General features: G+C 37.6%; 53 protein-coding genes, 1 tRNA gene and 2 pseudogenes (2 of these 56 cut by a window edge). 38 read left to right on the forward strand and 18 right to left on the reverse strand.

The genetic code is table 11. From position 1 onward, the window contains the following. The 19 genes and pseudogenes from AC4PHI_RS02375 to AC4PHI_RS02465 all read left to right on the forward strand — a co-directional run. Positions 1 to 400 carry the 3' end of an ABC transporter ATP-binding protein gene (locus AC4PHI_RS02375; RefSeq protein ID WP_492200730.1) on the forward strand. Its footprint begins 1,355 nt before the window's first position, so 400 of the gene's 1,755 nt are visible here — the last part of the coding sequence; the start codon falls outside the window, past its left edge; its stop codon occupies positions 398 to 400. A gap of 237 nt (positions 401 to 637) precedes the next feature. Beyond that, positions 638 to 2,791 (forward strand): amino acid ABC transporter substrate-binding protein/permease, encoded by a 2,154-nt coding sequence (locus tag AC4PHI_RS02380; RefSeq protein ID WP_492200731.1) that lies wholly within the window; start codon positions 638 to 640, stop codon positions 2,789 to 2,791. Continuing rightward, on the forward strand, positions 2,792 to 3,523 hold the full coding sequence (locus AC4PHI_RS02385; protein ID WP_492200732.1) for an amino acid ABC transporter ATP-binding protein: 732 nt from the start codon (positions 2,792 to 2,794) through the stop codon (positions 3,521 to 3,523). A gap of 227 nt (positions 3,524 to 3,750) precedes the next feature. After that, positions 3,751 to 4,710, forward strand: coding sequence for a glycosyltransferase family 2 protein (locus AC4PHI_RS02390; RefSeq protein ID WP_492200733.1), 960 nt, complete (start codon positions 3,751 to 3,753; stop codon positions 4,708 to 4,710). Positions 4,711 to 5,139: 429 nt separating this feature from the next. Further along, positions 5,140 to 6,105 (forward strand): ring-cleaving dioxygenase, encoded by a 966-nt coding sequence (locus tag AC4PHI_RS02395; RefSeq protein WP_492200734.1) that lies wholly within the window; start codon positions 5,140 to 5,142, stop codon positions 6,103 to 6,105. A 3-nt stretch (positions 6,106 to 6,108) separates the two neighbouring features. Continuing rightward, positions 6,109 to 6,714, forward strand: a complete 606-nt coding sequence (locus AC4PHI_RS02400; protein WP_492200735.1) for an alpha/beta hydrolase — start codon at positions 6,109 to 6,111, stop codon at positions 6,712 to 6,714. A 2-nt stretch (positions 6,715 to 6,716) separates the two neighbouring features. Continuing rightward, entirely contained in the window at positions 6,717 to 7,340 is a 624-nt protein-coding gene (locus tag AC4PHI_RS02405) for a flavin reductase family protein (RefSeq protein ID WP_492200736.1), read from the forward strand. Between the two features lie 211 nt (positions 7,341 to 7,551). Further along, positions 7,552 to 8,289: a DNA/RNA nuclease SfsA gene (gene sfsA / locus AC4PHI_RS02410; RefSeq protein ID WP_492200737.1), complete on the forward strand. Its 738-nt coding sequence runs from the start codon at positions 7,552 to 7,554 to the stop codon at positions 8,287 to 8,289. Between the two features lie 131 nt (positions 8,290 to 8,420). Beyond that, a complete protein-coding gene (locus AC4PHI_RS02415; RefSeq protein WP_492200738.1) occupies positions 8,421 to 9,422 on the forward strand; it encodes a Gfo/Idh/MocA family protein in 1,002 nt (333 codons plus the stop codon). Positions 9,423 to 9,434: 12 nt separating this feature from the next. Further along, entirely contained in the window at positions 9,435 to 10,622 is a 1,188-nt protein-coding gene (locus AC4PHI_RS02420) for a DEAD/DEAH box helicase (RefSeq protein ID WP_492200739.1), read from the forward strand. Positions 10,623 to 10,644: 22 nt separating this feature from the next. Beyond that, a pseudogene (locus AC4PHI_RS02425) lies at positions 10,645 to 13,356 on the forward strand (sigma-54-dependent transcriptional regulator); the annotation flags it as partial. Positions 13,357 to 13,526: 170 nt separating this feature from the next. Next, positions 13,527 to 13,847 (forward strand): PTS sugar transporter subunit IIB, encoded by a 321-nt coding sequence (locus AC4PHI_RS02430; RefSeq protein WP_492200740.1) that lies wholly within the window; start codon positions 13,527 to 13,529, stop codon positions 13,845 to 13,847. Between the two features lie 43 nt (positions 13,848 to 13,890). Further along, entirely contained in the window at positions 13,891 to 14,202 is a 312-nt protein-coding gene (locus AC4PHI_RS02435; RefSeq protein WP_492200741.1) for a PTS lactose/cellobiose transporter subunit IIA, read from the forward strand. 101 nt (positions 14,203 to 14,303) lie between these two features. Then, on the forward strand, positions 14,304 to 15,728 hold the full coding sequence (locus AC4PHI_RS02440; protein WP_492200742.1) for a PTS sugar transporter subunit IIC: 1,425 nt from the start codon (positions 14,304 to 14,306) through the stop codon (positions 15,726 to 15,728). A gap of 80 nt (positions 15,729 to 15,808) precedes the next feature. Beyond that, positions 15,809 to 16,030 carry a hypothetical protein gene (locus tag AC4PHI_RS02445; RefSeq protein ID WP_492200743.1) on the forward strand — a complete coding sequence of 74 codons (222 nt, stop codon included), beginning with the start codon at positions 15,809 to 15,811 and terminating at the stop codon, positions 16,028 to 16,030. Between the two features lie 25 nt (positions 16,031 to 16,055). Then, positions 16,056 to 16,229 carry a DUF3188 domain-containing protein gene (locus AC4PHI_RS02450; protein WP_492200744.1) on the forward strand — a complete coding sequence of 58 codons (174 nt, stop codon included), beginning with the start codon at positions 16,056 to 16,058 and terminating at the stop codon, positions 16,227 to 16,229. A 15-nt stretch (positions 16,230 to 16,244) separates the two neighbouring features. Continuing rightward, positions 16,245 to 16,658 carry a DUF3284 domain-containing protein gene (locus AC4PHI_RS02455; RefSeq protein ID WP_492200745.1) on the forward strand — a complete coding sequence of 138 codons (414 nt, stop codon included), beginning with the start codon at positions 16,245 to 16,247 and terminating at the stop codon, positions 16,656 to 16,658. A gap of 159 nt (positions 16,659 to 16,817) precedes the next feature. Beyond that, on the forward strand, positions 16,818 to 18,095 hold the full coding sequence (locus AC4PHI_RS02460) for a PTS sugar transporter subunit IIC (RefSeq protein ID WP_492200746.1): 1,278 nt from the start codon (positions 16,818 to 16,820) through the stop codon (positions 18,093 to 18,095). Between the two features lie 215 nt (positions 18,096 to 18,310). Beyond that, positions 18,311 to 18,382 (forward strand) — tRNA-Arg (locus tag AC4PHI_RS02465). 226 nt (positions 18,383 to 18,608) lie between these two features. Here AC4PHI_RS02465 and AC4PHI_RS02470 read toward each other — a convergent pair. The 6 genes from AC4PHI_RS02470 to AC4PHI_RS02495 all read right to left on the reverse strand — a co-directional run bounded on the left by AC4PHI_RS02470 (position 18,609) and on the right by AC4PHI_RS02495 (position 24,861). Beyond that, entirely contained in the window at positions 18,609 to 19,085 is a 477-nt protein-coding gene (locus AC4PHI_RS02470) for an MGMT family protein (protein WP_492200747.1), read from the reverse strand. A 375-nt stretch (positions 19,086 to 19,460) separates the two neighbouring features. Further along, entirely contained in the window at positions 19,461 to 19,787 is a 327-nt protein-coding gene (locus AC4PHI_RS02475; RefSeq protein WP_492200748.1) for a MazG nucleotide pyrophosphohydrolase domain-containing protein, read from the reverse strand. Between the two features lie 208 nt (positions 19,788 to 19,995). Beyond that, entirely contained in the window at positions 19,996 to 20,991 is a 996-nt protein-coding gene (locus AC4PHI_RS02480) for a helix-turn-helix domain-containing protein (protein WP_492200749.1), read from the reverse strand. A gap of 901 nt (positions 20,992 to 21,892) precedes the next feature. Next, on the reverse strand, positions 21,893 to 22,576 hold the full coding sequence (locus AC4PHI_RS02485; RefSeq protein WP_492200750.1) for a PIG-L deacetylase family protein: 684 nt from the start codon (positions 22,574 to 22,576) through the stop codon (positions 21,893 to 21,895). 1 nt (position 22,577) lies between these two features. Then, positions 22,578 to 23,519, reverse strand: a complete 942-nt coding sequence (locus AC4PHI_RS02490) for a GNAT family N-acetyltransferase (RefSeq protein ID WP_492200751.1) — start codon at positions 23,517 to 23,519, stop codon at positions 22,578 to 22,580. Continuing rightward, a complete protein-coding gene (locus tag AC4PHI_RS02495; RefSeq protein WP_492200752.1) occupies positions 23,512 to 24,861 on the reverse strand; it encodes a PTS sugar transporter subunit IIC in 1,350 nt (449 codons plus the stop codon). Before AC4PHI_RS02495 ends, AC4PHI_RS02490 begins: the two co-directional genes overlap by 8 nt. Before the next feature lie 163 nt (positions 24,862 to 25,024). Between AC4PHI_RS02495 and AC4PHI_RS02500 the strand changes: the two genes are divergently transcribed. After that, positions 25,025 to 25,780 carry a MurR/RpiR family transcriptional regulator gene (locus AC4PHI_RS02500; protein ID WP_492200753.1) on the forward strand — a complete coding sequence of 252 codons (756 nt, stop codon included), beginning with the start codon at positions 25,025 to 25,027 and terminating at the stop codon, positions 25,778 to 25,780. Positions 25,781 to 26,149: 369 nt separating this feature from the next. On the opposite strand, the gene AC4PHI_RS02505 is transcribed toward AC4PHI_RS02500, so the two are convergent. The 5 genes from AC4PHI_RS02505 to AC4PHI_RS02525 form a co-directional block, all read right to left on the reverse strand. Continuing rightward, on the reverse strand, positions 26,150 to 27,010 hold the full coding sequence (locus AC4PHI_RS02505) for an AraC family transcriptional regulator (RefSeq protein WP_492200754.1): 861 nt from the start codon (positions 27,008 to 27,010) through the stop codon (positions 26,150 to 26,152). A 234-nt stretch (positions 27,011 to 27,244) separates the two neighbouring features. Continuing rightward, complete coding sequence (locus AC4PHI_RS02510; RefSeq protein ID WP_492200755.1) at positions 27,245 to 28,066, reverse strand: MBL fold metallo-hydrolase; 822 nt, start codon at positions 28,064 to 28,066, stop codon at positions 27,245 to 27,247. Between the two features lie 322 nt (positions 28,067 to 28,388). Beyond that, positions 28,389 to 29,000 (reverse strand): GNAT family N-acetyltransferase, encoded by a 612-nt coding sequence (locus tag AC4PHI_RS02515; RefSeq protein WP_492200756.1) that lies wholly within the window; start codon positions 28,998 to 29,000, stop codon positions 28,389 to 28,391. A 269-nt stretch (positions 29,001 to 29,269) separates the two neighbouring features. Further along, complete coding sequence (locus tag AC4PHI_RS02520) at positions 29,270 to 29,713, reverse strand: hypothetical protein (RefSeq protein ID WP_492200757.1); 444 nt, start codon at positions 29,711 to 29,713, stop codon at positions 29,270 to 29,272. Positions 29,714 to 30,184: 471 nt separating this feature from the next. Beyond that, positions 30,185 to 31,057 carry a LysR family transcriptional regulator gene (locus AC4PHI_RS02525; RefSeq protein ID WP_492200758.1) on the reverse strand — a complete coding sequence of 291 codons (873 nt, stop codon included), beginning with the start codon at positions 31,055 to 31,057 and terminating at the stop codon, positions 30,185 to 30,187. Between the two features lie 88 nt (positions 31,058 to 31,145). On the opposite strand from AC4PHI_RS02525, the gene AC4PHI_RS02530 reads away from it, so the two are divergent. The 4 genes from AC4PHI_RS02530 to AC4PHI_RS02545 all read left to right on the forward strand — a co-directional run bounded on the left by AC4PHI_RS02530 (position 31,146) and on the right by AC4PHI_RS02545 (position 34,225). Next, the gene (locus tag AC4PHI_RS02530) at positions 31,146 to 31,688 is read left to right on the forward strand and encodes a chromate transporter (RefSeq protein WP_492200759.1); all 543 of its coding nucleotides are present in this window, start codon (positions 31,146 to 31,148) and stop codon (positions 31,686 to 31,688) included. Beyond that, positions 31,688 to 32,218: a chromate transporter gene (locus AC4PHI_RS02535; protein WP_492200760.1), complete on the forward strand. Its 531-nt coding sequence runs from the start codon at positions 31,688 to 31,690 to the stop codon at positions 32,216 to 32,218. Before AC4PHI_RS02530 ends, AC4PHI_RS02535 begins: the two co-directional genes overlap by 1 nt. Before the next feature lie 245 nt (positions 32,219 to 32,463). Further along, a complete protein-coding gene (locus tag AC4PHI_RS02540; protein WP_492200761.1) occupies positions 32,464 to 33,057 on the forward strand; it encodes a uracil-DNA glycosylase family protein in 594 nt (197 codons plus the stop codon). Between the two features lie 319 nt (positions 33,058 to 33,376). Beyond that, positions 33,377 to 34,225 carry an NAD(P)H-hydrate dehydratase gene (locus tag AC4PHI_RS02545; RefSeq protein WP_492200762.1) on the forward strand — a complete coding sequence of 283 codons (849 nt, stop codon included), beginning with the start codon at positions 33,377 to 33,379 and terminating at the stop codon, positions 34,223 to 34,225. A gap of 71 nt (positions 34,226 to 34,296) precedes the next feature. Here AC4PHI_RS02545 and AC4PHI_RS02550 read toward each other — a convergent pair whose 3' ends face one another. Continuing rightward, complete coding sequence (locus AC4PHI_RS02550) at positions 34,297 to 35,529, reverse strand: aminopeptidase (protein ID WP_492200763.1); 1,233 nt, start codon at positions 35,527 to 35,529, stop codon at positions 34,297 to 34,299. 227 nt (positions 35,530 to 35,756) lie between these two features. Here AC4PHI_RS02550 and AC4PHI_RS02555 point away from each other — a divergent pair, with 227 nt between their 5' ends. Next, the gene (locus AC4PHI_RS02555) at positions 35,757 to 36,332 is read left to right on the forward strand and encodes a TetR/AcrR family transcriptional regulator (RefSeq protein WP_492200764.1); all 576 of its coding nucleotides are present in this window, start codon (positions 35,757 to 35,759) and stop codon (positions 36,330 to 36,332) included. A 74-nt stretch (positions 36,333 to 36,406) separates the two neighbouring features. Here the strand turns inward: AC4PHI_RS02555 and AC4PHI_RS02560 are convergent, their stop codons facing one another. Beyond that, a complete protein-coding gene (locus AC4PHI_RS02560) occupies positions 36,407 to 36,850 on the reverse strand; it encodes a flavodoxin (protein WP_492200765.1) in 444 nt (147 codons plus the stop codon). Between the two features lie 289 nt (positions 36,851 to 37,139). On the opposite strand from AC4PHI_RS02560, the gene map reads away from it, so the two are divergent. The 3 genes from map to AC4PHI_RS02575 all read left to right on the forward strand — a co-directional run bounded on the left by map (position 37,140) and on the right by AC4PHI_RS02575 (position 40,854). Then, positions 37,140 to 37,895, forward strand: a complete 756-nt coding sequence (map, locus tag AC4PHI_RS02565) for a type I methionyl aminopeptidase (protein WP_492200766.1) — start codon at positions 37,140 to 37,142, stop codon at positions 37,893 to 37,895. A 32-nt stretch (positions 37,896 to 37,927) separates the two neighbouring features. Further along, positions 37,928 to 38,836 (forward strand): YihY/virulence factor BrkB family protein, encoded by a 909-nt coding sequence (locus AC4PHI_RS02570; protein ID WP_492200767.1) that lies wholly within the window; start codon positions 37,928 to 37,930, stop codon positions 38,834 to 38,836. Between the two features lie 338 nt (positions 38,837 to 39,174). Further along, entirely contained in the window at positions 39,175 to 40,854 is a 1,680-nt protein-coding gene (locus tag AC4PHI_RS02575) for an LTA synthase family protein (protein ID WP_492200768.1), read from the forward strand. 226 nt (positions 40,855 to 41,080) lie between these two features. Here the strand turns inward: AC4PHI_RS02575 and AC4PHI_RS02580 are convergent, their stop codons facing one another. Then, the gene (locus AC4PHI_RS02580) at positions 41,081 to 42,196 is read right to left on the reverse strand and encodes a glycosyltransferase family 4 protein (protein WP_492200769.1); all 1,116 of its coding nucleotides are present in this window, start codon (positions 42,194 to 42,196) and stop codon (positions 41,081 to 41,083) included. Positions 42,197 to 42,408: 212 nt separating this feature from the next. Between AC4PHI_RS02580 and AC4PHI_RS02585 the strand changes: the two genes are divergently transcribed. From AC4PHI_RS02585 to AC4PHI_RS02615, 7 genes are all read left to right on the forward strand, one after another. Next, positions 42,409 to 43,566 carry an LCP family protein gene (locus AC4PHI_RS02585; RefSeq protein WP_492200770.1) on the forward strand — a complete coding sequence of 386 codons (1,158 nt, stop codon included), beginning with the start codon at positions 42,409 to 42,411 and terminating at the stop codon, positions 43,564 to 43,566. 174 nt (positions 43,567 to 43,740) lie between these two features. Next, positions 43,741 to 46,428 (forward strand): GH25 family lysozyme, encoded by a 2,688-nt coding sequence (locus AC4PHI_RS02590; protein WP_492200771.1) that lies wholly within the window; start codon positions 43,741 to 43,743, stop codon positions 46,426 to 46,428. Positions 46,429 to 46,537: 109 nt separating this feature from the next. Then, positions 46,538 to 47,764, forward strand: a complete 1,227-nt coding sequence (locus AC4PHI_RS02595) for a glycosyltransferase family 4 protein (protein WP_492200772.1) — start codon at positions 46,538 to 46,540, stop codon at positions 47,762 to 47,764. A gap of 14 nt (positions 47,765 to 47,778) precedes the next feature. Then, the gene (locus AC4PHI_RS02600; protein WP_492201519.1) at positions 47,779 to 48,798 is read left to right on the forward strand and encodes a polysaccharide biosynthesis protein; all 1,020 of its coding nucleotides are present in this window, start codon (positions 47,779 to 47,781) and stop codon (positions 48,796 to 48,798) included. Beyond that, positions 48,798 to 49,907, forward strand: a complete 1,110-nt coding sequence (locus AC4PHI_RS02605; RefSeq protein WP_492200773.1) for a capsular polysaccharide biosynthesis protein CapF — start codon at positions 48,798 to 48,800, stop codon at positions 49,905 to 49,907. Before AC4PHI_RS02600 ends, AC4PHI_RS02605 begins: the two co-directional genes overlap by 1 nt. Position 49,908: 1 nt before the next feature. Further along, on the forward strand, positions 49,909 to 51,033 hold the full coding sequence (gene wecB, locus AC4PHI_RS02610; RefSeq protein WP_492200774.1) for a non-hydrolyzing UDP-N-acetylglucosamine 2-epimerase: 1,125 nt from the start codon (positions 49,909 to 49,911) through the stop codon (positions 51,031 to 51,033). Between the two features lie 3 nt (positions 51,034 to 51,036). Further along, positions 51,037 to 52,032 (forward strand): glycosyltransferase, encoded by a 996-nt coding sequence (locus AC4PHI_RS02615; RefSeq protein ID WP_492200775.1) that lies wholly within the window; start codon positions 51,037 to 51,039, stop codon positions 52,030 to 52,032. A 486-nt stretch (positions 52,033 to 52,518) separates the two neighbouring features. Here AC4PHI_RS02615 and AC4PHI_RS02620 read toward each other — a convergent pair whose 3' ends face one another. The 4 genes and pseudogenes from AC4PHI_RS02620 to AC4PHI_RS02635 form a co-directional block, all read right to left on the reverse strand. Next, positions 52,519 to 52,761, reverse strand: a complete 243-nt coding sequence (locus tag AC4PHI_RS02620; RefSeq protein ID WP_492201520.1) for a transposase — start codon at positions 52,759 to 52,761, stop codon at positions 52,519 to 52,521. Positions 52,762 to 52,910: 149 nt separating this feature from the next. After that, positions 52,911 to 53,216: a transposase gene (locus AC4PHI_RS02625; protein ID WP_492200776.1), complete on the reverse strand. Its 306-nt coding sequence runs from the start codon at positions 53,214 to 53,216 to the stop codon at positions 52,911 to 52,913. Positions 53,217 to 53,241: 25 nt separating this feature from the next. Beyond that, the gene (locus AC4PHI_RS02630) at positions 53,242 to 53,457 is read right to left on the reverse strand and encodes a hypothetical protein (protein ID WP_492201613.1); all 216 of its coding nucleotides are present in this window, start codon (positions 53,455 to 53,457) and stop codon (positions 53,242 to 53,244) included. Further along, a pseudogene (locus AC4PHI_RS02635) lies at positions 53,458 to 53,671 on the reverse strand (ISL3 family transposase); the annotation flags it as partial. Between the two features lie 1,217 nt (positions 53,672 to 54,888). Here AC4PHI_RS02635 and AC4PHI_RS02640 point away from each other — a divergent pair. The 3 genes in view from AC4PHI_RS02640 to AC4PHI_RS02650 are tightly spaced (at most 22 nt apart) and all read left to right on the forward strand, a layout consistent with a single transcriptional unit that may run on beyond the window. After that, a complete protein-coding gene (locus AC4PHI_RS02640) occupies positions 54,889 to 55,725 on the forward strand; it encodes a glycosyltransferase (RefSeq protein WP_492200777.1) in 837 nt (278 codons plus the stop codon). 22 nt (positions 55,726 to 55,747) lie between these two features. Further along, complete coding sequence (locus tag AC4PHI_RS02645) at positions 55,748 to 56,929, forward strand: O-antigen polymerase (RefSeq protein WP_492200778.1); 1,182 nt, start codon at positions 55,748 to 55,750, stop codon at positions 56,927 to 56,929. A gap of 11 nt (positions 56,930 to 56,940) precedes the next feature. Next, positions 56,941 to 57,671 carry the 5' portion of a hypothetical protein gene (locus AC4PHI_RS02650; protein WP_492200779.1) on the forward strand. Its footprint extends 298 nt past the window's final position, so 731 of the gene's 1,029 nt are visible here — the first part of the coding sequence; it begins with the start codon at positions 56,941 to 56,943; its stop codon lies off the right edge, out of view.

Genomic DNA, 57,671 nt, shown 5'->3' on the forward strand with positions numbered 1-57,671 from the left:
GGATGCTGCCAAGATGGCTAACGTGGATCACTTTATCCGAACCATGCCGGAAGGGTACAAGATGATTATTGACGAAGAGGCAGAAAATGTTTCGTTGGGACAAAAACAGCTGCTTACCATCGCAAGAGCTATTTTATCCAATCCTAAAATATTGATTTTGGATGAAGCAACCAGCTCAGTCGACACGCGACTGGAGATGCTGATTCAAAAAGCGATGCAGAGTGTGATGAAAGGGCGGACAAGTTTTGTTATTGCCCACCGTTTGTCGACGATTCGCGATGCTGATCTTATTCTCGTGATGGATCAGGGCTCAATCATCGAACAGGGGACCCACGAAGAATTGTTGTCCCAAGGCGGTTTTTATGAAAAGTTGTACAATAGCCAGTTTGCGGAAGAATAACTGGTTTAAAAAACAGAAAAAGCAAGGGAGACATTCCTTTGCTTTTTTGGTTCACGTGAGCAGGCTGTCCTTAGGCAATTCAAGTAGTTTCCAACATTTTGTGCAGAGTCGAAGGGACAAGGAAACACTGAAAATCATTAGAAAGAAATTGCTTCTTTTCTGAAAAAATTGTTTTATCAAAGAATATTAGTATATAATTATTACTATTAGTTGTTATAAAAAATAAGGGGGATATTTATGAAAAGAAAAAATATCTGGCTTGCAGCAGTAATCATAGTCATATCATTTTTTTCAATGAAGCTGGAGTCGTCAACCCACGCAGCAGAAAAAACATACGATATCGGAACGGATTTAACATTTGCACCATTTGAATTTCAGGATACTGAGGGTGAATATATCGGAATCGATATTGATTTGCTGCACGCGATTGCAGAAGATCAAGGCTTTGCCTTTCGTTTGAAGCCTTTGGGGTTTGACAGTGCCATTCAAGCAGTACAGTCTAATCAAATCGATGCCATGATTGCCGGGATGAGTATTACAGAAGAACGAAAAAAATCTTTTGATTTTTCTGATGCGTATTTTGACAGCGGCATACAGATGGCTGTGAAAAAAGGCAACAAGGAAATCAAAGCGTATGATGATTTAAAGGGAAAAACAGTTGCGGCGAAAGTCGGCACAGAGAGTGCGGAGTTTTTAGAAAAAAATAAATCAACCTATGGCTTCGACATTCGAAATTTTGATGATGCCACAGGATTGTATCAGTCTTTGGGAAATGGCAGTGTGGCTGCTATCGTAGATGATTATCCCGTTTTAGGCTACGCTGTGACAAATAATCAGAATCTGCAGTTTGTGGGGGAAAAAATCACAGGCAGCTCCTATGGTTTTGCGGTTAAAAAGGGAGAGAATCCTGAACTGATTGAAAAATTCAATGCAGGGCTGAAAAAACTAAAGGCCGATGGTACTTATGATAAAATTCTTGCCAAATATATTTCTAGCGGCAATGAGTCAGAAGATTCTTCGGAGATGGTCAAGGTGACCCCGAAGAAAGACAAATATATTATTGCTAGCGATTCTACGTTTGCCCCGTTTGAGTTTCAAAATGCTGATGGGGAATATGTAGGGATTGATGTAGATTTGTTGAAAAAAATTGCTGAGATGCAAGGGTTCAATCTTGAATGGCAGTTTATTGGTTTCAGCTCAGCGGTTCAGTCAGTAGAATCCGGACAGGCTGATGCCATCATTGCCGGAATGACTATCACAGAAGAACGTGAAAAATCCTTTGATTTCTCTGACTCTTATTTTCAGAGTGGGATTCAAATCGCGGTGAAAAAAGGCAACACGTCCATTCAATCTTATGAAGACTTGAAAGGTAAAACTGTCGGGGCAAAGATAGGAACAGAGAGTGCAGACTTTCTTGAAAAAAACAAAGAAAAGTATGGGTTTAAAATCAAATATTTAGACACCACAGATACGTTGTACAGTTCCTTGAAAATTGATGAAATTGCAGCGATGATGGATGATTATCCAGTCATTGGCTATGGTGTAGCACAAGGGCAAGAAATTGAAACGCCGATTCCCCGTGAAGAAGGCGGCTCCTACGGTTTTGCAGTCAAAAAAGGCAAAAATAGCGAATTGATTGACATGTTTAATGCAGGTCTTGCTGAATTGAAACGAACTGGAGAATACGATGAGGTCGTCGGAACTTATATCAAAGAAAGCAAGACAGAAAGTACGGTTGACGAAACAACTTTTGCAGGAGTAATAAAAAACAACTGGCAGAGATTGTTGAACGGCTTGGGATTGACTTTATTAAATACGGGAATTTCTTTTGCTTTAGCGTTGATTATCGGTGTGGTTTTAGGACTATTTAGTGTTTCGCCTAGTCGTTTTCTCCGCCTGCTGTCGACTATCTATGTTGACATCATTCGGGGTATTCCGTTGATGGTACTGGCCTTTTTCATTTATTTTGGTTTGCCAAATGTCTTAGGCTTCAACATCCCTGTTTTTGCTGCCGGGGTGATTACATTGACATTAAATGCCAGTGCCTATATTTCAGAAATCGTCCGCGGAGGAATCAATGCGGTTCCTAAAGGGCAAATGGAGGCTTCAAGAAGTTTAGGACTGTCTTATGGAAAAACTATGCGTCGTATCATTTTGCCCCAAGCTTTTAAAATCATGATTCCTTCCTTTATCAATCAATTTGTTATTTCCTTGAAAGACACAACGATTCTTTCTGCCATTGGGATGATTGAATTATTGCAAGTAGGTAAAATAATCGTTGCGAGAAATCTTCAAAGTACTCTAGTGTACTTTATGATCGCTGTCATGTATTTGATTGTTATCACGGCATTGACTAAGCTGGCAAAAGTAATAGAAAAGAGGGTGAACTAGTTGAGCGAAAAAATTCTTGTGGAAAATTTAACTAAAAAGTTTAACGAGCAGGAAGTTCTGCATGGTCTGAATCTTTCTATCAAAGAGGGAGAAGTGGTTTGCATCATCGGGCCCTCTGGTTCCGGAAAGAGCACCTTTCTTCGCTGTATGAACAAGCTGGAAGAAATTTCCGGCGGTCATGTGTTGATTGACGGCGTGGATATATCAGATAAAGCCACTGATATCAACACGGTACGTCAGCACATCGGCATGGTGTTCCAGCATTTTAACTTATTTCCCCATTTATCCGTCATGGAAAACATTACTTTAGCACCAGTGGATTTGAATAAAATGAGCAGACAGGAAGCTGAAAAAAAAGCCGAAGAACTTTTGGCTCAAGTCGGTCTGGCTGAGAAAAAAGATGTATTTCCCAAGTCTTTATCGGGAGGACAAAAGCAGCGGGTAGCGATTGCACGTGCGTTGGCAATGAATCCCAGTATCATGCTTTTTGATGAACCTACGTCTGCCCTTGATCCGGAGATGGTAGGAGACGTGTTAAATGTCATGAAAAAACTTGCTGAAGAGGGCATGACTATGGTGATTGTGACCCATGAGATGGGATTTGCCAGAGAAGTTGCCGACCGTGTTGTTTTTATTGACAGCGGCAATATATTGGAAATCGGTACGCCTGATGAAATTTTTAATCAACCTAAACATGAACGGACCAGAAATTTTCTGGATAAAATATTATAAAATTTTATTCTCAGCTCACCAGATAAAACCATTGTCTGGTGAGCTTTTTGCGTTCATCATGGGAGGATGATAACTTAAAAAATTTGAAATCTGTCGTTTGATACCAACTCTAAGTCAGTTGAATTGCGGACAATCTTGACGTATACTGGCAAAGAGGAGTTTTGTCCTATTAGAGTGGGTTTGTTGACCTATTTAAAAGACAACGTGTAGAAAGGAACTGTTCACTGATGGTTGAAACATTATCGATTATAGTGCCCTGTTTTAATGAAGAAGAATCGATTCCGCTCTTTTATCAGGAAGTGGAAAAAATCAGAAAAGGATTATCTTACAGATTTGAATATATTTTTGTTAATGACGGTTCAAAAGATAATACGTTAAAAGTTATCAAAGAATTATATCAGACAGACCCAAATGTTCGCTATATATCTTTTTCAAGAAATTTTGGCAAAGAGGCAGCGATTTATGCAGGATTGCAGCACTCCACAGGCGAGTTGGTCACATTGATGGACGTGGATCTACAAGACCCGCCAGAATTGCTTCCCGAAATGATTGCTTTGCTGACTGCCAAAAATATTGATTGTGTCGGGACGAGGCGGGCGGACAGAAAGGGCGAACCAAAAATCAGAAGTTTTTTCGCCAGACAATTTTATAAACTAATCAACAAGGTCAGTGATACAAAAATGGTAGACGGTGCCAGAGACTTTAGACTAATGACCCGGCAAATGGTGGATGCCGTATTAGAGCTCACAGAATACAATCGCTTTTCTAAAGGGATTTTCAGTTGGGTAGGCTTCGAGACCGAATATATTTCTTTTGAAAATCGGGAAAGACAGGCAGGCGAAACCTCATGGCCGTTCTGGAAATTATTTGATTATTCAATTAATGGCATTATCAATTTTTCTGAAGTTCCATTGAATATTGCTTCATTGGTCGGCGGTTTTTCCTGTCTTTTTTCCGGTATTGCCTTAGTTTTTATTGTTGTTAGAGCACTGATTTATGGAGATCCCACTTCCGGTTGGCCGTCCATGGTTTCGATTTTTCTATTTGTGGGTGGTTTACAATTATTAAGTTTGGGAATCATTGGGAAATACCTTGGGAAAATATTTTTGGAAACCAAAAAAAGACCGATTTATCTTGTAAAGGAAACAGAAAAAGATAACGAACTCTTCAATGGATTAAAGGAATAAAAAATCCAATAAAAAAGAGGTTTATGTCTGTATTATCTCCTTTCTTCTACCATCATAGCAAGACCAAAGACACTGAAGTGTTGAAATAAAGTTATACATGACAACACAGACGGAGTTTTTTCTAAAAATTCTTCGTCAGTGTTGTTTTTGTTTGCCCAATTAATAGTACCACGGAAATTTTAAGATTTTAAAATTTCTTCGCTGGGAGGGAACAGTATTAATCGTTTCTGTTCAACAGACAGTGTCATCGGTGCTGATTATTTTACATTGTATAATTTTCTCGAGAGACCACAGCACATGATAAAAAAGACGCTAGACTTCTATCATATCACTCATCATTTTCTCTTCAAGCATTTAAGTTGATTAGTCAAGTGACAAAAGGTATTATACTTACATAAAGTAAGATTCAGAAGAGAGGAAGAGATAATAATGACAGTAAATTTTGATGTATTAGGATTGCACCATGTGACAGCGATGACAAGTGATGCAGAGAGAAATTATAAATTTTTTACAGAAATTTTAGGTATGCGTCTGGTAAAGAAAACAGTAAATCAGGATGATATTTATACTTACCATACTTATTTTGCAGACGATATGGGTTCTTCTGGTACAGTAATGACCTTTTTCGATTTTCCTAATAATCCTAAGGGTGTGCAAGGAAACAACTCAATCACACGGACAAGTTTCCGTGTGCCTAATGATGAAGCTTTGTCTTATTATGCCGATCGTTTTAATCAGTTTGATGTTTTCCATGAAGAAATCAAAACAGAATTTGGCAAAAAAGTTTTGAAGTTCACTGATTTTGACGATCAACGTTATCAATTGATTTCTGACGAAAATAATGAAGGAATCAAATCAGGCATCCCTTGGAAAAAAGGTCCTGTGCCGGCAGAATTTGCTATCACTGGGTTAGGTCCGGTAGAAATGACTGTCAATTATCCGGAGCAAATGCAAGTGTGGCTGAGAGATATTTTAGGCTTCAAGGAAACAGCTGTTGAAGGTGCAGCGGCACTTTATGAAGCAGGAGAAGGCGGTAATGGTGCTTCAGTGATTGTAGTGACTGATAATGAGACTGCGGTTGCCCGCCAAGGATTCGGTGAAGTTCACCACGTGGCAGTAATGGTTAAAGACATGGCATCCATCAATTATTGGGCCCAAAGAATGAATGATTTGGGTTTGCCTAATTCAGGACATGTGGAACGCTATTACTTCGATTCCCTTTATGTTAGGATTGGTTATATCTTGTTTGAATTTGCCACTGACGGTCCGGGTTTCATGGGCGATGAACCTTATGAAACAATGGGAGAGATTCTATCACTTGCACCGTTCTTGGAGCCGAAAAGAGCTGAAATAGAAGCAGCAATTCGACCTTTTGATACTAAATGGGAGGGATAAACATTGGAACATATTTTTATAAAAAAATCTCCAAATCACCCCGTCTTGGTCCTATTGCATGGCACAGGCGGCGATGAACATTCGCTAGTATCGATAGCTGAACATTTGCTGCCGGAAGCATCGATTCTTTCATTAAGAGGCCGGGTCAGCGAAAATGGAATGAATCGTTTTTTTAAACGGCATGCAGAAGGGATGTTCGACTTAGTCAGCTTAGAAGAAGAGACAGATTACTTGCACGATGAAATCAAGAAGCTGGCACAAACTTATTCTTTAGAGTTGTCCAGGATGGTTTTAATCGGTTATTCTAATGGGGCTAATATCGGAGCCCATCTATTGCTGACAAGGGAAACACCTTTGAGATTTGGTATGTTTTTCCATGTTATGTCTCTACGAGAGCTGGAAAAGGTTCAAGCAACGGCGTACCAGCAAGTCTGGCTTTCCCACGGAACGATGGATCCATTGGTAACACAGGAAAATTATTCTCGTCTGCTGTATGATTTCAAAAAAGGCGGCACCCAAGTAACGAATTTTTCACTTCCTGTTGGACATGGACTTCATTCGGAAGAAATCGAAAATGCTGAAAAATGGCTGAACAGTTTGGAGTGGTGAGGATGCATGTCTATCGTAGTGAAGATTTAAGCAAAGCAGAGCAGTATAAATTTCTTTCCGGGAGTATCGTCCCCCGTCCGATTGCTTGGATATTGACGAAAAATCCGCAAACAGAAAATTTGAATTTAGCTCCTTTTAGTTTTTTTTCTGGTGTCAGTAACGAAGAACCTCTGCTGTCTCTTGCGATTTTGAGAGTTCAAGGAGAGATGAAAGATACTGCCCGCAACTTGCTTCATCAAAAAGAAGGGGTCATCCACCTAGTGGAAGAGCATTTGCTGGAGAAAATGAACAGGACTTCCCAGTCCTTGAGTCCGGAAGAAAGCGAAATATCTCTGGTTGATGTCTCATTGGTCCCAAGCGAAACCATCAGCTTGCCTGCTGTTTCAGAAGCAAACTTACGTTTAGAAACACGTCTCCATGACTATGTGCCAATTAAAGGGGAGTCGGGAGCTGTGGTAACAGATTTGTTCATTTTGAAAGTGACGGCATTTCAGTTTGCTCCAGAAATTTTTGATCAAGAAGAAAAACGTTTAAAATTGGATAAACTAAAAGCAGTGGGACGGTTGTCTGGTCCAAATTACGCTGTTTCATTCGATAAATTGATAGAACTGGAACGACCCAAATAATAAAACAAGATCGTAGAGGAAAATTTTTCTGAAGCGGTCTTTTTTATATTTAGGAATGACTGACTTTCCATACCTACGCTTAAAACTGATGCCGATTTTGTCTGCCATTCATCTCAACAGCATCATCTATTTCATTTTAGAATGTGCTGTCTGTTTTCTTTCGGTCACGCCATACAAGAAATTTCCTACTTAGTGTATAATAAAATATGAAATGAGGTGGGGGAAAATCGTTTATTATCATCGTGTAGAGCTTGCGACGTTTATTGAACGTCCCAATCGTTTTGTGGCAAAGTGTTTGCTTCACAGCACTAATGAGCTGGTCACTGTCCATGTGAAAAATACAGGACGTTGTAAAGAGTTGTTATTAAAAAATGTTCAAGTGGGGTTATCCTATCAACCTGGTCCCCAGCGAAAGACCGATTATGACTTGATTAGTGTAAAAAAGGGTGACAAATGGGTTAACATTGACAGTCAGGTACCCAATGAGCTGGCAGAAATCGGCTTATCCACGGGCTTAATCCAACTACCCGGACTTTTTGGCAACATCACTCTGCTGCAACGGGAAAAAACATTTGCTTCTTCCCGATTTGATGTTTATCTTGAAACCGATGCAGCTGAAAAAGCTATTATTGAAGTGAAAGGGTTGACACTTGAGCAAAATAACATCGGAGCATTTCCTGATGCGCCGTCCCAACGTGCCAGCAAACACGTGGCTCATCTGCGTCAACTGATGACAGAAGGCTACCGTAATTACTTGTTGTTCATTATTCAAATGGAAAATGTTGCAAAATTTACGATTGCTGATCATATCGACCGGAAATTTTATGAAGAAGTTTCGGCCGGGGTGGAAGAAGGGCTCCAAGTCATCGGATACGATTGCCGGGTAGGCGAAGATTTTATTCAGCTGAATCAGCCTGTTTCTTTTGAATTAAATCAAACATTTGGTTAAAATGAAAAAGGCTTTATCTTTTGAAGCTGCTCAAGGAAAAGAATCAACCATAGAACGGATATTATGAAATAGAAGATAATAATTTACATGGCAGAGATGAGACAGTCAATGAAAGAAGAGGAGTGATTTATGTGTTAAATTTAGGGATAATCGGTACGAACTGGATCACACATCAATTTGTCGAGGCAGCATTGGAAATAAAAGAGTTTGAGCTTCACAGTGTTTATTCTCGTAAAGAGAGTACGGCATTAGAATTTGGAAAACCCTATCAAGTAACAAATGTTTTTACTGACTTGGAGCAGTTTTTCGCTGATCCCGCATTAGAAGTAGTCTACATTGCTTCCCCTAACAGCTTGCACTATGAACAGGCAAAGGCCGCTATTCTTAACAAAAAGCATGTGATAGTGGAGAAACCAGCCGTTTCGACATACCGAGAGCTGGAGGAATTGCTGACTTTGGCTGCAGAACAGGAAGTTTTATATTTTGAAGCTGCCCGCAATATCCATGAAGCCAACTTTAAAAAGGTTGCTGAATTATTACCGGCTAAAGAAGAATTAGTTGCAGCGAATTTTACCTTCATGAAATATTCTTCCAGATATGATGCAGTGTTGGACGGGGAGGAGCCGAACATCTTTTCACCGCGCTTTTCAGGCGGAGCGTTGATGGACTTGGGTATCTACTTGGTGTATGCTGCGGTAGCCTGGTTCGGGGTGCCTGAAAAAGTCCATTATTTTGCCAGAAAACTTTCTACTGGTGTTGACGGGACAGGGCAAATCATTTTTCGTTACGAAAATTTTGATGTGGTGATGATGACTGGAAAAACAAGTACGAGCTTCATGCCGGCAGAAATTATCAGTTATCATGAAACGATTTTATTGGACGCTGTTAACAGCATTTCAGAAATCAAAATTTACCATCAACAGACGGATGAGACAGAAATAGTGCCAATCACCAAAGAAGAAAATCCCATGGTAGAAGAAGCAGCTGTGTTTGCTGAGATGATCAATCACCCTCAAGAAAATCAAAAAGAGTATGGGCAATTGTTAGCATTGACTAAAAAAGTTCATAAAATTATGGAAGAACTGCGTCACCAAGAAAATATCGTGTTTCCAGCCGATAAAAAAACTAATTAAAGGAAGTTTTAAATGGATGTAAATAAATTTTCAGCCGAGTGGCAATCCCAATGGGAAAAATCAGGTTATACATCTCCCACGGCAATCCAGCAGCATTTATATGAGCCGATAAAATCCGGGCAGACGATTTTAGGAGTTTCTCCCACGGGAACGGGAAAAACTTTGGCCTATCTGTTACCGTTATTTGAAAGACTGGAGGCAGGTGCCGGCAATCAACTATTGGTTCTGCTGCCCACTCAAGAACTGGCGATGCAGGTCACAGAGGTCGCCAGAATTTGGCTGAAACTGATTGGCTTGCAAGTGCAGCCGGTCATCGGACAGGCAAATGTCAACCGGCAAATCGAACGGTTAAAAGAGAAACCGGAAGTTTTGGTCGGTACGCCGGGACGGGTGTATGAACTAATCCAGCAAAAAAAAATAAAGGCGCATTTATTAAAAATAGTCGTCTTAGATGAAGTGGATCAATTGCTGGAACATTCAGAATTGAATGCTGCCCGAAATATTTTAAGAAGATTACAACAAGAAACCCAGCTTATCGGGATATCTGCGACTGGAAAAAATATCGAAACAACTTTCACTGAATTAATCGGTAAAAAGGTTTTTCTGATTGATGTAACAAAAGAACTTTCTGATAATCAGCAGGTGATCCACGGCTATCTTCGACTGCCTTTAAGAAAAAGAAGTGCTGCGCTGAGAAGTTTAGCTCACGTTAAAGAGATGAGAGCCATCGTCTTTTTCAATGAAGTGCAGGAGTTAGGGACGGTTTCTGAAAAGCTTTCCTATGACGGCATACCAAACGTGACCCTTGCGTCAGATCAATCAAAGTTCGAACGTCAAGGAGCCATTCAAATGTTTCAGGAAAAGAAAGTACCATTTTTATTGACCACCGATTTGGGTGCCCGGGGGCTGGACTTTAAGGATGTCAGCTGTGTGATTCATTATGATATCCCTTACGGGCAGGAACAGTATCTGCACCGGAGCGGACGGACAGGGAGAATGAATCAGCCCGGTACGGTTTTGACATTTTTAAGCGACCATCAGGAGAAAGATTTGAAAAAAGTCAGCAGTTATGTGAAAGATGGACTGCAAGAAATGTTTTTGTTTGGGGGAGAACTGCTGTCCGAGAAACCAAAGCCGATAAAATCTAAAGCCGGCAAGAAAAAATCAAAACAAAAAAAGCAGCAGAAGAAGAAACGCTGAAGGGGATAAAAACAGCAAAAGTAATCAAAGAAAGTTAGGGGTTAAGATGACCAACCGCCAAGAACAAATATTTACGTATTTAAAGCAGCAGGCAAATGGAATGACTGCCAGTGAAATAGCTGAGGGGATGTCTTTAGACCGCAGCAATGTCAGCCGTTACTTAAACGAACTTGCGAAAGAGGGGCTTGTCAGCCGCATTCAAGGACGTCCCGTCATCTTTAAAGTTGTTGATGCATTGCCTGAAGGGGAGAATTCGGAACAGTTTGAAATTTCCTTTGACGATTTGGTAGGTGCTTATGATTCGTTGAAGGTGAGTATTCAACAGGCAAAAGCAGCTATTTTGTATCCTCCTAAAGGTTTGCACACCATTATTTTTGGAGAAACAGGGACAGGGAAATCCCTCTTCGCCGAATGTATGTATCGTTTTGCAGTAAGTTCAACCAATTTAAAAAAAGATGCACCTTTCATCTCCTTCAACTGTGCGGATTATGCCCAGAATCCGCAATTGTTGTTTGCCCATATTTTCGGAGTTAAAAAAGGGGCGTACACAGGGGCGGACGAGGACCGGGAAGGGTTGCTGGCAAAAGCAGACGGCGGTATTTTATTTTTGGATGAAATCCACCGTTTACCCCCAGAAGGGCAAGAAATGTTATTTACATTTATTGATAAGGGTGTTTACCGTCCTTTGGGAGAAAGCTCCCGGGTCTATGAGGCCTCGGTTCAAATCATCGGGGCCACCACAGAAAGCTCGGAAGTCTTTTTAACCACTTTCAATCGGCGCATTCCTATGTCGATTACTTTGCCGCCCCTTAGAAACCGTTCCATAGATGAGCGTTACGATATCGTTACTTTATTTATTAAACAAGAGGCGGATCGTTTAAGGCAAAAAATCGTGGTGGAAAGAGACGTGGTCTTGGCTTTCATGCTTTATCAAGCCGAGGGCAATATCGGTCAAGTCAAGAGAGATTTGAAACTGGTGTGTGCCAAATCCTACTTATATTACCGTACCCATGAAGAAGAATACTTGAAAATCAAGCAGAAGGACTTGCCTTTGCAGGTTCAAAAAGGTCTTCTAAAAATCAAAGAGATGCCTGACCGGGTGGATCGTTTTATTGATAAAAACAGTCATTACCTGACTTTTGAACCGGGCTCTCAAGACGTGGTTTGGCAGCAGGACCCTGCCAGAGATATGGACGTTTATGAAGCCATCGAGAAAAAAGTGACCAGTTTATCAAAAGAAGAACTGGACGAAGTAGACTTGGAGAAAATCATCGCCTCGGATGTTAGCCAGTTTTTCGAAGCCTATGTTGGCGAACTGGCTAGAAATGACATTCATCGGGATTTGATATCAGACGAGTTATGGTCTTTAACAGATCGTCTCTATGACATTGCAGAAGAAAAATTAGGCCGGACGTATAATGAAAAAGCGCGGTTTACTTTTGCTTTACATCTTCAGGGAACGTTGGAAAGAATCAGAGACAACCGGATTATCGTCCATCCAAATCTAAATGATGTGCGTATCAATTACCGGGAAGAGTTTCAAGTGGCGCTAGATCTTTCCGCTATTATCGAGGCAGAATTCAATATTGAGATTCCTTTTGATGAGATTGGTTTTATTACCATGTTCTTGTCTATGGACTTGACCGAACCGACGAAAAAAGTCAGTAACGAAGTCGCTGTACTGCTTTTGATGCATGGAAAGTCGACCGCATCAAGTATGCTTGAAGCGGTTCAAGAGCTGCTGGGGACTGAAAACGGAATTGCGTTCAATATGCCTTTGGATATGGAAGTACAAACGATGTATGAAAAAGTGAGAGACTACGTCATTGAACATAAAAAAGACATGCACAGCGGGATGCTGCTGCTGACCGATATGGGTTCTTTGAACACTTTTGGCAATATGATTTTTGAAGAAACAGGTGTCAAAACCAAGGCGATTTCCATGGTCAGTACAATGATTGTTTTGGAAGCCGTAAGGATGGCAAGGATGGGTCGGACGTTGGAGGACATTTATCAGAATATCCAAGGGTCGTTTGAAGGCATCATCCGCGACCAGTTCAGACCTAAGAAAAAGCTCAAAAAAGCGGTAGTAGTAACTTGTTTTACAGGAGAAGGTGTGGCTGCAAAACTTTATGAACGTGTCTATCCTGTTGTCAATACAGAGGAGGTTCAAATTTTTCAGCTTCAATTTTTAGAAAAGGAATCCTTTAGGGAGAGAATCGATAATTTGATCGAGGAATACGACGTCAAGGCCATTGTGGGAACTGTGGATATTGAATACCAGAATATTCCTTTCTTTTCGGCTTTTGATATTTTTAATGGAGAAAAATTAAATGATTTTAAACGTATCGTGGCAGAAGAAATTCCCATTGAACAAATGATTGCATCTTTGGAAGGATCGTTGAAATCCATTCCCTCTGTTCCCGAATTGATCCGCCTGCTGCAAAAACTGGTGACAGAAATTCAGACAGATGCCAAAATTTTGGTGGAGCCCGGTGTTGATGCGGCGATTTTAATCCATTTAGCATTTATGGTAGATAAGCTGAAAAAAGGCGAAGAGGCCCGCCGGTTTGAAGAGTTGGAGGGGTTCAAGAGAAATCATCGTATCGAGTTCAACATAGTAAAAACTAAGTTGATGCAAATCGAAAAAAAATATCATCTGTTGTTCCCGGAAGATGAAATCGGCTTAGTAGCTCAGATGTTTGTAGAAAATCAAGTTAAAGGTCCTTATTGAAGATTTTGCAGATTAGAAAAGGTTACACACTATTTCGTTAGTGTGTAACCTTTATTTTGTTTTGTGTAGTATAATAGAAGAGTAGGTACTGTCAGTATGAGCTTTAGCAAAAATTATATTGGCATACTTATTGCATATAAGTAAGATATAAAAGTTTAGGAGGAAAAAAAATGTCAAAAAAAACAATTATGTTAGTATGTTCAGCAGGAATGAGTACAAGCTTGCTTGTAACTAAAATGCAAAAAGCAGCAGATGAAAGAGGTTTAGATGCAGATATCTTTGCAGTTTCAGCTTCGGAAGCAGATCAAAATATAGAAGCTAAAGATGTGAACGTTTTGTTGTTAGGCCCTCAAGTAAGATTTATGAAAGCTCAATTCGAAGGGAAATTGGCACCAAAGGGAATTCCTCTAGATGTCATCGATATGAAAGATTACGGTATGATGAATGGTGAGAATGTCCTTAATCAAGCACTAAAATTAATTGGAGAATAGTAAATTTTTGATTTACAGTTATTGAATGTATGGAGGAAGATAAATGGAACAGGAAAATTTAGAAGCCGTAATGGGCCTGATTATTAATGCAGGAAATGCTAAAAGTGATGCTATGGAAGCAATACAAGCCGCTAAGGCAGGAAATTTTGAAGAAGCAGAGGAAAAAATAAAAGCTGCTGAAGAATCTCTTGTTCAAGCACACCACTCACAGACTGGACTGCTGACTAAAGAAGCACAAGGTGAAACAATGTCAATTACTTTATTGACGGTTCACAGTCAGGACCACTTGATGACTGCGATTGCTTTTACAGACTTGGCGAAAGAAATCATCGACTTATACAAAAAAATCGGCTAAACAACGGACAGGTTGGTTAGTTGGTTAGTTGGTTAGTTAGATACTTTTTGGTGTTAAAAGGGTAATCCTTTTTTCATAAAATGACTTTAGGAGGACACTCAATGAACGGATTAGTACGTTGGATGGAAAAGTATATTTTACCTGTTGCTGCAAAAATAGGGGGAGAGAAACATTTAGTTGCTTTGCGTGATGCTTTTATCAGCATGATGCCGGCAACGATGGCAGGAGCTTTGGCAACGCTTTTAAATGCCTTTATGCGTGATTTTCCAAATGAATACATAAAGAGCGGAAGCTTTTTCTTGGAAAATGACCCTGATGGTTTTACGAATGTTATTACCAGGTTTTTCTCGCCGGTTATTTCGATCAATGGTTTAGTTTGGACAGGAACTTTAGCAATTATGGCGGTTATTTTTTCAGCATCTCTAGGCTATCACATTGCGAAAGCTTATGAGGTAGACAGATTGTCAGGGGCAGTCGTTTCGCTGGTTGCATTTTTTATTGGTATTCCGCAATCTGCAAAGGCTACCTTGACACTGGCAGGCGAATTAGGGAAAGATGCTGCAACAATGATTACTGATGCCGGCGGTGCACTGAGCACAGCTGATGGTGTTACAACTCTTGAATTAGGCGCTTGGGGGTATTTTCCATTTAGTAAGTACATGGGAGGTACAGGACTGTTTACAGCAATGATTTTTGGTTTTATTTCAGTTATTATTTTTGCCAAGTTGATTAAGAAAAATGTAATCATTAAAATGCCGGAATCTGTACCGCCTGCAGTTTCTAAGGCTTTTGCGGCGATTATTCCAGGAGTGGTAGGCTTATACACTGTCGGTTTGATTTATTACTTGTTTGAAAAAATCGTTGGCATGCCTATTATTGATGCGATATCAGAATTTATCCAAGCACCGCTGCTGAACTTGTCACAGGGGTATGGTGCTGTCTTTATTATTGTTCTATTAGTGCACGTGTTGTGGTTCTTCGGGCTTCACGGAACGAACATCATGGCACCGGTATTACAGTCTATTTATGGCGTGGCGATGGTGGAAAACAGCAATGCCTATCAGCGTCAAGCAGAAGTCCCATACAAGTGGGTTGCAGGTTCTTTTGAAGCGTTTGTTTGGCCGGGGGGCGCAGGTGTTACTCTAGTTTTATTAATTGGTATATTAGTTTTTTCAAAACGTGCTGACTATAATACAATCGGAAAACTGGGCATTGGACCGGGAATCTTTAACATCAATGAACCGGTTATGTTTGGTCTGCCCGTAGTTTTAAATCCATTGTTCGGTATACCATTTATTTTGGCGCCGTTAGCAACAGCAAGTATTGCTTATGCTGCCACAATGTTGGGCTTGGTGAAACCGGTAGTGGTAAATGTGATTTGGGTCATGCCGACTATTTTAAGCGGATTTTTGGCAACTGGTGGCGACTGGAGAGCTATCATTTTGACTATCGTCAACTTGGCAGTTGCATTTGCGATTTGGGCTCCGTTTATCATAGCGGCAAATAAAGTTGATATCGAAGCTTAGGTTATAAAAAAGATAAAAATGACTCCTGAACAGTCGATCACATTGACTGTTCAGGTCTGAAAAAAGAAAGGTTGAGAGATATGATTGCAGTAAACTCTGCTATGCAACAAGATGCAATTATTGAATTGTTGAATGGGTTTGACAAAGAGGGCGTCACATTTGAGTTCAAGGAAAAATCTGGCATCAAATTGTTGTTTGAAACGAACGAAGGAGATTTAGAGAAGGCTGCCAAATTGGCAAAGGCTGAAATTAAAGCACAACCTTGGGGCGGCGTTTTATATTTTCAAGTAACTCCTGCATAAAATTTAAGATAGGACTTGGTATCTATTGATTAAAAATGGACTATTTCTAATGAGTGTCGGCTTGTTGATTTTTGTGCTGACTTCAAATGCAAAGTTAGGTACTTACGATGTGTTGAGTATTGTCACCGCTTGCTCATTTTTAGCTTTAGGACTATTCTTCTTTATAAAAGGAAAAAATGACGAAAAGCAAAAGAAATAACATTGGGGTGAGAATATGGAAATTGTTAAACGATTAAAGGTACCAGCATCATATTTTTTTACCAAAGCCGTTGAATCCATCGTGATGGATATCAAACAATCAACAGGTGAGAGCTTGGCACTGGAAGAGTTAGAAGGATATGAGTATGTGAAGAAACATTCAAATGGTCAACAGGTCAAGATAAAAATTCTTGAATTGGTCAACGGGGAAAAATATACTTTTCAAAGTTCTAATGTCAGAAATGTATTTGTTTCAACGTATGAGATTAAAAAGATTGATGAGAACAGCTGTGAAATCCATTATTCAGAGACAGTGGAATCTCATGGCACTTTCAATAAAATGAATGATGCTTTGATGGGCTTTTTATTCGGCTTCTTTAAAAAAAAGCAGTTTAAAAAGATGTTGGAACAGGTCGAAGCATCGTATTAAAACTCACTATACCTTGAGTAAAAATGTATTTAGCCAAGTAATCATGATTATTGATTATGCTCGCTCGTGTTGTGACGCAATTATCCTAAATATTTTCGAATAATAAGTGATATAAAAGTCGTAAAGACTATTATATAAAAAAATTCAGGAGGAAAGAAAATGGACAGATTTATTAGCTTTATGGAAAGAAGGTTCGTTCCTGTCGCATCAAAAATTGGTGCACAACGTCATCTAGTTGCTATCAGAGATGCTTTTATGGTCAGTATGCCAATGATGATCTTGGGTGCTTTGGCAGTGGCGATCAACAACTTACCAATCCCTGCGTTCCAAAATGTGATGAACTCAATTTTTGGTGAGGGAAAGTGGCAAGCTTTTGGAGGCAGTGTTTGGAACGGAACTTTCGCAATTTTATCAGTTTTTATCGCATTTTTAGTTGCTTATAATTTGGCAAAATCTTACGGGAAAGAAGGAACTTCAGCAGGAGCCGTTTCCTTAGGCTCATTCTTCGCATTGGGCGGTGCAAACGGTATGTCATCAACAGGATTATTCGTTGCACTTATTACAGGTATTGTTTCAGCAGAGTTGTTTGTCCGCCTAATTGGTAATGATAAATTGGTTGTTAAAATGCCAGAAGGAGTGCCACCGGCAGTTGCAAAATCTTTTGCGGCCTTATTTCCAGCTATGATTGTTATCAGTTTATTCGGTTTATTTGCCGCTATTTTGGCAGGGATTGGTATTCCAGACATTATTACTTCATTTTATGAAGCGGTACAACAACCATTTATGGGATTAGCAAACACTTATCCTTCAGCATTGCTGATTGCCTTTATCACACCATTCCTATGGTTCTTTGGATTGCATGGGGCCAACATGATCGACCCGTTCATGCAGACAATCAATGTGGATGCGATTGAAAAAAATATTGCGGCGATTGCAGCAGGAGATCCAGCACCGTACATCGTTAACAAACCATTTATCGATAGTTTCGTTAACTTGGGTGGAACTGGAGCTACCATTGGTTTGATTATAGCTATCTACCTTGTTGGTCGTAAAAGTAAAGCCTATATGGTAGTTAACAACTTGAGTGCTGGACCGGGATTGTTTAACATCAATGAACCGATGTTGTTTGGTTTGCCTATCGTGTTAAACCCAATCATGTTTTTCCCATTCATTTTAGTTCCGATGGTGTTAGTGACTGTGGCTTATTTCGCAACGAAATCCGGCATCGTACCACCAGCAACATTTATTGCACCGTGGACCACACCGCCGATCATCGGAGGATTTTTAACGACTCAAAGTGTTGCCGGTGGAATACTAGCAGCAGTCAATGTGTTAATTTCAACGGCAATTTACATGCCTTTTGTTAAAGTAAGTACCCTTCAACAAATCAAACGTGAAGAAGAGGCTGCAGTTGAAGCTGAAGCCGAAGCAGTATAAAGCTATAAAAAGTGAGTAGATTAAAAGAATTGCGCAGGGAATATTTTTCCTGTGCAATTCTTTTTAAATTTTAAGATTAGTCTAGACAATCAACGGGATTAATGAGAAAATATATAAAGTTTGATATGTATTGTAGTGTTTTCAGTTGAAACAGGGGTGTAGAATTTGCCCGCTGTGCAAGCATAAGAAACTAAAAACATAAACAATCAATCTATGCCCCCGTAGTTAAATGGATATAACGGACCCCTCCTAAGGGTCAATTATCAGTTCGATTCTGGTCGGGGGTGTCATTGGGAATTGTCGAAAACCTTGATGATTAAGGCTTTCGGCTTTTTATTTTCCAGACATTTAATGGTTCAAAATCAATTTATTCTCTTAGTGACAATAGATGATAATTTATTTACATAAAAACCACATCAAGCTTCTGTGTGTTATTCCTTCTGTTTTCATCTCCTTCCATAGAAAAATAAAAAAGCAACAAGCTGCTAATCAGCTCATCGCTTTAAACCAAATCTATAATTTAAATAAGAAATCTTCGTAATCTTTTACATAGTATTTAATGTTTTTCCGCCCTTTTGTAATGATAGTATGACCTTCAGCTTCTAGTTTCGCTTTTTGAGATTCGATTCCACCGGGGTATTTGGGGTTTAGTTCGCCATTTGCTTTAAGAGTTCGCCAATAGGGCGTTTTGTTTTCTGAACGTTGGTGGCTTGCCCAAGCAGCAATTGAAACGAATATCCCAGCTGTCATTGGGTCAGTAAAATCAGCATTATTTTTGTTTGCTAGGTATTCTCTAATTGCACCAACTGTAATGATTTTTCCATGGGGGATTTTCTTCATAAGCTCATCATAAGTAAGAGGATGGGCAAAATACATTTTTTCCCCGCCATATTTTTTGATTGAGGCTTCATCAGTAATAATCTGGACTTTCGGCATACCGTTGTCTTTATGCAACATAGCATTGAAATCTTTTTTGTCTTCATTAGCCATATCGGCACCTCCTGCCTTAATTAAATACTATCTACATAAGCAATGCAATGAGGCTGTTTATTTTTTTACTTTTTTCTGATAATTAATTGGTTAAAGGGGTTAAGAAATACGTCTTTCATTTATTGTTTTAGACGGAGAGAGACCGAAACGTATTTTCTGGCCAGTTATGGAATATCGAAGATGCCAGTGTGGTCATTGATGGCGAAGTCCAGTCGTTTGATAATACGTTCTGTTTCGATATAAATCTTAAAGAAGTCATACCAGCTTATGAGCGAATCAATCAAAAAAGGTGTGACGTTTGCCTAAGCATTATCACACCTTGTCAAAAGCTCTTTAAAAAATATCGATTATTGGGCAAAGATACAACGGGTCATCTTAATTTTTTTGATTGTTCAGATACTCTAATAAATTTGGTGATTGATTGTATTTAACACTGGCACGTTGGTCTTTCGCTAATAAGGTTTGTTCAAGGTCAATATCATTAATCGTTGCTATTGCCACAGCATAATGGATAACATCTGCAAGTTCATCAGCTAAAGAACTCAATCCATCGTCCTTTTTTCTTCCATCATTTTTATTAATTGCCTCTGCAACTTCACCAATTTCTTCAACCAATTTCATGAATAATGAATTAGTGAATTCCTTTTTGTTGTATTTTGTTCTCATGTAAGACTGTAATTGATTGATTGTAATTTTTGGCATATATATCTCCTTATCATGCGATCAAGTTGCTAACTTGTTGATTCGTGATCGATTATTTCTTTTCTTTTTTCAATGCTGTTCAATTTTATTTTATTGGTCCTTTTCTCTATTCCCATCAAGAAGATATGTGATAGAGTTTGTGCGAAGATTTCTCAACGGTGTTAGTCATCCAACTTGTCCCCAGGTAGAAATAGTTAAACAAAATGACTTAGCTAGAAGAGTGATTTTTCCTTTGAAGAATTTTTATTACTGCTAAGAATGCGGGAAATAAAATTCCGCCGGTTACCAAGACAATCCAACTAAATTTCCAGTTATTTGTTATAAAGCTATAACCTAGAAATATTGCTACAATAATGAGCCAGTATGCCCATCCGGACAGTTCAATGACGTAAGCTGTCTTTTTCTTTTCAATGGTATAGTTGCCAACTTGAAGAAGTTTTTCATAACTTGCCCATACTATACCCACACGAATAAAAAGATATACACCGATTCCGGAAATAACCAGCAATAAACTCAGCATGATAATGATAAGCATGGAACTGTCTTCGTTTATCATTATTCCAATGAATAGAGGGACAATTGATATGATGCAAAGAATGATTGCAACAATATTTGATTTATTGTAAGTAGACTGAAACTTTTTTTGTTTTTCTTTTATAATTCCCTCTACACCGTAACCAGTTTCAATCGTTTCTTTGTTTAAATATTCATATTGCGAGGTTTTGGCGCCGCTGATGACAAATAGAACAACTGCAATTAATGCAAAAAGTATCACGACAATCATTCCAATTCCTAAGGCCATGACTTCAGAAATATTGTATTGTTCCATTTCACTCATAGCACCTAATATTAGCAAACAAATGGGAGATAAAATACAAAGGAATGTTGCCAATGCGATTATCTTTGAAGTTTCTTCTTTAACCAAGAGGAAGGAAGTTGCTTCCTCAACTGAGACGTATTGCACTTTATCGGTGTCCTCTGACATACTTATCTCACTAAATTCTTCAATTTCATCTTTCAGTAAAAAATCCGTACTGACTCCAAACAACTCTGATAATTTTATTATTTTTTCTAAATCAGGAATCGATTGAGCACCTTCCCACTTAGAAACAGCTTGTCTGCTCACGTTCATTAATTCTGCCAAGTCTTCCTGAGACCAACCGCTTTTTTTCCTAAGTTTAATTAGTTTGTCTGCAAAGATCATAACAGTTCCTCCTCAAGAGAATTTTCATTGTTTCTATAATCAAATTATAAGAAAAAAAGTAGTTGCCTGCTACCAACCAATGGACAACAATTCTGCAACTGGCGGTTGCATGACATATTTTTAATCATCTGTGTCTCTAAAAAAACAGCATTTATACAGTCGAATTTTTATTTTGAGTGTTAAGTATTATACGATGAATAAAGTATAGCATAGCTATTTTGTGTTATAAAGATGCTTTCAATTTCCATCTTTGTTATGTTTCTAGTCTTGCTTGTTGTTCTCTTGTTGATTATTCAATTAATATTATCCGCTTTGATGTGCCTGCCCAGTTCTCAGAAAGCTACTGTTGCGACTGTATCTACTACTGGTTTCACTAACTAAATTTTCGCATTATAGTCACAATCTTTTCTCTAGCTTTTGCAGGAATACTAACTTGAATCATGTGACTTTTATCTCTGGAATTCAAGGCATTGGTGGCGCGTTCCTTGATTACTTTGTTCATGACCTTACTCATTGCCAATTTTTATCTCATGACGCAATGTTTTTTTGTTTTCGAGAACAACTCTTTCTACTGTAGTGTATGGATTAACAAGCTACATGAATTTCCCTTTTCTTTTTTTGATAAATTACTCTGTTGTTATTATCAGAAAGTAAAGGGAGTGAATTGAAAGCAAAATTTTCATCTTATTTTTTACTTGAGCTGGAGTTGGGGATATAAAAAGGGTACTGATGAGTATCATTAAGACCATCAATGCCTCAAGTATTTGGTTAAACCATTTTTTTAGGTTTCCGAATAGTGTCATTTTGCTTGTTTAGATATAAAAAAGACGCTTCTATTCATAGAAACGTCTGAGGACATATTTAATTAGGTAAACTTATAGTTTGTAAGAATCATAAATCGTTAAGTTTTGATTTCATATTCCACAAGCCCTGCATGCATGTACGCTTTTACAAAACCTGGACATCCTGCTTCCAAAGATCGAACTTTACCCATAGTTTGATAGTAATCATCATATGGTACAGTGTTTACACCGCCATTATATATTTCATAATTTTTTAGAGCACCGAACCATTGCTCTTTTTCTTCATTAGATAATTGAAGATACATGGTTGGGATAAACCCAACTAAATCTTCTAGGTTTTCACCATATAACAGATCGATATCTATACCTTCTTTTCTAAGCTGACGTACTGCTTCTAGAGTACCTTTATATGTGAAATAATGACGATCATGTAATGTGCCGATGTGGTGCGTGATTACAAGATCTGCCCCTTCACTTTTAAAATAATTCTTTAAAACGTCTATAAATTCTGGCATGGTTGGCATTTGGCTCGAAATATAATTCATTTTGTATACATCACAATTTAAATCTTTTGCAACAGCATCTATTTGTCTATTTAAATTTGAAAGATATTCCGCATTTTCTTCTTTTGTCGCATTTTTTCTTTCCAGTCTCCCTGTTGTGACGTGAACTAATGTACATTTTGCTCCAAGTGTATGTTGTCGGATACATAATGGACCTCCCATTAATTCGGCATCTAGTGGGTGACCACCAATACTTATAACTCTTTTATATGCTTTCATGCTATATTTCCTTTCTACTTGTTTTATATGTTCTGTAAATTTGCATCCCATGACGTTTGTAGAAACGAATAGCATCTCCAGAGGTCCAGAGAAAATAAGCTCCAGGAATACCTCTTTTTTTCATATCTAACATCATGCAATCAAATAACACTCCTCCAAGACCTCTTGAGCGAAGTTTTTGTGATACACCAATTGGTCCAAATCTGGCATCATTTCCATCAATTTTTCTCATGCAATAACCTAAGACTTCGTTACTTTTATTTAAACAAAGCAAAATAGTGTTTTCAGCCTCTCCCTTTTGCAGAGCAATAATGACATTTCTTTTCCATCCCGGTTCAAATTCCTCTAAAAAAATCATTAGGTTCGAATAATGCTCGTCTTTATAAGAGACAATTCGAATTCCCTCTTCTTTTAAAGCTTTCATTTTTTGTTTTGTTTCTTCGGGCATTTCAAAATCCCAAAGAGTGCGCTGCATACTAACGGAATCCCCACTAAAAGGATAATTTTTTTTCTTGAAAAAATTTAGTCCTTTGGTATAGCGAATATCTATGCCAGGATTCAAATAATTAGGACTATAAGCACAAAGTGTAATTTCTTTAGCTCCTAAAGCAATAAGTTTTTTTTCTACCTGATCATATAGCTTTGTTCCCAGGCCACGATTTTGAAATTTTTCTTCTACGAATAGATAATTAATCCAACCGCGACTAGGTTCTAAACCTTTAGTATAATATGATACTTTACGCTTGAAACCTATGCAGCAGCCAATTACTTTGTTTTTATAAAGTGCAATTTTAAACAGTGATTCGTCAAAATTTTCATCAAATATTATTAAATTTTGAAACCTGTCTTTATTTATAGGATCGTAGATAAGTACTTCGTTCCAGCACTCTAATAATGAATCTAAATACTGCTGATTATATTGAACGATTTGAATGTCATTCATTAGATGCAACCTCCAAATTTCCCCTTATTTGCGCCTCTAACTCTAACTCTTTCTCTTTTTCTATTTCTTGTCGTTCCATTATTCTGAAGAATGGAAGAAACATAAAGTAAACTAGTATATAAGAGATAATGCTCAATATTGGTGCAATTATTTTGAAGCCAGATCCAATCCAAGCGGCTAGCGGTGCTGGCATCGTCCAAACTACCATTGAAATTATTGGCGGGGTTACACCAAACACACCAAGAACAGCGAAGAGAATGAAAATGACTGCAAATCCTAATACCCAAGGAATAAACATGATTGGATTCAGAACAATTGGTAAGCCGTACATCAACGGTTCTGCAATATTAAATATTGAACCAGGTAATGATAATTTTCCTAAAACATTAAACCGTTTAACTTGACTTCTCCAGCACAATACAGCAATTGGTAAGACAGAAACCCGAACATAAAAATTAATCCATTGATTGGTAAACATATACGGAATAGGATTATTTTGAGAGAATGCTGCAATATTGTCTGTAATGGTTTGAGTCCAAATAGGCGTCATAACAGATCCAACGATGTTAGAGCCATGTAATCCAACAAACCAAAGTAACCTATCGAGGACGAAGCCAATAAATTGTGGGACGGGTCCACTACCTGAAACGACAAGTACGGAGAATATCGAATTTACTAGGGTTAGAAAATCGAAACCTTCAAAAGCTTGTCCAGCAATAGATGCAATAATTACTACAACAGTAACAGGCACCAAACTAACAAAAGCAGCAGCCACCATTGGGGGTACACCGTCTGGCATACTGATTGTTATGTTTTTTTGTACCAAAAAACGATATAGTTCAACTGCTGCAATTGAAATGATGATTGCTCCAAACATACTTGGAGAGCCTAATATATAACTTGGCCAATCAAAATTTTCGCTTAGTTTAGTGAAATCGATAAAACATAAAAATGCAATCATTGCTAAAATCCCAGAAGTAATCGCAGAAATCCTATTGTCTTTTGTACTGTAATGTTTGCCTAGATAATACCCATTTAAAATAGCTGTTAAGAACCCTAATAAATTGATGCTGATGAATACAAGCTGCAATAACCAAGGTGTATGAGGTGCTAAAAAAATATTGATTTGTTCCGCAACCTGAGGCATATTCAACCCTGTTCCTTCTGCGAACAATCCACCTAAGTTTATAACCAATGTTGCTGTAGCACCAATAATCAGATAAGGCATCAATACCATGAAAGTACTTTGTAAGCATACGAGATACCTGATTTGGGAAATTCGAATTAACGGGGGTGCTAGTTTATTCTCGACAAATTCCGTCAGCTTTTCTACTAATGACATAATATTCTCTCCTCCTTGTTTGTAAACGCTTCATAAGCTCATTGTAACAACTTTTTTTGCGATGTCAACACTTTTTCCCAAAACATCTGGGAAAATTACCTAAAAAGGGATTCATGCAGTCCGATGGATTGTGGTGTATAATGAACAGAGTGGGGGTGAGAGAATGGACCCGGTTCAACTTATGCGTATCAATCGAACCAATTTTACAAAATTAGAACTAAAAATTATGAAATATGCGATAGAAAATTTAGAAGAAATTACTTCATCATCGCTTATTGAATTTTCAAAAGCGACTGGTTCCTCAAAATCTGCTGTACTTCGTTTTTGCCAGAAAATTGGCTATACCGGTTATTCACAATTTAAATATGCTATTAGGCATTATCTGAGCACTAGCACACCGAATCTTACAGACGAGCACAAAGGATTGACTGTTGCAAGTATTTATTCAGATACAATTAGGGAGATGGATGACTTTTTAGATTATGATGCTGTTTTGCATTTTAAAGAAATGCTTCCAAGGGGCAGAAAAATTAAGATTTTTGGACATGCAGAAACAGGTTTAACTGCAGAATTTTTTGGTATGAGGTTGATTGCAAATGGTATTGATTGTGAAGTCATCAGAGATCTAAATTTATTGATACCCAAAGTTCAGCTTTCCTCTAGAGATGATCTCCTTATTTTTTTATCTTTATCTGCTAATACTCTAGTTATTAAGGAGGCTATAGATTTTGCAACGGAATCCCGTTTACCTACAGTTCTTATAACACAAAACTTCATGACTCCTTTGAAAGAAACGGTAGATTGTTTTATACTTTTGCCATTTTTCAAAGATAATCCTGATACGTTAGTCCTTGATTCACAAGTGATATTACATACATTTTGTATGACTTTTTTAAACATTTTATTCGAAGATAACTAAAGGTTCATAGTAGAAGTTTTAGTTGTCTGATTTACTTTAGTCAGTAGAGCAAGAAGTCGTACTCTATATGCTTAATTCTGATAAAAAGATTCTTTCAACAGACTAGTTAGCGGGTACCAACCGCTATAGGTGAACTTGGCAGGAGTAGTTTTATAGCTCTTTGTCAAATTAGGATGATGAAGATTAAATTAAAGACATTTGTCCGGAACCAAATTTTTAATCAATATCTACATCATTTCTAGAATAACGAAAAAAAACTGTCATCCATATTGAATGACAGTTTTCTGTGTACCCTAAAATTAAATTTTAAAAATCTTTGTTATGCCCGATTTATATTGCGATGAATTGTATTTGTACTCAGAGTAGAAATCATTTTTCTCTGACAGCAATCCAAATCTCACTATATTTTTCTGTTGAATCATTTTCAAATCTTGTAAATGATATTTCAGGTGCTTCAACTAGTTCATAATTTGACGCCGGCAGCCATTCTGAAAAAATACTTGCCCAAGTTTCTTGTAAAACTTTTGGAAATTCACCTTCAACCGGGAAAATTGCCCATAAGTGACTGTCAACATTAACCTGAGTTAAATCTGTACGCTCACTATTTTTTGTAGTCAAGAACCCGATTAAGTGTTGTAAAAAACCTTTTTCGTTTATTCTTTGGTCGTCAAAATCATAAGAAGCATTTACCACTTGATTGGGGTATAAGTTTCCCAATCTGTGCATTTCTTTTCTTTGTTCTTCTGAAATCGACTGGGCGAGTGTGATTATTTCTTCATTTTCTCCTTCGAATTTAATAGGGATTCTTTTTGAGACTCCGATAACATTGAAGGGTTCTTTTTTTTCGATTCTGAATTCCATTGTAACTCCTCCTTTCATTTTGAATGAAAATTCAAGTTTGGGAAAAAACTTTTGTCTTCTGGTTTTTGGGATATCAGATGGTCTGAATCCACTCCACTCTTGAAATGCTTTCGAAAATCCATCTGCTGATTGATAACGATATTTCAATGCCACATCGATGACTTTTTCTCCCTTAAGCAAGTCTTGATTTGCCATGGTCAGTCTTCTGTTGCGGATATATTCACCCAGAGACATACCGGTGAGAAAAGAAAACATCCTTCTAAAATGGTAGTCAGATGTACCAACGATGCGCTCAATATCTTCTTTAGAGATGTCATCCAGCAAATGATTATCGATGTAATCAATGACTTGGTTGAATTCATCGATCATGTTTTTCCCTCCCTTGTGAGTAAAGTATACAATCATTAATATAAAACAATCCGATATTATCTAGACGGAATATATCGGATTGTGTGAGTTTATGATATAAAAACTAGGATTCATCACGCTCTCTATATGTATGTTGTATTTTATGAATCTTGGATTGAGGTTTTATAGTCTTCCTTTTGCTAATTTTTATATCACGGTTGCATACAAAATTAAGAGATTATTCCAGTTTATATTTTAAATATGGAGACTGCTACCGGCGGATAAATAATGGAGTTGATCTTTCAATTCCAGTTTCATCTCGTCATAGGCTGACTTGCCAGTGCAATGACAGGTATAAAATATTGAATCGTAGGACAGCAAAGCCTTGGTCAAACCATGAATCAAATCTTTCTTTTCTTTTTTCCTGCTGACGGGATTATAGAGATGAAATCCTCCGATGACCGTATCAAAGTCGTGATTAATAACTGTCTTTCCTTTTTCGATAATATTGACAATACCCATGTGGGAACAGCCGGAAATCAGAATGTTTTTTCCCCCATCTTTTACAATCAGATTCTGTTCATGAGAGAAGTCGTCTAACATATCAGCCCCATTAACTTTTTTGAATAATTTATTATTTGATTCAGGATAAAATTTTCTTTCTGTAACGTTAGAAAATAAAATCACTTCGTCATTAATATATTGAAGATCTTTGGTAAAAATAATTTGCGGATTGGTTTTTAGTTTTTCATTTAAGCCAACATCGATTTTTAGACCAAGAATTTTAGTGAAATGTTTGTCAAAAGCTTCTTCACGGATATATATTTTTGCGGTTGGATTGATTTTTAAGAATTCCGCTAAACCTCCACCGTGGTCTACATGACCGTGAGAGATTATCAAATCGTCAATTTCTGAAAGGGGGACATTCATTTTTTCAGCATTTTTGATGAATAGATTATTAGGACCTGTATCGAAAAGGATTTTTCTGCCGTTTGTCTCAATATAAAATGAAATCCCGTGCTTGCTTTTAATGCCTTGTCCAGAAGTTGTATTTTCAACTAATGTTTTAAGTATCATTGATAAACCTCCTATCTTTAAAATAGTATAGCAGATTTTTGTTGGTTGAATGCCTAGGATTCTTTTTTGAATCTTATTTTGAAGAGCTTTCTTTGGTTCTTATTGATGATTCCAGTCCAAAACTCCTTCAAGAGGGGGAGCTTGTTTTATTTTTCAATGATTTCGTCTGTTTAAAAAGAGAAAAGGCCCATCTTTTAATGGGGCAGATGGTCCTTTGATAAAGAGTGTTTTCTATTTTTATTTGCATCTCTCCCATTAGTTTATCATTCCTGATACAAGGTTAATGATGTGATTACTAAAAAGGATAACAGGATAGATAATATTAAAACTGTTTACTGTACAGCAGGCAAGTTAAAGGGATATTCTTCTCTCCTAAATTCATGGTGATGGTTGTTTCCTGTGAACGTTCAAACCCTTTGCGCTCATAAAATTGGTAGGTGCAGTTATCATCAGTATATAGATAGATCAACTTGTTTTTTTCACGTTTGCTGAGTTCTTCCAATAATAATGTGCCAATTCCTTTTCCGTGGATTGCAGGATCGGTAGCAAGAAAACAAATTTCTCCATCTGGGTCAGCATTTTCCAAATATTTCGCTAACATGATCTTATTCGCTTGGTCATAACTATCAGTTTCGCCTTTAACTGCAATAGCCATGATCCCTTCGAATACTTTTATATAAAATTTTCTCCAAAAAGATGAATACTGCTTTGGTTCGCCCCTCATATCCGCCATGAGAATACCTGCCAAATTATCGCCCACATAAGCTGCAAGCACTTGTGTGGCACGCTCTAACTCTAAATACAGGAAGTATCTGCCGTATAAATGGAGTGCAAGTTTATTTTTGACGTATCTGTTAAAATTCATTCCTTGAATAGCAAAGTCGATTACTTTACCGAAATCTTTTTGTTTTAGCTTTTTGATTGTGACCGTCATATTTACACCTCGTGATTGTTTTCTTTTGCAACATTGATTTTTGGGTAACCCGTTGATTTTGTCATATCTACAAGATAGTTGCTCACATTTATAGCTGGAAATACAGTCTTATCACCAATTTAAAAAGCACGGAGCAAATTTTTTCTAGACCTAATAAATAAAATATGGTTCCTTTCACTTTATAAAATCTTTTTTACTGTTTTTGGCTTGTAAAAAATGAGAGTTGTTTGGATGTTTGAAATCTTAGATCCAATCATAAGATGGTTTCCTCACCATGAAAGTTGCCGAATTTGCCGAATCACTTTTTTTCTGTCTTTATAAATGAGCTTTTGCATGCTGTCGTCATAAATCTTATCGAATGTTTGTAAGGCCTCAAGGATTGTCTCGATTAATTCAGGTTTATTTTGAGCAATGATAAACGAATCTTTGATACACTGTCTAGAGGTAATGGGTTTGTCATCTTCAATATGTTTCAAGTAGTCCTCAATAAGGAGATTGACTTTATTGTCACTGTCCCATTTGGAATTAGCAGCAATCAAACGCAAACCTCTCGTTCTGATATAAGAATTGTGGTTTCCCATCATGTCGGCAAAGGTATCGAAATAGGCATAGACTTGATTCGTCTGTTCACTTAATGCCAGCAAATTTTTTAAAGCTTGATACGCAATTTTGTCATCTGAATTGGTTAGTAAGGATATTTTTTCTTCAAGCATTGTTCAGCCGCCTCCGAGTAATTATTAAATACCATAGGATTAATCGGTCCCTGTTTTTATTTTTATCGAGAAGGGATTAAAAATTTTATCTGCCAGTTTTGAGAGGTTATGTTCTTAAGCGTTTTATATCTTTAAAATGATTTTTTTGTTATTTTTATCAGTCTGATTCTGCCTTTATTATATCTGATAAGTCTATAATATTGATGATAGTATATCAAAAATATTATTTTCAGTAAAATATTTATTGTTATATTTTTTGTTCGTACTGAGAATTTTATAGTATTTTTTTGTACATGATCAATAAATTTATTTTTGTGATTGGATAACCTGTTGCGATAGTAACCCAGGTGGGCTTTTCAGTCCGGCATTGACACCAGAGTTCTTTTTTATTTTACTGTCCGTCATGTTTTTTGGTTATGTGGCAATCTTGAAAATTTCAATAGGGCAAAAATTTTACTGTCTTTACTTAATTCAATATAGTTTCATTGTTTTCTGCCGAAAATGTGACAAAACAAACTCTGTGAACAAAGTAGTTTTTGAATCCCCCATCCTCACTCTATCCACAATAATACCGTAGGGTTCCGTCAATTTATCCACACCAAAATCAATTGTTTCCAGTTCACCGGCATGAAGGGACTCGGAGATAAGTTCTTTGGGAAGCAATGCGACACCTTGATGCCGCAAAGCTGCTTCTTTCAGCAAGTCGTTGGTGACACTCTCCCATTTTGGTGTGAGTAATACTTTCTTTTGCCGACAAAAAGCCTCAAACTGCATTCTATATGAGCTGCCTATTTCCCTTACTAAAAAGGAAAAATTTTCTATATTTCCGTCAGTAAGACTCAGATATTTAGGCGTTGCCACAAATTCCAATTCAAAGACACCCAGATGATGAAACATATACTTTGTTGAGTCGGCTGTTCCTTCGATAAACGCCACGTCTATGATACTATTATCCATCATCTCATAAATATTCCCAATATTATTTACATATAATTTTAATTTTGTAGGAATATTTGCTTCAAAGGTTTCCACCACATCCAGAAATAGATGGGCCGCAACGGTCATGGAACTGCCAATACTCAATGAAAAATCTGGATTTTTAAACAGATGGAGGGCAGAATCATGCAGCTCCACCAACTGCTGGGCGTAAGGAAGAAAGCGATAGCCATTTTTAGTTAATACCAGCTGTCTTCCTTTCCGCTCAAAAAGTGCCGTACCCATCATGTTTTCCAATTCTTGCAGCCCTTGGCTTACCGCAGGTTGTGTGACATGTAAAAACTTTGCTGCCTTTGACACACCTTTTTCTGTGACGACAGCTAAAAACATTCTTATTTTTTCTATCATTCTATAATCACCTCTTATCTATTATATAATATTTTATAATTTTTGTTTATGGATAAGGTTGCTTATAATGAATGAGGAGGGAAAATGAATGACAAAAAATTATACATTGTTAAAATTATTTTGGCTGGCAAGCTCGTTCACTTTTTCTGGCGGATTAGCCATGCTGCCCATGCTTCATGAAACACTTGTCACAAAAAATCAATACATGACTGCAAAAGAGTTTTATCATTATGTGTCCATTGCGCAATCAGTACCGGGAGTGACTGTGGTCACCACTGCTTGCTTATTAGGCAATAAAGTCAATGGAAGAAACGGAAAAATTTTTGCTTGCATCGGTGCAGTCACGCCGGTCTTGATAATCATGACATTCTTGACGGTCTTATATCAGCTGATGCCGCAAGAAGGAGCACTTTTTTATGCTTTGAGTGCTGTGCGAGCCACGGCAGGTGTGTTTATCTTGGAAGCCGTCTTCGACATGGCACCTCACTTGTTGAAAAAGAATCAGCTGTCGAAAATGATTGCAGTCCTTGTTGCTCTCGGATTGATAATTTTTAAACTGCCTGTGTTGTCTATCCTGTTTTTCTGTTTAATCGGTTCAATAATTCACGTTAAAAAGGAGCAGACCGTCTGATGATTAATTTGGTTTTCCGATTTTTGCGAATAGGATTTCTAGGCTTTGGTGGAGGTTACGCTATGTTGTCGCTGATATACAACGAGTCGGTGCACTTAGGCATCACCTCTCAGCAGTTCGCCGATTTGAATGCATTAGATTTGCTTGCTCCCGGGCCTATTGCAGTTAATTCTGCCACTTATGTAGGATATATTACTTATGGAGTGTTAGGTGCTGTTCTTGCCACATTAGCAGTTTCAGTCTCCTCTGTTTTTTTCTCCAGTGTTTTGATTAAGTACGAAGATGCCTTTTATCAAAATAAATATATCTTCAAGTTTTTAGAATACACAAAAATCGCAGCTGTAGGAATGATTGCTTCTGTCGCTATCACTTTGCTCTATGAATCATTGGCCTCAGAGGGCACGCAGATCGTTTCGCTTCTAGCTGTGGGATTGGCTGCCATCCTACGTTTTAAATATAAGTTGAATACAATTTTAGTCTTGGCAATGGTAGGTATTTCCGGCTGGCTGCTGTATTTTGTTATGACATAATGAAAAGTGAAAAAATCAATATTTTTGAATGGAAAATATCCATTCAGTGGAAATAAAAAAAAGTGCTTAAAAAAGATTCGAGTATCACTTTAAGGTGATCCCCGAATCTTTTTATTTAGGCGAATCTTGCAGCAATATAAATTGTTATTCAATATTTTTTTCAATGATGATTGGCGTAGGATACAATATCCCTCTTTCTGAAAAGCTGATATACTGTATTTAAATAAGAAAGGAGAGCCATGGTTATGAATATTAAAAATGAATTGACGGTATCGTTCCAGTCTTTGGAAGATTTTGCTTTGAATGATGTGAAAGTATCTCCGGAAACTATCAAGACAATCATGATTAATGAAGTCGTCCCGCATAATTCAGCAGATGATTTTTATGGAGGGGATGACTCAGCTTACTTATCAACGGTACGTTCACTCTTCAAAAGTGCCGGAGTAGATGTGACATCGGCGCAGGATATCCTTGAACTTGGCATTTACATGACAAATGCAGTTAAAAAACCTAAAACAGGTTATGATATTTCTATGGAAGCAATCAGCGATTGCTTGCCGATTTTGGAAAAAGAATTATTGCTCTTCCCAAATGTTAAGGTCATCATGTTGATGGGAGACGTTGCAAAAAAAGCATTCAATAGGATAGCAAAAAAGGAAATCGGAAGAAATCCAATTCCGTCCACAGCGACATATAAGTTGAGGGATAGGGAGTTCTATTATGAAAACATCAGGATTTTCCCTTCCTATATCATGACAGGGAAAAATATACTGATTGAAAAGTCAAAGTTTGAGATGGTTACAGAAGATATTGAGAAAATGATGAGGCTGATTAAATAAACATAGCATAAGATAAATCTGTTTGAGGAATTGGCTTTATGAGTCAATTCTTTTTAAATGATATTTTTATGAGAGGTATTACGGTTTTGAAATGACTGGTGTTTTCATTTCATTAAATAATTAAAGAACTAGTAGTTGGGAAAGGAACACTTTGTTTTCTGGAATTCTCCTTATGACATCTGTGATGATTATGTATTCAAATAACGAGTATTTATAGACTGTTATAGTTTTTATATGCAAATATATCGTTATTTTATATTTTTAATGTAAATAAAAACATTTCGTGTTAAAATAACATAAGTAAAGGGGTGCTAACAGAATGAAAGTAATTTCCGAGAGTATTCTCAATGAAACTATCACGAAGAGACCGCCTCATTCACACAAAGGAAATTATGGGAGGGTGTGTTTAATCGGGGGCAACTCACAGTATGGGGGAGCGATTATTTTAGCGAGTCAGGCTGCGGTTCATTCGGGTGCCGGACTAGTCACCACGATTACGGCCCTTAAAAATCATGGTGCTCTTCATGCCAGACTGCCGGAAGCAATGGTTATTGATTGGGAAAGCAGACAAGAAATTCGTGAAAGTGTTGAAGGAGCCACAGTAATCTTAATTGGACCAGGATTGGGTTTGGAAGAAGAAAGTTTATTGAGACTGAAATTTGTCCTAAGTCTTCTTAAAAAAAATCAAGTATGTATTATTGACGGCTCAGCGATTACATTGATTGCTCAACACAAGGTGGTTTTACCCAGCGGCCCTGCATATATTTTTACACCCCATGAAAAAGAATGGGAACGTTTAAGCGGGTTACCAGTGGGAAAACAGCTGTTGGCAGAAAATAAACGCTCAAAAAGTAAAATCGATGGTGTTGTCGTGCTCAAGAAGCATCGGACAGAAGTTTATTTTGAGGATGAAGTTTGGCAAAATCCAATAGGAACACCGGCGATGGCTACTGGCGGGATGGGAGACACCTTGGCAGGAATGATTGCCGGCTTTTCAGCACAATTTCAATCGCTGTCTCAAGCGATTTTAGCAGCTGTCTATTTGCACAGCTACATTGGAGAAAAATTAGGGGAAAGGCAATATGTTGTCTTGCCGTCAAGAATTATTGATGAAATAAGCCTGACCATGAAACAATTTGAGGCAGTAAACGGTTCTGAGAACACTTAAAAAAATAAAGAAAGCTTAAAAATAAAAACAGGCAACGGCTCTATGCGTTGCCTGCTTCGGTTATATGCAGATTAAGCCCATTCACCATTGCGGAAAACAGGAACTCTTTCGCCATTTTTGCGGATGCCGTCAATATTCATTTTAGCAGAACCAATCATGAAATCCACATGAGTAGTACTTCTGTTGAGACCAGCGGCAGCCAATTCTTCTTGACTCATTTCTGTACCGCCTTCTAAGCTGAAGGCATAGGCAGAACCAAGGGCGAGATGGTTAGAGGCATTTTCGTCGAACAAGGTGTTGTAGAAAACCAGTCCCGATTGAGAGATTGGTGATTGGTCTGGCACTAAAGCAACTTCGCCAAGACTTTTTGCGCCTTCGTCAGTTTCAAGAAGCTTTTTCAAGACCTCTTCGCCTTGTTTGGCAGAAACATCTGTCACACGACCATTTTCGAAGGTGAAGACCATGTCTGAAATCGTCGTGCCGCCATAACTTAATGGTTTAGTACTGGAAACAACACCATCTATACGGCGGTTATCTGGTGCAGTGAAGACTTCTTCAGTCGGCATATTCGCCATAAATTGCTCACCGCGGGCATTCTGGCTGCCGGCACCTTCCCAACGATGATTTTCTGGCAGTCCCACAGTCAAATCTGTTCCGGGGGCAGTAAAATGAAGGGCATGGAATTGTTCTTCATTCAATTTGTCAGCTTTAGACCAAAGTGTTTTGTCGTGTTTTTCCCAAGCTGAGATGGGGTCTTCTTCATAGATGCGTGTGGTTTTAAAAATTTGATCCCACAAGGCATTGATTTGTTTTTCTTCGGATTCTAGTTCCGGAAAGACTTTCGCTGCCCATTTTTTACCGGCAGCAGCTACCACCGTCCAGCTCACTTTGTTTGCTTGCGTGGCTTCTCGGAGCTTAAATAATGCTTTACCGCTAGCTTGCTGGTAAGCTGCCACTCTTTCGGCAGGAACACCGGCGTATGCATCCGGGTCTTGGGAAACGACACTGATGCGGCTGGCTCCCTTTTCTACCCAACTATTAGTTTCGTCAATCCGGAATTGTGGAATGTTGGTCAGATTTTCCTCTGCAGTGTTCGCTAAAAATTCTTTGGAAACGACACTGTCAGACCACTGGACACTGACATTGCTGGCTCCCAGTTTATAAGCTTCCTTTACGATTAAACGGGCAAGGGCAACTTGCTCAACTTCGATTTGCAACACAACCAGATGGCCGGGCTTTACGTTGACGCCAGTTTTAACAATCAGTTCTGCATATTTTTGCAGATTTTTTTGAAAATCTTTCATTAGTTGGTTCACTCCTTATTTGTAGTAATTCTATTATTTATAATAGCATAAGGGGAATAAATCTACAATTTGAAGCAACCGCTTAATTTAACCATCATTAAATAGAAAATAATGAGCTCAGGCCCTTTTTTTATCGGGCGTTTTATGTTACAATCTCGTTATATAACAAGCTTATGCCTTTATTGTACAAAAATGCAATGAGGGTCGAACAGAGAGGATGTAGAAGTATGGCGCGAAGAAAAACGATCACGAAGGAACAAATTTTGAATGCAGCCTATGCTTTAGTTGCTTCAGAAGGGTTTTCTAAATTCACGGCCAGAAATGTCGCTTATAAGATGAAATGTTCCACTCAGCCAATATATCTCGAATTTGAAAATATGGATGACTTAAGAGAACAAGTTTTAGATAGAATCAAAAAGCACTTGATAGAAGAGGTATTCGCAAAGGAAATCACCGGTAATCTTTTGATGGATTTAGTTTTGAATTATGTGCAGTTTGCTAGAGAAGAAGGCATTTTGTATCGTACATTATACCTTGAAGAGTACATCAACGCCCAAGAACTGAGTCGGTTTAATCACGATATGTTTATGGCTCGGTTGAACAAAGACCCTGAATTTGAAAAATTGCCTTCATGGAAAAAAGAGAATTTATTTATGGGGACATGGGTCGTTGCCACAGGTATTGCTACCTTAAACGCTTCAGGATTGTTCCAGCCTTCTGAAGAGGAAATCCAAAAGATGATGGGACATGTCAATCAAAATCTTTTAGCATTCGATGGTGTCCTTTACTCAGGGACAAATTAATTTTTGAAGCGATAGGAAAAACGTATGAAACAGACCTAGTGACATAGTTTGTTTCATACGTTTTTTAGTATTATTTATTTGATTTTTTCAGCTAATTTTTTTGCAAAGTCTTCCAGTTTCACGATATCCTCTTCTTCTGCAGCCAGATCTACCTTGACTGATTCCGCACCTTTAGCAGCCCCTGTTTGCGAAAAAACTTTTTCAAAATCATCTACACAAGAGCAAAAATTTGGATAAAATGTGTCTCCGGAACCGATGACACCGTATACTTTTCCACTCAAATCCAACTCTTTCAAGTCTTCATAAAAGTCTACTATATCGTCAGGAAGCGAGCCCTCATCGTAGGTGTATGTTCCTACCACGCAGATATCGGCATCTAAAAATTCCTCTGCATCCACTTGAGTGCATTCGTTTATTTCCACGTCAAGACCCTCATTTTCTAGGGCTTCGGCGACAATATCAGAGATTTCTTCAGTGTTTCCTGTTAAACTAGCATAGACGATTTTTGCAACTGCCATTTCAAACATCCTTTCATGTATAGGTTACTTTCATATTATAGCAGAAAAAAAATATATGGGAATGGGAAGGAAGATGGCGGCAGGCGTTTGGACAAAAATAAACATTGTGATAAAATAAGAATGTTATAATTCAAAACATTCAGACTTTATTTTTCCTGTACTTTGATTTTAAAGTTGCCATGAATGGATTAAAAATCAAGTGGCTGGTCGGACAATAAAGTTGCGGAACATATCGATCATGTGATATGAATTGAATAAAATTGTAGAGGATAAAATGAGGAGCGATAAAATGATCTCACTTAAATCACCGAGAGAAATCGATACTATGGAAAAATCAGGGCAGTTGTTGGCTAAGGTACATGAGGCCTTGAGAGAGTTTATCAAACCAGGTATCACTAGTTGGGAAATAGAAGAATTCGTCCATAAATTCATTGTGGATCATGGAGGGATTCCTGCACAAATAGGTTTTGAAAATTATGAGTATGCGACTTGCTGCAGTATCAATGATGAAATTTGTCACGGGTTTCCGCGTAAGAAAGCTTTAAAAAACGGTGACTTGATCAAAGTCGATATGTGTATTGACTTAAATGGAGCGATGTCTGATTCTTGCTGGTCTTACGTGGTAGGGCAGTCGACAGATGAAATTGATCATTTGATGGAAGTGACAAAAAAAGCTTTATACTTGGGAATTGAGCAAGCACAAGTCGGCAACCGGATCGGGGATATTGGTCACGCGATTCAAACTTATGTAGAAGGGGAAAATCTGAGTGTGGTCAGAGATTTCATCGGGCACGGTATCGGGCCGACGATCCACGAACCTCCTGCAGTTCCACATTATGGGGAAGCCGGTAAAGGATTGCGGTTAAAAGAGGGGATGGTCATCACCATCGAGCCAATGGTCAACACTGGTACGTGGAAAATGAAAATGGATAATAACGGCTGGACAGCCAGAACTCAAGATGGCGGGTTAAGCTGCCAATACGAGCATACAATCGCTATTACGAAAGAAGGGCCAAGAATTTTAACCCAACAGGAAGGAGAATAACTGTCCGTTGGGATGAGAAAGGTAGAAAGACTATGTTAGGGCAGATAAAAAGGAACCAGGATTTTCGGCGCTTAATACAGACAGTCCGTGAGCGGGTCACTGATGCTGAGATAGGTATCTCCTCTTCAGCGATTGCTTATTATTTATTATTGTCTATTTTTCCGCTGATTATTGCGATTGGGAATATCTTGCCCTTTTTAAATATTGATATCGAGACATTGTTGAATTACATAGGAATGATTATTCCGGCTGATGTTTTTACGATGCTGGAAGGGACAATCCGTTCCCTGCTGAAAAACTCTTACGGCAGTTTGCTGTCTTTGTCTGCCCTAGCGACTTTGTGGGCTGCCAGCAGGAGTATCAATGCTTTGCAGCGCTCATTGAATAAAGTTTATGGTGTTGGGGGAAGCCGCAATATGATTGTGACACGGATGATATCATTCATTGTCATTTTCCTTTTTTTGTTCAGCGTTGTTTTGTTGACCACATTATTTACGGTGGGGCAATCTATTTTTGATTTTTTAATGCCGAATTTTCCTTTTTTAAAAGGGCTTGCTGAAACTTTTTCTGCTGTGAGATGGCCGGCGATTTTGTTCGGTATTTTTGCGACGATGTTTATTATTTATTATTTCTTACCTAACGCAAAAATTCATGTACGCTATATTTTACCGGGCACTTTGTTGACTACTTTCGGCTGGATGGTTTTAACCCAAGTTTTTGGTTATTATGCCAAGTATTTTGCCGGCAGTTTCTCAAGTTATGGAATCATTGGAAGTTTTATTATTGTCATGTTGTGGTTTAATTTTGCCGCAACATTGATTATCGTTGGCGGTATCGTTAATGCGGCAACGGAAGAATATTTCTGCGGAACGATTGTCGAAAGGAACTTGTCTTTCGATTATATTCGGGGCAAGTGGAAAGAGAAGTCAGAAAAAAATTGAAATTTTGAGAGAATCAACGGAAACGTTGGTTCTTTTTGCCGGGAAATTTTTATTTTTGAGAAGTACATGTTGTGAGATTCTTTAATTTCAGCCATTATTGTGTTATAGTATGATTCAAATACATGAATGAAAGGCAGATTTATATGTTTTTTTCAAGTGTTATTTTTTCTTTTTTGTACTTCTTTCTATTGTATAAAGATTTTGATAAAAAGAAACTTTTAGTACTTATTAGTACGGTATTTTTAAATTCAGTTAGTTCTTTAAAGATTTATAATATACTCGTCAGGTATTTAAGCTTTAGTGAGTGGCATAAGATTTTTTTTCTTCCTGATTCTCAGATGGTAATTATCACCTTGTTATCAGGTTTGTCACTTTATTTGTTGGTATTTATCATACGTTATTTTAAGGATAAAGAATTTGTATTTTATCGCTTTGAAGTGGTTAATGATGACAAGAGGAAACAGGTTTCCCGAGTATTCATGAAGGCACTGTCATTATTGTTAGTTTTTGTGGGATTTCTTTTCTTTTTCTCCTGCGGCTGGATCATAGATTATTTTGGCGAGGTGGATATAGAGCAGGTTTTGTTTACATTGACGCAATCGGTGACAGAATCAGGGTCGCAACAAATTGAGAGTTTTGTTTTCAATCCATTGTTGAATAGCTTGATTGCAGGTTTTTCTGTATGGTTTGCTCTTAACTTTCTTATTGATTACGATTTTTCTTTTACAAAAAAATTGAAAATTGTTAAACTTGGTTTTTGGAAGTATGTTTCACTCCCCTTATCTGTCGCATTACTTACTGTCAATATTTATTTTGGTATTTCTCTCTTTGGTTTTGATGAAGTGAAAGCAGCTTTATTCGTTCAAGGGAAAATCTATGAAACTTGCTACATCTCAGGGAAAGACGTTGCGATTGAATTTCCTGAGAACAAACGCAATCTAATTTATATTTTTGCTGAATCTATGGAGTCGACCTATGCTTCAAAAGAATTAGGTGGAGCATTGGATGACAACTTGCTGCCTCATTTATCGACACTGGCGCAAGAAAATATCAGTTTCTCTAATAATGAACTTCTTGGTGGGGCACTTTCAGTTCCTGGAACTAATTTTACGGTGGCTGCTATGACAGCACAAACTTCAGGAACGCCGATTAAAGCCAGTGGAGAAAAAAACCAACTAAAAACTACCGAAGGAAATGAAGGCAATGCTTATGGACATGAGGTCAACGATTTCCTGCCGGGAGCTTACTCTCTAGGTGAAATTTTAAATGACCATGGCTATCAGCAGGAATTGCTGATTGGCTCACGAGCTTCTTTTGGTGGGCGTGATAAGTATTTTAAGCAACATGGAGACTATAAAATTTCCGATTATCAAACTGCTCTTGATGAAGGCTGGATCCCTGAAGGTTATAAAATCTGGTGGGGTTATGAGGATGAGCGGCTTTTTGAAATTGCTAAATCCAGACTAGATGACTTATCGAGTTCCGGTCAGCCATTTAATTTGACTTTGTTGACAGCAGATACTCATTTTGAAGATGGATTGATGACAGAGAATACACCGGTTATTTTTGAAGATCAGTATTCTAATGTGATTCATTGGTCGGACCAGATGATCTATGATTTTGTGGAATATGTGAAAACACAGCCCTACTATGAAAATACGACAATTATAATCAGCGGAGACCATTTAAGTATGGACCAGGATTTTTTTGAAGGGCTACCAGTGGATTATGATAGAACGGTTTTCAATGTTATCATCAATAGTCCAATCTCATCACAAAGAACAAACAACCGTCTGTTTTCAACCTTGGATTTTTTTCCAACGACACTTGCTGCTTTGGGGGCGACTATCGAGGGGGAACGTTTGGGATTAGGTACCAATCTGTTTTCAGATAAAGAAACATTGATGGAAGAGCTTGGTTATGAGACGTTTTATGAAGAACTTCAAAAAAAATCTGAGTACTACACTGATGTTATCTTAAGCAGTCACTCACTGGCTACAAGCAGTTCCACTGAATAATTATAATAAAGAGACCGGCGGACAAATACCGGTCTCTTTTAAATGTTTCATCGTCAACGTTGAAACAAGACTGGGGACGATGATACACATAATAAGTGATTGATAAAATAATACGAATTGAAAATAGGGCAACTATAAAATGATTTTCGTTTAATCACTAACCTGACAGGTCAAAGGGCTGCAAATTAAAAAGAGTGTCAACCTTCTTTAAAGGCAGACACTTTTTTTAATCCTCTTTTTTCTTGCGTTTTTTTTCGCGATAGGATTTGTTGCCGAGATATTTTAAAATTTTTATTAAAGGTTGTCTCTCTGGTCCCACCAGTCCGATTAGTTCAACGAAAAGTTCAAGACAAATGGCTAGAAAAATCGTCAGCAGGATGATTCCGAGAGCATTGGCATATGAAAAAATAATGCCGGTCAGGGAGAAAACAGCAGCAAGGCCATAAATAGTGATGACCGCTCCTCGGTGACTAAAACCAAGATCAATCAGCCGATGGTGCAAGTGCATTTTATCAGCCTCTGAGATAGGTTTTTTATTGACGACTCTCCGTATGATAGCATAGATAGTGTCAGCGATTGGAACGCCTAAAATAATAACCGGAGTAATCACTGAAATCAAAGTAATATTTTTTAAACCTTGCAAAGAAATGACTGAGATCATAAAACCTAAAAATAAAGCTCCCGTGTCTCCAAGAAAAATCTTGGCAGGTTGGAAATTATACGGGAAAAAGCCGACAATACTGGCAATCAGTGAAAAAATTGTGATTGTGATATAGAAATTGGAACTGTGAATGAAAAAATAAGCAATAATTCCCATGGTCGATAAAGAAATAATCGAAACACCTGAAGCCAAGCCGTCCAGTCCATCAATTAGGTTGATGGCATTTGTGATGGCAGTAATCCAGATGATCGTCATGGGAAAGCTCAATAAGCCCAAAGAGACATTGCCGATAAACGGCAGTGAAAAGGACGACATTCTGATTTCGGCAAAAAAGTAAATGACAGAAGCCGCTGCAATGATTCCAGCTAGTTTGGCTTTTGGCGACAGTTCAGACACATCATCAATGATGCCTGTGATGATAATGATCCCGGCTCCGAGAATTATCGGTAAAATATAGGAGAAGGGAATAAAGTCGTTAAAAATAATCATAGATGAGATAGAAAAAGAAAGAAAAATAGCTAAGCCGCCTAAAGTAGGCATTACGGTCGTGTTGACCCTGCGCTCCCCGGGTTTATCAACGGCACCGATAGCAAATGCAAATTTACGGACCAATGGTGTAATACAAAGAGACACCAAAATTGTTAATAATAACTTTAAAATAATTTTAATCATCGGAGTCATTCAAAACAACTCGCTTTCCAATTGATAGTCTTAATCATTATACAAATAGAAGCGCTAAAACACAAATAATATTTTGAGTTTAGGTAAGTAATGGCAGCTAAAAAAGGAACACATGTAGTTACTGCTCGGTGTATACTAGTTTTTTTTCGCTTTTTGTAGTAAAATAAAATAAAACTTTTCAAGGTGAATGAAAAATGAGAGGACTTTAAACATTGAATGCAAGAAAAAGAGGGCATAAAAAAAATATTCCCATGGGTACACGAAGCGAAAGACATTTGAAGTCTAAGAAAAAGAGCCTATTAAAAAGAACGTTGCAAATCTTGACTATTTTTTTGCTTCTTGCTGCTTTAGCAGGCGTTGCTTATGGCGGGAAGCTATATTTTGATGCAGAAAATCTTATGGATAAAGCATATAAGCCAAGAAAAAACGCTGTTGATATGAATGAAACGATTGTGGCAGATGTGGATCCTTTTTCTATTCTTGTTATGGGGGTAGATGATAATGAAGAAAGACAACTGGGGACGGCTAGAACCGATACACTTCTTTTAGTCACTGTAAATCCTAAAACCGAAACAGTCAATACCCTTAGTGTCCCTCGAGACACCTTTACATACATTGAAACAGAGAATTTTACCGGCTATTCTAAAATAAATGCCGCTTATACTTATAATCAGGAAGACGGTGCCATAGATGCCGTTGAGAATCTGCTTTCTATCCCTGTCAACTTTTATGTGACTCTTGACTTTCAGGCATTTGAAAAGATTGTTGATGCCCTTGGTGGAGTGGATGTGGATGTCCCAGTGGCAATTAGTGAAGCCAATGCCGATGTGACAAAAATGATTGAGCTAGAACCTGGCTTGCAAACTCTTAATGGGGAGGAAGCTTTGGCATTTGCCCGTACAAGAAAAATAGACAATGATATCAAACGGGGCGAACGTCAACAGCTCGTTATTCAAGCTGTGATTAAGAAAGCTTTGAGTTTGGGGTCGGTTACGAGTTATCCAGAGGTAATTAATTCCTTGAACAATCATCTTTGGACAGATATGAATAGTTCAACGATGATGACATTGGCGAAATCAAGTTTGTCAAAAAATTATGAGTTTAACAGCTTCACGTTTGCTTGGATGAGCTTTAATTATTCATACACAGGAGAGAGCATGGTGGGGATATATGAAGACAGTTTAGAATATATTTCCCATAAATTAAAAGTATCTCTTGGATTAGAGGCTGAAGATGATAGGGATGCTCCCGGATATGAATTCCAGTCTGATGGGGTTACGGTCAGTGATAAAACCTATCCTTTGTACGGGGATGGTGTCCAGTCTGACGATTTCAGCAATGAACAAATTTATGACTCGGTTTATTGGTAATTATGATACAATTATGAGGATAGTGAGCTGAAATATAGTTTTTTTATATTGAATGCGAGCTATTCTCTTGTTTTTTTAAAACGATAATTATTTTTAGTTGCTAATTCATAATTGATAATTGAAAGGAAAGAATAATTGAGACGTATTAGATTTCGGAAAATAGGGGTATTTTTTTTGGTAGCGTCATTGATTTTGAGTCCAGTGGTATATGCAAATGAACTTTCTAGTGATGGTCAAAATGGAATTGAGGAAGCCGACCCAGGATTAGAGGCAGTAGATGTTGACTCAACTTCGGAAGTAGTTAACGAAATAACAATTGTCAATCAGCAAACAGTCAACACCCAGCTGGAATTTTTGGGCAACGAGTACAACTTGTATGACAATCCAGGCAGTTTGCGTGGGGCCAATGAATTGTTGCTTGGCAGTGATTATAAAGGGACTGTGGTTACCGGCGAGGCATTGTACACGACTTCAGACGGAGAACAGCATTATAATTTTAGGTTAGGGCATCGTTACTATTGGGCCAATAGCAAGGCGTTCCAACAATCAATCACGATCACCAAAATGGAAGGGGTCCGAGTGCAGCTGGAATTTTTGGGCAATGAGTACAACTTGTATGACAATCCAGGCAGTTTGCGTGGGGCCAATGAATTGTTGCTTGGCAGTGATTATAAAGGGACTGTGGTTACCGGCGAGGCATTGTACACGACTTCAGACGGAGAACAGCATTATAATTTTAGGTTAGGGCATCGTTACTATTGGGCCAACAGCAAGGCGTTCCAACAACCAATCACGATCACCAAAATGGAAGGGGTCCGAGTGCAGCTGGAATTTTTGGGCAATGAGTACAACTTGTATGACAATCCAGGCAGTTTGCGTGGGGCCAATGAATTGTTGCTTGGCAGTGATTATAAAGGGACTGTGGTTACCGGCGAGGCATTGTACACGACTTCAGACGGAGAACAGCATTATAATTTTAGGTTAGGGCATCGTTACTATTGGGCCAATAGCAAGGCGTTCCAACAATCAATCACGATCACCAAAATGGAAGGGGTCCGAGTGCAGCTGGAATTTTTGGGCAATGAGTACAACTTGTATGACAATCCAGGCAGTTTGCGTGGGGCCAATGAATTGTTGCTTGGCAGTGATTATAAAGGGACTGTGGTTACCGGCGAGGCATTGTACACGACTTCAGACGGAGAACAGCATTATAATTTTAGGTTAGGGCATCGTTACTATTGGGCCAACAGCAAGGCGTTCCAACAACCAATCACGATCACCAAAATGGAAGGGGTCCGAGTGCAGCTGGAATTTTTGGGCAACGAGTACAACTTGTATGACAATCCAGGCAGTTTGCGTGGGGCCAATGAATTGTTGCTTGGCAGTGATTATAAAGGGACTGTGGTTACCGGCGAGGCATTGTACACGACTTCAGACGGAGAACAGCATTATAATTTTAGGTTAGGGCATCGTTACTATTGGGCCAATAGCAAGGCGTTCCAACAATCAATCACGATCACCAAAATGGAAGGGGTCCGAGTGCAGCTGGAATTTTTGGGCAATGAGTACAACTTGTATGACAATCCAGGCAGTTTGCGTGGGGCCAATGAATTGTTGCTTGGCAGTGATTATAAAGGGACTGTGGTTACCGGCGAGGCATTGTACACGACTTCAGACGGAGAACAGCATTATAATTTTAGGTTAGGGCATCGTTATTACTGGATGAACAGTAAGGGTTTGAAAAGAATAATCACAATAGTCAAACAAGAGGCAGTGAATGTGGCGTTACAGATAGTTAATGGAAGCTATGACATGTATAATACACCTCAAAATCTTAAAAATGCAACGAAGTTGAAATTATCTTCTAATCATTTAAATGATAGAATCAGAGGAAGTGCTCTCTACACTCTTTCTGACGGAAGCAGACACTATAATTTTAAATTAGGAGAAAGTTACTACTGGATTGATGAGAGGGCTGTAATAAAGTCGCCGTACAGCAGACGTTCTGCCAAAGCTGATTTTATAGATGTGTCTAACCACCAAGGAGATTTAAGTCAGAGTTTTTATAGTGGGTTAAGTGCTCAAGGAATTCAAGGGGTAGTTTTGAAAGTCAGTGAAGGAACAGGATTCTTTGACCAATATGCAAAAAATAATTATCAAAGAGCACGGAATGCTGGTCTGGTGACAGGGGCGTACCACTTTGCGCGTTACCAGTCAGCTAATGGAGCGATTGCCGAAGCAAATTATTTTGATTCCAAATTGAAGGAAATCAATTTTGATAAAGGAAGCAATGGTTATGTTGTTCTTGATGTTGAACATGGGATTGCGGCTAATGCAACAAATCAGACAATTATGGCGAATGCTTTTATAAATAGATTAAGACAGTTGGGATATAGAAATGTGGACGTGTATGTTGGAGATTATTATTTGAAGAGTAACCTTCATGCGAATGGACTTGCGGTAAGTAATCCTTGGATTGCAGGCTATCCGGGAACAGCGGACCAATCAGTCTCTTCCATCACTCATGTAGGAGGGATGGGAGCATGGCAGTTTACTGATAGATATCCAGTGGGAAGCTATCATTTGGATGCAAGTGTTGATTACAGCGGGAAATATACAGGAGTCAGCTCTGGGAATTATTTAACTGGAATAAAAATGGATGATTTTAAAATGATCCTAAAAGCCGGACCGATATATTCTCGTCCAGGAGCATTTGCCCACAGCACAATAGTGGGTAATTTAAGTACATATTTGAATAAAAATATTCAGATAGTTTCTAAGATTATAACAAGCGGTGGTGTGTACTATGAATTAGTGCATGGAAGCAGCTCGATTGGTTATGTAATGGAGACAGACCTTTAAAGCAATTATGACAGCTAATAGCTTGAATCAATTGATTGTTGGCTATCAATGTTATTGATTTTATGATATAATGCTAGTTGATTTTGGAGTAATTGAGTGGAGACTGGGTATGAAAATATTGATAGTAAGTCAGAGTTTTTATCCTGACAATTTTAAAATAAATGAATTGATAAAGGATTTTGCTAAGGAAGGCAACGAAATAACTGTCCTCAGCGGCCTAGGAGATTATACGACTGGGAAAATCCATGAAAAGTATCGTTTTTTTAAAAATAGGACAGAAGTTTATAATGGATGCACGATCAAGAGGGTAAGAACTTTTTCCAGAAGAAAAGGACCGATTTTCCGGTCCCTCAATTATTTATCGTTTGCTTTTTTCGGCTCTTTATGGGGATGGTTCACAAAACAAACTTTTGACATCGTTTATGTATATCAACCTTCGCCTGCAACGATGATTTTTCCGGGAATCATCGTTGCCAAGCGCAATAAAATCCCATTATTAGTCTATTGTTTAGATATCTGGCCTGAGGCACTGAAAGCGATGAATATACAAGAACACAGCATTGTTTTCAAAATCGTGCACAGGATGAGCAGGTATATGTATAATCAAGCTGATCATATCCTAGTAAGTTCCCATTCGTTTATGGAATATCTCCACCAAGAAAACCAAGTGTCTTATGAAAAAATGGACTATCTTCCGCAACATGCCGAGGATAATCGCCACCAGACAATGGGGGAACCAGCTATGGATATTCCAACAGCAGAAGTTAATTTTGTATACACCGGAAACATTGGCTATGTTCAAGATGTTGAAACAATCATTCGTGCAGTGGATGAGATTAACATAAACCAATCTTTTCTTTTTCATATCGTCGGCGGGGGTTCTAATTTTGAAAATTGTGTCAAACTTTCAAAAGAATTGGCTGTTGAAGATCGTATTGTTTTTTACGGCAACCAACCAGCAGACAGGATGCCTGTTTTTAACGAACTTGCCGATGCTTTTTTGTTGACCTTAGAATTTGAAAATAAAATCGGTTTGACTATCCCTGCCAAATTGCAAGGATACATGGCTGCGGGCAAGCCTGTCATCGCCGCAATTGATGGAGATGCTAAAATTGTTATATCCGAAGCACAGTGTGGTCTATGTGTTTCCTCGTCAGATGCGGTATCTTTGGCGAGAGCTGTTGAAAAGTTTGTTCAGCTGCCAATAGAAGAAAAAAAAATACTGGGAGAAAATTCTTTAGCTTACTACAAAGAGCATTTTAACAAAGATAAGTTTGTGAATGTGACTTTGGATAAGATGGCAGAAATGGTAAATAAAGAGGAAGAAGGAATATGAAAATGACCGACACTATGTTTGAAAACAAAGTATTGATGATTACTGGAGGGACTGGTTCTTTCGGCAATGCTGTTATGGAGAGATTTTTGAACACGAAAATCAGAGAAATCCGTATTTTTTCTAGAGATGAAAAAAAACAAGACGATATGCGCAAGCAGTATAAAAATGATAAGTTGAAATTTTATATTGGTGACGTACGGGATTATCAGAGTATCCGAAATGCGATTCATGGTGTAGATTACGTTTTCCATGCCGCTGCATTAAAGCAGGTCCCTTCATGTGAATTTTTCCCGTTAGAGGCTGTAAAGACGAATGTCTTAGGTACTGAAAATGTTCTGCAGGCGGCAATTGATGAGGGAGTGAAAAAAGTCATTTGTTTATCTACGGATAAAGCTGCGTACCCGATCAATGCTATGGGGATTTCCAAGGCAATGATGGAGAAAGTTTTTGTAGCAAAATCGCGTACGGTACCAGAAGATAAAACATTGATTTGCGGCACAAGATATGGGAATGTCATGGCTTCTAGAGGCTCGGTGATCCCATTGTTTATAGAACAAATAAAAACAAATCAGCCGTTGACTGTAACTAATCCGGAAATGACAAGATATTTAATGAGTCTGGAAGAAGCCGTTGAACTGGTGATTTTTGCGTTTAAAAATGCTAAATCCGGCGATATAATGGTGCAAAAATCGCCCGCATCCACCATTGAGGATTTGGCACAGGCGGTTAAAGAGTTATTTAATTATAAAGAAGAAGTAAAAATTATTGGGACTCGTCATGGGGAAAAGCTTTATGAGACGCTATTGACGAAAGAGGAGTATTCAAAAGCAGAAGATGCAGGAGATTTCTACCGTATTCCTGCAGATAACAGAGATTTGAACTATGATAAATATTTCGGTAACGGTTTAGAAGAATTAAGTGGTGAACAAGAGTATAATTCTCACAACACAACGAGACTTTCTGTAGAGGAAGTAAAAGCCAAATTGCTGACTTTAGACTATGTAAACAGCGAACTAGAGAGTTGGGAAAGCTGATGAATATCTTAATTACAGGAGCAAATGGGTTCATTGGAAGAAATTTAGCAAGTGAGTTGAACAACAGAGGCTATCACGAATTGTTTTTGGCGGACAAGGAAACTTCTGCAGCTGAACTTGAGATGTTTTGTCAAAAAGCGGAATTTGTATTCCACCTTGCGGGAGTGAATCGACCAAAAAAGGAGGAAGAGTTTCAAGAGGGAAATACTGGCTTTACAAATACGTTGCTGAATTTACTGGAAAAACATAAAAATAAAGCACCGATCATGATTTCCTCTTCTACTCAGGCAGATTTAGACAATCCTTATGGGAAGAGTAAAAATGATAGTGAGCATCTTATCAAGGAATATGGTGAAAAAAATCATATTCAAACATTTATTTACAGATTTCCTAATGTGTTTGGCAAGTGGAGCCGTCCAAACTACAATAGTGCTATTGCCACATTTTGTTATAATATTGCTCATGGTCTTGAAATCACTGTGAATGATCCCAAAGTAGTGCTGACTCTGGTCTATATAGATGATTTAGTAAATGAGTTGATCGAAGCACTGAAAGGAAAAGAGTCACGGGATGGTGATTTTTGCTTTGTTCCGGTGGTTTATAAGCAGACATTGGGCTGGATTGCAGAAACGATACAGTCCTTTAAGGAAAGCAGAAAGAATCTGCAGGTTCCTGATATGGGAAATGAATTGACTAAAAAATTATACAGTACTTACTTGAGTTTTCTGCCAGAAGATGATTTTTCTTATGAGTTGAAAATGAATGTTGACGATCGCGGTTCCTTTACTGAGTTTTTGCGTACGGAAAATGCGGGTCAAGTATCCATCAACATCTCGAAACCGGGAATCGTGAAAGGAAATCACTGGCATCATACAAAAAACGAAAAATTTCTTGTGGTTAAGGGCAATGGGGTCATTCGTTTTAGACAACCTGATTCAGATGCAATCATCAGTTACTTTGTGGGTGATGACAAATTAGAAGTAGTGGATATCCCCGTGGGTTACACGCATAATATAGAAAATTTGGGGAGCGAAGATATGGTGACGGTCATGTGGGTCAATGAACCCTTTGATCCTAGTGCTCCCGATACGTTCTTTTTGGAGGTATAGTGTGAAAAAATTAAAAGTGATGACAGTGGTAGGCACAAGGCCTGAAATCATCCGCCTTGCTGCCGTAATCGATAAATTGGAAAAAAGTGAAGCAATTCATCATATTATTGTCCACACAGGACAAAACTATGATTATGAATTAAATGAAGTTTTTTTCAAGGACTTCAATTTGAGGAAGCCAGATTATTTTCTGGATTCAGCAGTTGGGACAGCTATTGAGACTATCGGTAATATTTTAATCAACATTGAAAAAGTTTTAGATAAAGAAAATCCAGAAGCTTTATTAGTTCTCGGAGATACTAACAGTTGTTTGAGTGCCATCGCTGCGAAAAGAAGAAAAATTCCGATTTTCCATATGGAGGCTGGCAACCGCTGTTTTGACCAACGAGTACCAGAAGAAACAAATAGAAAAATCGTGGATCATACGGCAGATATTAATCTAACGTATAGTGATATTGCTAGAGAGTATTTGTTAAGAGAAGGACTTCCCGCTGACAGAGTAATCAAGACTGGCAGCCCTATGTTTGAAGTATTGATGTCGAAAAAGAAGGATATTGAAAACTCTGATATCTTGGAAAAGCTGCAATTGAAAAAAGACGATTATTTCGTTGTTTCTGCACACCGGGAAGAGAATATCAATTCTGAGAAAAACTTCTTCAATTTGATTAATAGCTTGAACAAAGTTGCTGAGGAGTATGAGTTGCCGATACTTGTCAGTACTCATCCGCGAACCAGAAAGATGATTGAGGAAAAGAAGGTTACATTGAATCCTCTGATTATCTTATCAAAACCTCTAGGATTTATTGACTATAATCATCTTCAAATCAATGCTAAAGCAGTTTTGAGTGATAGCGGGACGATCAGCGAGGAATCTTCCATACTTGGTTTTAAGGCTTTAAATATCCGTGAAGCTCATGAAAGACCGGAAGCCATGGAGGAAGCCAGTGTGATGATGGTGGGCCTCAGTGAGGAAAGAATTATGCAAGGTCTAACAGTTCTGGAAACGCAAGAAAAAAGCACATTGCGACAGGTGTTTGATTATTCTATGCCTAATGTCTCAGAGAAGGTATTAAGAATTATTTTATCTTACACAGATTATGTTAATCGCATTGTATGGAGAGAATAAAAAATGAAATATTTAGTTTACAACGTAGCAGCTGATGGAGGTGGAGCCCTATCCATTCTCCAAATGTACTATGAAAAATTTTCCAAAGATACAGAAAACGACTATGTTTTTTTAATAAGCACTCCCGAGTTGACATCAACTGAAAATGTTACAGTTATTAATAAAAGGTGGATAAAAAAAAGTTGGTTTCATCGTTTATTCTTTGAATATTTTTGCGTGAGAAAAATCATTAGAGAATATGGTGTTGACAAAATTATTTCATTACAAAATATTCTGGTTCCCAATGTCAGTCAACCGCAAACTCTATTGGTGCAGAATGCCATGCCGTTTACTACTGTCAATTTTTCGATACGTCATGATATGAAACTTTGGGTTTATAAACATTTGATTTCAAAAAAAATCATCAAGTCAATCCGCCAGGCGGACGAGGTGATTGTTCAGACCGAGTGGATGGCTGATGAAGTAAAAAAAACAAAAAAAAACTGTCACGCTGTTAAAGTTGAAAAACCATATTATGAAATAGAAATCCCTGAGCTATTAGCTCGAGAAACAATAGATAGAGCTGTATTCTTTTATCCTGCTAGTGGGGAAAGTTATAAAAATCATCAAGTCATAGTTGAAGCTGCAAAGGGGCTTGTGACACAAAATAGGCAATTTAAAGTGATCTTCACTCTAAAAGGAGATGAAAATTCATTTGTAGAGAAATTATTCAATGAAGCTCAGAAATACCGGTTACCTATTCAGTTTGCTGGTAAAATGAGTCAGGAACAAGTATTTGGCTATTATTGTAAAACGATTTTGATTTTTCCTTCATTGTTGGAAACAGTTGGATTGCCGTTAATGGAGGCAAAAAAAGCAGGGGCATCAATTATTGCTGCTGATTTGCCGTATGCGAGGGAAGTGCTGGCAGGATATGAGACAAAGACGTTTTTCGCTAATCCTTTAGATAGTGCAGATTTTCAAAAAAAAATGAGTCAACTAATACCAGATAAAAAGTGAAGACAGATAAAAGAAACGTATGCTTAAAGAAATAGAACAACTAAAATTTTGACTCCTCCAACAAATTATATGATAGGTTTGCCCTAAATGATAAAAACAGGCAGTATTATGGGGGAGGGGAAGAATCATTTCAGTTAGGACAGACTTTCAATTTGGGACTTAGCTTGGCATAAATGACTAAGGTGTTTTGATGACGGGCGTTTTCTTGAGAAACTTTTGAAATAATTAAATGAGAGTCTACAATTTTTAGCATTTTTTTGATATGATGAGACAAAGCATATCATCCTTTCTTGTGGTTATTTGACGTGATTTAATGGCTCTTGGTCAAATAGGACTGATGAGTAAAAATGGCTCTTAGTCAAATGATGTGGATGGCTAGAATTTAACCGAAATTAAATAACAAACTTAGACAACTTCGCGTAGATAAGCGGAGTTGTCTTTTGGGTTTGTCAGTTTAAAACTGACAAGAATACGATGCTTAAAGTGTTAAAAGGTACGATAGCCATAAGCAGTCCATTTAATGGCCTTGATTTTATTGATAAGCCCTTCCAGAGGACCATTAGAATAAGGATACTTGAAGGTGTTTTCAATTCTCTTTAGATGTTTATTAAGTGTTTTGACCGAGGTTTTCATATAGAGTGGCACCTCTGGTTTTACTGATGCCAGATTCTGTTTGAACCTTTTAAAATCATTTTTGAGCCTAATAAAGCAGCTTTTGATACAGCTGATAGGTTGCTTTTAAAGTGGGGTCAAGAGCAAGAAGGTAAGCCACAATTTCTGTTTCAGCATCGGCTTTTAATTAAACGCTGATACGAATAGTCTTGGTAATTAAGATGAGTGGCCGATTTTAACATCAATCGCCAGTAACGCTTCAATTTTCAATAATCTTTCATTTTTTCGTGTTCAGTACCAAACAACTTCTCCATAAAAGCTACCCGTGTTTGATTAAGAGCACGTGACATAAGTTGAACGACATGAAAAAGATCGATAATAATTTTAGCATTCGGAAAGAGTTCTGTAATGACGGAAAAATAATCGGCATTCATATCAATCACAATCTTTTTAACTTGGGTAAGTGCTTTGAAGGAATACCTGGAAAAATAATCACGTAAGGTTTTCTGTAACCTATTGGGGAAGATATCAATGATCTTGCGTGTGGAAGCATCACAAAAAATAAAGCTCATTTTCTTTGTGATATGTTTGAGCGACTTAAATTCGTGTGGTCGTAGTAGGAGAGACACCGTGACGACGGGCTAAAACCTTCATCGAAAGTTCAATGGCAATGGATTGTTTGACTCTATTGGCACACCCTGCGTCAACTTCAGGGTAGGCAGCAACAAAAGTCGTTTGACATTCACGACAAAAAAGTGTTGTTTTTTCAATTGAATGAATTTCTTCATCCACACCAAAAATTATACAACCCAAAATCCTGATTCTAATGTTACGAAATGATTTAAAGTCGTAGGGAACTCGCTTCAGTGTTTTAATATGGGGGTATTCTGGCTTCCAATTAGCCATTGGAATAAGGGGAAATAAGGGCATTGGCAATACCAACTTCATACTTTAATAGCTTTTGTACTTTTTGTTTGAACTCTTCATCAAGATGTTCTGGCAAATCTTTTAAGTGTTTGAAAAACAATATCCTTGTTGCTAAAGGTAAATAATTTTTTATTCCGCATACTTATGGGGAGTATTTTCGTTACTATTTTTTCTAATTTTCTAAATAGCAAAATAAATAAGGAATAATTAAATTTTTTGCAATAATAGAAGAAAAATATAAATTCATGTATAATGTGAATGGAGCAATTAGCAGGGCCTCTGCATGATAAAAATTTTTTAAAAAATGTCTTGTGAGTGCGTCTTGTTTAGTCACAAATATGTTGGAAAATAGTATGATTGGGAACTATAAAAATCTGGCAGAAAGCACCATTGATTTTGAGTACTTTTATTTTAAAATTTGTGATGACAGAAGTTGTTTTGGCTAACGTCTTGCTTCTTATTTTTATGACTTGGAAAAACAATGTGGTATATTGCTTGCAGGCGATCAATATTTTGAATGAGACAATTCATATTTTTTGTTATTTATAGGTCTGGAGAATTTTTTAAAAATAGCCATCTGACCTATGGTAGTGAAATTACTCAGTGTTGTATTAATTTTGTCATAGTCTCAAAAGAAGACTTCAGCCTATACACGCTGATGCTAACCCCACCACAATTTTTCAGGAAACCTACCATATGATCCTACCTGAAAAAAATTTTATAGAATCAGCCAGCTCAAATTAAAATTAAATGGTCACATTTTACCATCCCTTCAACTTTTTATTTTTCAAGTTGCAAGATAAGTTTGCGTGATTTTAAATAAGGCAATGTTGGGTTAGCCTGCTAATGACGAAGAGATGTTTTTTGGAAGTGCGGATAAATTGGGAAATTATCTTATCCGTTGTCACAGCCCCTGAGTATGCTAAAATTGCCGAGAATATCCTATGCTTTTCTAAAGTAAATTTAAAGCAAGAGAATAAATATATATAAATTATCTAATGCTGACAGTTATTTGCCTGCTTTTCTATGTTGTTTTAGGGGGAATAGATATCAATCAAATGATTGTATGAAGGTGTATGGAGATATGTAGTAGTCGGGTTTAACATGTTTGTGCTGGTGTTTTCGATTGGGAATATCAAGGTTCATCAATGAAAACACTATTGATTCAGTTTGATGTCGAAGACTTTACAGTTATTTCTTTGAAAAGAGGAGATTAACAAGAAGATATCGACAAAGGCTTTCAGAAGTACCGGAATTAAAATCAGCAGATAAGTTAGAAATTATGATGCAGCAAATTTTCTCGAAAGAAGGGTTGAGATGTTGACAATAGTGATTGTTTTTTATGGCATTGATTTAGAAGAGTCAATAACTTTAAGCACTTTACTGGAAAACTTAAAAAAAGTCCCTTCTGCTTTAGGAATCCGTGTCATTTTATATGATAACAATAAAGAAAATTCTCAGGAGATTTTTAGCGTTCTAGCATCAAAAACTGAATTCAATCTGTGTTATAAGCATAATCCTGATAATCCCGGAATTGCAGTGGCTTACAACTTTGCTTTAAAAAAAGCGGAAATTTTAGGTTCTGAATGGCTGATGCTGCTGGACCAAGACACACATCTTACACTTGAGTATCTGACAGAAGTGCTTAGTGAAATTAAAAAGGGCAATTTGACAGAAGTTGCGATGGTTCCTCAAATTAAAGACCCGCTAAAGCATAATTTGCTTAGTCCAGTTCTGAAAGAATCCGCAGATGCTGTCTTACCAGGAACTTACACCAATTTAATGGCAATAAACTCAGGAATGATTGCCCAGGTTAAATTTTTAGAAGAAATTCACGGGTTTAATTTGGAGTATCCTCTAGACTATTTGGATTATTGGTTTTTCCAGATAATAAAAGAAAAAAGCCGATCTGTGAAGATTTTAAGAAGTGAAATTGTTCATGATCTGTCAGTTAAAAATTTAAGACAAGTCAGTGCCCAGCGCTATGAAAATATTTTGTTTTATGAAAAAAAATTTATAACAGAATTTCAACCAGAGAAGCTGAAAAATTATTATGTGCATAGTGTGTTGAGATTGCTGAAGTGTTTAGTGATTTCTCCCTCTAAGATAAAAATTATTCTGAAGATTATGTTGAAAGATGTTACTGGAATGTAACTATCGACAGGAGGTGAACGTTTTGCAAAAGAAAATAATGCTCAACCCTTTCTCGATTTTTTTTATTATTATTTTAGGCTTATTAATTATATATTCGTTAAATTGGTCAAAACTAAACGAAGCGTTAACTTTCCCCTTGATGCTGTTTCTTGTTTTTGTACTCATAAGCTTGCTGTTATTTTCAAAAATATACAATAGGATATTTCCAGAGGGAACTTTCTCGAAGAAATCTTTTAGAATTAACCTTATTCCATGGACACTGTTGGCATTATTATCTATGGGTGCAGAGTTTGCTTATGAAAAAGCAATTCCGATTGTTGAAATTTTGATTTTCAAAAGTGGATATGATTATTCCGGTTTTGGGGGGATACCAGGATTTCATGTGTTTGCTGTAACGTTTATTTCTTTTATGGGGTTATACACCTGGCAATTATTTTTAGAAGAAAAGAAATGGTATCTAATAACCCTATCTGTTTTATTTGCTTCTTTTCCAATGATGCTTTTTAATCGTGGGGGGTTCATTATGAATCTTTCTTCAATGTTTTTTATTTTTTTTCTACACAAGAAAACAATGATTATCAAATTAAAATATTTATTTGTTTTTGCGGTAGTGCTAATATTTTTTTTGTATGGCTTTGGGATTTTTGGGAATTTACGCTCTGATCCAGAAAATGCAGCTAAAAATATCACAGATAGTTCCTTTATTTTAAGAGTGGGACAAGCAACAGATGAATTCAAACATTCTCCTGTTCCCGATCCTTTTTTCTGGGCATATTTATATGCAAGTACTCCAATTGCTAACCTACAATACATGATAGAGAAAATTGAACCAAGCAATGACAATACTCTTTTTATAACGCAAACAGTATTTCCTGATTTTGTAGGAAAAAGAGTGGAAGAAAAAATTGGTAGAACGGTCCAACAAGACCAAAGACGTTCGCCTGTATTTAATGTTTCAACTATGTTTATTTCTTCTTTTAAAACATTAGGCTTTTTTGGCATGATATTGACTTATTTTTATCTTGTTTTTTTTATTTTCTTTTATTCATACATGATGAAGTATATGCATACTACGAAAACAATTGGTTTTGCCATCCTATGTACTATTGCAATTTTCAATATGTTTGACAATATGTTAGTGTTTTCTGGATTGAGTTTTCAGCTAGTTTATCCAGTAATATTTTGGATTTATAAAAAATTATAGAGGGTGTAAAAATGTCTTTTAAACTGGAAATGAAAAATATTGGAAAGTTTCTTTATCGCAGAAAATGGTTGATTTTACTTTTAGTCTTGGTTGCATTAATTGGCGGTATTTTATATAATATGACAGTAAAAAGTCCCAACGACACCATAGAACAAGAGGAATCACAGGAAGTTTTTATTTCGGAATTTGCCTTGTCAATAGAAAACAATCAAGGTCAAGCTTTTGCAAGTGTTGCCCAACTCAAAACTATGTTGATAAACGAGGATCAGATAGAAAAATTATCTGATGCAGGTGTTCAAATTGAAAGAGAGGAATTAGATCAAAGTGTTAACACCTTTGTAAGAACCTCCAAAGGTGAGGTTATTTTTATCCGTGTGGTGCATGAGGACAAAGAATATGTAAATAAGATTTCTAATTTTCTTTATAGCCAGATGTTCTCAAGTGATTTTGATTATGTAAAAAACAAGGTGGTTTTATCTGTGATGAAACCAACACAAGCAACCTCTGAAATTCCTATATATTATGATATTTTTTCTACAACTGATGAATCTATGTTACCTGTGGACGTGAGTGCAACAGTAAAAGGAAGCAGTAAGGTGTCATTAATCGTCTTTATTCTGATAGGATTGATTTTCGGTATCATGATATCACTAGCAGTTGATATCTTCAACAAAAAGATATATTCTATTGGCTACATTGAAGAAGTTGTTAATCAAGACGTCAAAATCATTGATGGAAGCTT

The organism is Vagococcus sp. QWL-13, assembly GCF_058683555.1.

Bases quoted from the DNA above. Each gene is read 5' to 3' on its own strand.
- AC4PHI_RS02395 (WP_492200734.1), top strand. From the start codon at position 5,140: ATGACAGTAAATTTTGATGTATTAGGATTGCACCATGTGACAGCGATG.
- AC4PHI_RS02605 (WP_492200773.1), top strand. From the start codon at position 48,798: ATGAATATCTTAATTACAGGAGCAAATGGGTTCATTGGAAGAAATTTA.
- AC4PHI_RS02550 (WP_492200763.1), bottom strand. From the start codon at position 35,529: ATGAAAGATTTTCAAAAAAATCTGCAAAAATATGCAGAACTGATTGTT.
- AC4PHI_RS02460 (WP_492200746.1), top strand. From the start codon at position 16,818: ATGGACAGATTTATTAGCTTTATGGAAAGAAGGTTCGTTCCTGTCGCA.
- AC4PHI_RS02390 (WP_492200733.1), top strand. From the start codon at position 3,751: ATGGTTGAAACATTATCGATTATAGTGCCCTGTTTTAATGAAGAAGAA.
- AC4PHI_RS02520 (WP_492200757.1), bottom strand. From the start codon at position 29,713: ATGCTTGAAGAAAAAATATCCTTACTAACCAATTCAGATGACAAAATT.
- AC4PHI_RS02475 (WP_492200748.1), bottom strand. From the start codon at position 19,787: ATGCCAAAAATTACAATCAATCAATTACAGTCTTACATGAGAACAAAA.
- AC4PHI_RS02480 (WP_492200749.1), bottom strand. From the start codon at position 20,991: ATGATCTTTGCAGACAAACTAATTAAACTTAGGAAAAAAAGCGGTTGG.
- AC4PHI_RS02545 (WP_492200762.1), top strand. From the start codon at position 33,377: ATGAAAGTAATTTCCGAGAGTATTCTCAATGAAACTATCACGAAGAGA.
- AC4PHI_RS02485 (WP_492200750.1), bottom strand. From the start codon at position 22,576: ATGAAAGCATATAAAAGAGTTATAAGTATTGGTGGTCACCCACTAGAT.
- AC4PHI_RS02500 (WP_492200753.1), top strand. From the start codon at position 25,025: ATGGACCCGGTTCAACTTATGCGTATCAATCGAACCAATTTTACAAAA.
- AC4PHI_RS02555 (WP_492200764.1), top strand. From the start codon at position 35,757: ATGGCGCGAAGAAAAACGATCACGAAGGAACAAATTTTGAATGCAGCC.
- sfsA (WP_492200737.1), top strand. From the start codon at position 7,552: ATGAGGTGGGGGAAAATCGTTTATTATCATCGTGTAGAGCTTGCGACG.
- AC4PHI_RS02490 (WP_492200751.1), bottom strand. From the start codon at position 23,519: ATGAATGACATTCAAATCGTTCAATATAATCAGCAGTATTTAGATTCA.
- AC4PHI_RS02405 (WP_492200736.1), top strand. From the start codon at position 6,717: ATGCATGTCTATCGTAGTGAAGATTTAAGCAAAGCAGAGCAGTATAAA.
- AC4PHI_RS02420 (WP_492200739.1), top strand. From the start codon at position 9,435: ATGGATGTAAATAAATTTTCAGCCGAGTGGCAATCCCAATGGGAAAAA.
- AC4PHI_RS02600 (WP_492201519.1), top strand. From the start codon at position 47,779: ATGTTTGAAAACAAAGTATTGATGATTACTGGAGGGACTGGTTCTTTC.
- AC4PHI_RS02575 (WP_492200768.1), top strand. From the start codon at position 39,175: ATGGTAATTATCACCTTGTTATCAGGTTTGTCACTTTATTTGTTGGTA.
- AC4PHI_RS02580 (WP_492200769.1), bottom strand. From the start codon at position 42,196: ATGACTCCGATGATTAAAATTATTTTAAAGTTATTATTAACAATTTTG.
- AC4PHI_RS02380 (WP_492200731.1), top strand. From the start codon at position 638: ATGAAAAGAAAAAATATCTGGCTTGCAGCAGTAATCATAGTCATATCA.
- AC4PHI_RS02615 (WP_492200775.1), top strand. From the start codon at position 51,037: ATGAAATATTTAGTTTACAACGTAGCAGCTGATGGAGGTGGAGCCCTA.
- AC4PHI_RS02625 (WP_492200776.1), bottom strand. From the start codon at position 53,216: ATGAGCTTTATTTTTTGTGATGCTTCCACACGCAAGATCATTGATATC.
- AC4PHI_RS02445 (WP_492200743.1), top strand. From the start codon at position 15,809: ATGATTGCAGTAAACTCTGCTATGCAACAAGATGCAATTATTGAATTG.
- AC4PHI_RS02595 (WP_492200772.1), top strand. From the start codon at position 46,538: ATGAAAATATTGATAGTAAGTCAGAGTTTTTATCCTGACAATTTTAAA.
- AC4PHI_RS02470 (WP_492200747.1), bottom strand. From the start codon at position 19,085: ATGGCTAATGAAGACAAAAAAGATTTCAATGCTATGTTGCATAAAGAC.
- AC4PHI_RS02640 (WP_492200777.1), top strand. From the start codon at position 54,889: ATGTTGACAATAGTGATTGTTTTTTATGGCATTGATTTAGAAGAGTCA.
- AC4PHI_RS02535 (WP_492200760.1), top strand. From the start codon at position 31,688: ATGATTAATTTGGTTTTCCGATTTTTGCGAATAGGATTTCTAGGCTTT.
- AC4PHI_RS02530 (WP_492200759.1), top strand. From the start codon at position 31,146: ATGACAAAAAATTATACATTGTTAAAATTATTTTGGCTGGCAAGCTCG.
- AC4PHI_RS02495 (WP_492200752.1), bottom strand. From the start codon at position 24,861: ATGTCATTAGTAGAAAAGCTGACGGAATTTGTCGAGAATAAACTAGCA.
- AC4PHI_RS02560 (WP_492200765.1), bottom strand. From the start codon at position 36,850: ATGGCAGTTGCAAAAATCGTCTATGCTAGTTTAACAGGAAACACTGAA.
- AC4PHI_RS02435 (WP_492200741.1), top strand. From the start codon at position 13,891: ATGGAACAGGAAAATTTAGAAGCCGTAATGGGCCTGATTATTAATGCA.
- AC4PHI_RS02540 (WP_492200761.1), top strand. From the start codon at position 32,464: ATGAATATTAAAAATGAATTGACGGTATCGTTCCAGTCTTTGGAAGAT.
- AC4PHI_RS02570 (WP_492200767.1), top strand. From the start codon at position 37,928: ATGTTAGGGCAGATAAAAAGGAACCAGGATTTTCGGCGCTTAATACAG.
- AC4PHI_RS02455 (WP_492200745.1), top strand. From the start codon at position 16,245: ATGGAAATTGTTAAACGATTAAAGGTACCAGCATCATATTTTTTTACC.
- AC4PHI_RS02515 (WP_492200756.1), bottom strand. From the start codon at position 29,000: ATGACGGTCACAATCAAAAAGCTAAAACAAAAAGATTTCGGTAAAGTA.
- AC4PHI_RS02510 (WP_492200755.1), bottom strand. From the start codon at position 28,066: ATGATACTTAAAACATTAGTTGAAAATACAACTTCTGGACAAGGCATT.
- map (WP_492200766.1), top strand. From the start codon at position 37,140: ATGATCTCACTTAAATCACCGAGAGAAATCGATACTATGGAAAAATCA.
- AC4PHI_RS02525 (WP_492200758.1), bottom strand. From the start codon at position 31,057: ATGATAGAAAAAATAAGAATGTTTTTAGCTGTCGTCACAGAAAAAGGT.
- AC4PHI_RS02430 (WP_492200740.1), top strand. From the start codon at position 13,527: ATGTCAAAAAAAACAATTATGTTAGTATGTTCAGCAGGAATGAGTACA.
- AC4PHI_RS02440 (WP_492200742.1), top strand. From the start codon at position 14,304: ATGAACGGATTAGTACGTTGGATGGAAAAGTATATTTTACCTGTTGCT.
- AC4PHI_RS02505 (WP_492200754.1), bottom strand. From the start codon at position 27,010: ATGATCGATGAATTCAACCAAGTCATTGATTACATCGATAATCATTTG.